Annotated in this window: 56 protein-coding genes, 1 pseudogene, 1 riboswitch and 1 other annotated feature (2 of these 59 cut by a window edge); of the genes and pseudogenes, 23 read left to right on the top strand and 34 right to left on the bottom strand. The window is 43.2% G+C overall.

Features of this window, described 5'->3' with window-relative positions:
• Window positions 1-79, bottom strand: the 5' end (the start) of a protein-coding gene (locus AU377_RS10090; RefSeq protein WP_067407591.1) for an ABC transporter ATP-binding protein. Its footprint begins 890 nt before the window's first position; only the first 79 of its 969 coding nucleotides appear in the window; it begins with the start codon at window positions 77-79; its stop codon lies beyond the left edge, outside the window.
• Window positions 54-1,076, bottom strand: coding sequence for an ABC transporter ATP-binding protein (locus AU377_RS10085; RefSeq protein ID WP_067407589.1), 1,023 nt, complete (start codon window positions 1,074-1,076; stop codon window positions 54-56). The genes AU377_RS10090 and AU377_RS10085 overlap by 26 nt, the downstream gene beginning before the upstream one ends.
• A 661-nt stretch (window positions 1,077-1,737) precedes the next feature.
• Between AU377_RS10085 and AU377_RS10080 the strand changes: the two genes are divergently transcribed.
• The gene (locus tag AU377_RS10080) at window positions 1,738-2,841 is read left to right on the top strand and encodes a Xaa-Pro peptidase family protein (protein ID WP_067407587.1); all 1,104 of its coding nucleotides are present in this window, start codon (window positions 1,738-1,740) and stop codon (window positions 2,839-2,841) included.
• A 76-nt stretch (window positions 2,842-2,917) separates the two neighbouring features.
• On the opposite strand, the pseudogene AU377_RS15330 reads toward AU377_RS10080, so the two are convergent.
• Window positions 2,918-3,352 (bottom strand): annotated as a pseudogene (locus AU377_RS15330) (alanine:cation symporter family protein); the annotation flags it as partial.
• 333 nt (window positions 3,353-3,685) lie between these two features.
• Between AU377_RS15330 and rpoN the strand changes: the two are divergent.
• The gene (rpoN, locus tag AU377_RS10065) at window positions 3,686-4,996 is read left to right on the top strand and encodes an RNA polymerase factor sigma-54 (protein ID WP_067407579.1); all 1,311 of its coding nucleotides are present in this window, start codon (window positions 3,686-3,688) and stop codon (window positions 4,994-4,996) included.
• 49 nt (window positions 4,997-5,045) lie between these two features.
• Here rpoN and AU377_RS10060 read toward each other — a convergent pair whose 3' ends face one another.
• The 7 genes from AU377_RS10060 to AU377_RS10030 form a co-directional block, all read right to left on the bottom strand.
• Window positions 5,046-5,369 (bottom strand): hypothetical protein, encoded by a 324-nt coding sequence (locus tag AU377_RS10060; RefSeq protein WP_067407578.1) that lies wholly within the window; start codon window positions 5,367-5,369, stop codon window positions 5,046-5,048.
• 219 nt (window positions 5,370-5,588) lie between these two features.
• The gene (locus AU377_RS10055; RefSeq protein ID WP_067407575.1) at window positions 5,589-7,079 is read right to left on the bottom strand and encodes an aldehyde dehydrogenase family protein; all 1,491 of its coding nucleotides are present in this window, start codon (window positions 7,077-7,079) and stop codon (window positions 5,589-5,591) included.
• Between the two features lie 31 nt (window positions 7,080-7,110).
• The gene (dapA, locus tag AU377_RS10050; protein WP_067407573.1) at window positions 7,111-7,992 is read right to left on the bottom strand and encodes a 4-hydroxy-tetrahydrodipicolinate synthase; all 882 of its coding nucleotides are present in this window, start codon (window positions 7,990-7,992) and stop codon (window positions 7,111-7,113) included.
• Window positions 7,993-8,168: 176 nt separating this feature from the next.
• Window positions 8,169-9,614: a Na+/H+ antiporter NhaC gene (gene nhaC, locus AU377_RS10045; protein WP_067407572.1), complete on the bottom strand. Its 1,446-nt coding sequence runs from the start codon at window positions 9,612-9,614 to the stop codon at window positions 8,169-8,171.
• A gap of 95 nt (window positions 9,615-9,709) precedes the next feature.
• Window positions 9,710-10,624: a proline racemase family protein gene (locus AU377_RS10040; RefSeq protein WP_067407570.1), complete on the bottom strand. Its 915-nt coding sequence runs from the start codon at window positions 10,622-10,624 to the stop codon at window positions 9,710-9,712.
• Entirely contained in the window at window positions 10,625-11,662 is a 1,038-nt protein-coding gene (locus AU377_RS10035) for a proline racemase family protein (RefSeq protein ID WP_067407568.1), read from the bottom strand.
• The gene (locus AU377_RS10030; RefSeq protein ID WP_067407566.1) at window positions 11,663-12,847 is read right to left on the bottom strand and encodes an FAD-binding oxidoreductase; all 1,185 of its coding nucleotides are present in this window, start codon (window positions 12,845-12,847) and stop codon (window positions 11,663-11,665) included. It abuts the gene before it with no gap.
• A gap of 161 nt (window positions 12,848-13,008) precedes the next feature.
• On the opposite strand from AU377_RS10030, the gene AU377_RS10025 reads away from it, so the two are divergent.
• From AU377_RS10025 to AU377_RS10010, 4 genes are all read left to right on the top strand, one after another.
• A complete protein-coding gene (locus tag AU377_RS10025; RefSeq protein ID WP_067407564.1) occupies window positions 13,009-14,730 on the top strand; it encodes a sigma 54-interacting transcriptional regulator in 1,722 nt (573 codons plus the stop codon).
• 74 nt (window positions 14,731-14,804) lie between these two features.
• Window positions 14,805-15,074 (top strand): (2Fe-2S)-binding protein, encoded by a 270-nt coding sequence (locus tag AU377_RS10020; RefSeq protein WP_067407562.1) that lies wholly within the window; start codon window positions 14,805-14,807, stop codon window positions 15,072-15,074.
• Window positions 15,071-15,412, top strand: coding sequence for a (2Fe-2S)-binding protein (locus AU377_RS10015; RefSeq protein ID WP_067407560.1), 342 nt, complete (start codon window positions 15,071-15,073; stop codon window positions 15,410-15,412). Before AU377_RS10020 ends, AU377_RS10015 begins: the two co-directional genes overlap by 4 nt.
• Complete coding sequence (locus AU377_RS10010) at window positions 15,405-16,628, top strand: NAD(P)/FAD-dependent oxidoreductase (protein WP_067407557.1); 1,224 nt, start codon at window positions 15,405-15,407, stop codon at window positions 16,626-16,628. The genes AU377_RS10015 and AU377_RS10010 overlap by 8 nt, the downstream gene beginning before the upstream one ends.
• 71 nt (window positions 16,629-16,699) lie before the next feature.
• Here AU377_RS10010 and AU377_RS10005 read toward each other — a convergent pair whose 3' ends face one another.
• The gene (locus AU377_RS10005) at window positions 16,700-17,737 is read right to left on the bottom strand and encodes a proline racemase family protein (protein ID WP_067407555.1); all 1,038 of its coding nucleotides are present in this window, start codon (window positions 17,735-17,737) and stop codon (window positions 16,700-16,702) included.
• Between the two features lie 142 nt (window positions 17,738-17,879).
• Between AU377_RS10005 and AU377_RS10000 the strand changes: the two genes are divergently transcribed.
• Complete coding sequence (locus AU377_RS10000) at window positions 17,880-18,419, top strand: helix-turn-helix domain-containing protein (protein ID WP_067407553.1); 540 nt, start codon at window positions 17,880-17,882, stop codon at window positions 18,417-18,419.
• An 82-nt stretch (window positions 18,420-18,501) separates the two neighbouring features.
• On the opposite strand, the gene ytxJ is transcribed toward AU377_RS10000, so the two are convergent.
• Window positions 18,502-18,822: a bacillithiol system redox-active protein YtxJ gene (ytxJ, locus tag AU377_RS09995; protein WP_082732003.1), complete on the bottom strand. Its 321-nt coding sequence runs from the start codon at window positions 18,820-18,822 to the stop codon at window positions 18,502-18,504.
• A 68-nt stretch (window positions 18,823-18,890) separates the two neighbouring features.
• Between ytxJ and AU377_RS09990 the strand changes: the two genes are divergently transcribed.
• The 3 genes from AU377_RS09990 to mscL all read left to right on the top strand — a co-directional run bounded on the left by AU377_RS09990 (window position 18,891) and on the right by mscL (window position 20,424).
• Window positions 18,891-19,547 carry a phosphatase PAP2 family protein gene (locus tag AU377_RS09990; RefSeq protein WP_067407549.1) on the top strand — a complete coding sequence of 219 codons (657 nt, stop codon included), beginning with the start codon at window positions 18,891-18,893 and terminating at the stop codon, window positions 19,545-19,547.
• A gap of 92 nt (window positions 19,548-19,639) precedes the next feature.
• The gene (locus AU377_RS09985) at window positions 19,640-19,945 is read left to right on the top strand and encodes an MGMT family protein (protein WP_067407547.1); all 306 of its coding nucleotides are present in this window, start codon (window positions 19,640-19,642) and stop codon (window positions 19,943-19,945) included.
• Window positions 19,946-20,034: 89 nt separating this feature from the next.
• On the top strand, window positions 20,035-20,424 hold the full coding sequence (mscL, locus tag AU377_RS09980; protein ID WP_067407545.1) for a large conductance mechanosensitive channel protein MscL: 390 nt from the start codon (window positions 20,035-20,037) through the stop codon (window positions 20,422-20,424).
• Between the two features lie 452 nt (window positions 20,425-20,876).
• Here mscL and AU377_RS09975 read toward each other — a convergent pair whose 3' ends face one another.
• Window positions 20,877-21,425 (bottom strand): GbsR/MarR family transcriptional regulator, encoded by a 549-nt coding sequence (locus AU377_RS09975; RefSeq protein ID WP_067407543.1) that lies wholly within the window; start codon window positions 21,423-21,425, stop codon window positions 20,877-20,879.
• Between the two features lie 215 nt (window positions 21,426-21,640).
• On the opposite strand from AU377_RS09975, the gene AU377_RS09970 reads away from it, so the two are divergent.
• The 5 genes from AU377_RS09970 to AU377_RS09950 all read left to right on the top strand — a co-directional run bounded on the left by AU377_RS09970 (window position 21,641) and on the right by AU377_RS09950 (window position 27,534).
• The gene (locus tag AU377_RS09970) at window positions 21,641-22,933 is read left to right on the top strand and encodes a glycine betaine/L-proline ABC transporter ATP-binding protein (RefSeq protein ID WP_067407540.1); all 1,293 of its coding nucleotides are present in this window, start codon (window positions 21,641-21,643) and stop codon (window positions 22,931-22,933) included.
• Window positions 22,926-23,777, top strand: coding sequence for a proline/glycine betaine ABC transporter permease (locus tag AU377_RS09965; protein ID WP_067407538.1), 852 nt, complete (start codon window positions 22,926-22,928; stop codon window positions 23,775-23,777). The genes AU377_RS09970 and AU377_RS09965 overlap by 8 nt, the downstream gene beginning before the upstream one ends.
• Window positions 23,774-24,685, top strand: coding sequence for a glycine betaine ABC transporter substrate-binding protein (locus AU377_RS09960; protein WP_067407536.1), 912 nt, complete (start codon window positions 23,774-23,776; stop codon window positions 24,683-24,685). Before AU377_RS09965 ends, AU377_RS09960 begins: the two co-directional genes overlap by 4 nt.
• A 213-nt stretch (window positions 24,686-24,898) precedes the next feature.
• Complete coding sequence (locus AU377_RS09955; RefSeq protein ID WP_067407534.1) at window positions 24,899-26,086, top strand: glycerate kinase; 1,188 nt, start codon at window positions 24,899-24,901, stop codon at window positions 26,084-26,086.
• Window positions 26,083-27,534: an SLC13 family permease gene (locus tag AU377_RS09950; RefSeq protein WP_067407532.1), complete on the top strand. Its 1,452-nt coding sequence runs from the start codon at window positions 26,083-26,085 to the stop codon at window positions 27,532-27,534. Before AU377_RS09955 ends, AU377_RS09950 begins: the two co-directional genes overlap by 4 nt.
• A gap of 86 nt (window positions 27,535-27,620) precedes the next feature.
• Here the strand turns inward: AU377_RS09950 and AU377_RS09945 are convergent, their stop codons facing one another.
• The 6 genes from AU377_RS09945 to AU377_RS09920 all read right to left on the bottom strand — a co-directional run bounded on the left by AU377_RS09945 (window position 27,621) and on the right by AU377_RS09920 (window position 34,001).
• Window positions 27,621-28,100 (bottom strand): acyl-CoA thioesterase, encoded by a 480-nt coding sequence (locus AU377_RS09945; protein WP_067407530.1) that lies wholly within the window; start codon window positions 28,098-28,100, stop codon window positions 27,621-27,623.
• A gap of 109 nt (window positions 28,101-28,209) precedes the next feature.
• On the bottom strand, window positions 28,210-29,226 hold the full coding sequence (locus AU377_RS09940; protein WP_067407528.1) for an ABC transporter ATP-binding protein: 1,017 nt from the start codon (window positions 29,224-29,226) through the stop codon (window positions 28,210-28,212).
• A complete protein-coding gene (locus AU377_RS09935) occupies window positions 29,223-30,245 on the bottom strand; it encodes an ABC transporter ATP-binding protein (RefSeq protein ID WP_067407526.1) in 1,023 nt (340 codons plus the stop codon). The genes AU377_RS09940 and AU377_RS09935 overlap by 4 nt, the downstream gene beginning before the upstream one ends.
• Before the next feature lie 12 nt (window positions 30,246-30,257).
• On the bottom strand, window positions 30,258-31,307 hold the full coding sequence (gene opp3C, locus AU377_RS09930; RefSeq protein ID WP_067407524.1) for an oligopeptide ABC transporter permease: 1,050 nt from the start codon (window positions 31,305-31,307) through the stop codon (window positions 30,258-30,260).
• Window positions 31,304-32,236, bottom strand: coding sequence for an ABC transporter permease (locus AU377_RS09925; RefSeq protein WP_067407522.1), 933 nt, complete (start codon window positions 32,234-32,236; stop codon window positions 31,304-31,306). Before AU377_RS09925 ends, opp3C begins: the two co-directional genes overlap by 4 nt.
• A gap of 112 nt (window positions 32,237-32,348) precedes the next feature.
• Window positions 32,349-34,001: a peptide ABC transporter substrate-binding protein gene (locus AU377_RS09920; protein WP_067407520.1), complete on the bottom strand. Its 1,653-nt coding sequence runs from the start codon at window positions 33,999-34,001 to the stop codon at window positions 32,349-32,351.
• Between the two features lie 119 nt (window positions 34,002-34,120).
• Here AU377_RS09920 and AU377_RS09915 point away from each other — a divergent pair, with 119 nt between their 5' ends.
• The gene (locus AU377_RS09915; RefSeq protein WP_067407518.1) at window positions 34,121-34,498 is read left to right on the top strand and encodes a DUF3899 domain-containing protein; all 378 of its coding nucleotides are present in this window, start codon (window positions 34,121-34,123) and stop codon (window positions 34,496-34,498) included.
• On the opposite strand, the gene AU377_RS09910 is transcribed toward AU377_RS09915, so the two are convergent.
• From AU377_RS09910 to AU377_RS09875, 8 genes are all read right to left on the bottom strand, one after another.
• Entirely contained in the window at window positions 34,483-35,409 is a 927-nt protein-coding gene (locus tag AU377_RS09910; protein WP_067407516.1) for a dipeptidase, read from the bottom strand. The genes AU377_RS09915 and AU377_RS09910 overlap by 16 nt on opposite strands.
• 25 nt (window positions 35,410-35,434) lie before the next feature.
• A complete protein-coding gene (locus tag AU377_RS09905) occupies window positions 35,435-36,358 on the bottom strand; it encodes an LD-carboxypeptidase (protein WP_067407514.1) in 924 nt (307 codons plus the stop codon).
• 124 nt (window positions 36,359-36,482) lie between these two features.
• Window positions 36,483-38,219, bottom strand: a complete 1,737-nt coding sequence (gene opp4A, locus AU377_RS09900) for an oligopeptide ABC transporter substrate-binding protein (RefSeq protein WP_067407512.1) — start codon at window positions 38,217-38,219, stop codon at window positions 36,483-36,485.
• A 15-nt stretch (window positions 38,220-38,234) separates the two neighbouring features.
• Window positions 38,235-39,134, bottom strand: a complete 900-nt coding sequence (locus AU377_RS09895; RefSeq protein WP_067407510.1) for an ABC transporter permease — start codon at window positions 39,132-39,134, stop codon at window positions 38,235-38,237.
• A gap of 10 nt (window positions 39,135-39,144) precedes the next feature.
• Complete coding sequence (gene opp4B, locus AU377_RS09890) at window positions 39,145-40,113, bottom strand: oligopeptide ABC transporter permease (RefSeq protein ID WP_067407508.1); 969 nt, start codon at window positions 40,111-40,113, stop codon at window positions 39,145-39,147.
• Window positions 40,114-40,130: 17 nt separating this feature from the next.
• Window positions 40,131-41,057 (bottom strand): ABC transporter ATP-binding protein, encoded by a 927-nt coding sequence (locus AU377_RS09885; protein ID WP_067407505.1) that lies wholly within the window; start codon window positions 41,055-41,057, stop codon window positions 40,131-40,133.
• Window positions 41,038-42,063, bottom strand: coding sequence for an ABC transporter ATP-binding protein (locus AU377_RS09880; RefSeq protein ID WP_067407503.1), 1,026 nt, complete (start codon window positions 42,061-42,063; stop codon window positions 41,038-41,040). Before AU377_RS09880 ends, AU377_RS09885 begins: the two co-directional genes overlap by 20 nt.
• A gap of 178 nt (window positions 42,064-42,241) precedes the next feature.
• A complete protein-coding gene (locus tag AU377_RS09875) occupies window positions 42,242-43,219 on the bottom strand; it encodes a DUF4003 family protein (protein WP_067407501.1) in 978 nt (325 codons plus the stop codon).
• A 113-nt stretch (window positions 43,220-43,332) separates the two neighbouring features.
• Here AU377_RS09875 and AU377_RS09870 point away from each other — a divergent pair, with 113 nt between their 5' ends.
• Window positions 43,333-44,154, top strand: coding sequence for an aminoglycoside N(3)-acetyltransferase (locus tag AU377_RS09870; protein WP_067407499.1), 822 nt, complete (start codon window positions 43,333-43,335; stop codon window positions 44,152-44,154).
• 92 nt (window positions 44,155-44,246) lie between these two features.
• Here AU377_RS09870 and trpA read toward each other — a convergent pair whose 3' ends face one another.
• The 6 genes from trpA to AU377_RS09840 are packed head-to-tail and all read right to left on the bottom strand — an operon-like array spanning window position 44,247 to window position 50,065.
• Window positions 44,247-45,035, bottom strand: a complete 789-nt coding sequence (gene trpA / locus AU377_RS09865; protein WP_067407497.1) for a tryptophan synthase subunit alpha — start codon at window positions 45,033-45,035, stop codon at window positions 44,247-44,249.
• Entirely contained in the window at window positions 45,032-46,243 is a 1,212-nt protein-coding gene (gene trpB, locus AU377_RS09860; protein WP_067407495.1) for a tryptophan synthase subunit beta, read from the bottom strand. The genes trpA and trpB overlap by 4 nt, the downstream gene beginning before the upstream one ends.
• A 3-nt stretch (window positions 46,244-46,246) precedes the next feature.
• Window positions 46,247-46,861 carry a phosphoribosylanthranilate isomerase gene (locus AU377_RS09855; protein ID WP_067407493.1) on the bottom strand — a complete coding sequence of 205 codons (615 nt, stop codon included), beginning with the start codon at window positions 46,859-46,861 and terminating at the stop codon, window positions 46,247-46,249.
• Complete coding sequence (trpC, locus tag AU377_RS09850; protein WP_067407492.1) at window positions 46,858-47,643, bottom strand: indole-3-glycerol phosphate synthase TrpC; 786 nt, start codon at window positions 47,641-47,643, stop codon at window positions 46,858-46,860. The genes AU377_RS09855 and trpC overlap by 4 nt, the downstream gene beginning before the upstream one ends.
• Complete coding sequence (gene trpD, locus AU377_RS09845) at window positions 47,640-48,671, bottom strand: anthranilate phosphoribosyltransferase (RefSeq protein ID WP_067407490.1); 1,032 nt, start codon at window positions 48,669-48,671, stop codon at window positions 47,640-47,642. Before trpD ends, trpC begins: the two co-directional genes overlap by 4 nt.
• A 26-nt stretch (window positions 48,672-48,697) precedes the next feature.
• Window positions 48,698-50,065, bottom strand: coding sequence for an anthranilate synthase component I family protein (locus tag AU377_RS09840; RefSeq protein ID WP_368664427.1), 1,368 nt, complete (start codon window positions 50,063-50,065; stop codon window positions 48,698-48,700).
• A gap of 78 nt (window positions 50,066-50,143) precedes the next feature.
• Window positions 50,144-50,368, bottom strand: a binding site (T-box leader).
• Window positions 50,369-50,594: 226 nt separating this feature from the next.
• On the opposite strand from AU377_RS09840, the gene rluF reads away from it, so the two are divergent.
• A complete protein-coding gene (gene rluF, locus AU377_RS09835; RefSeq protein ID WP_067407485.1) occupies window positions 50,595-51,299 on the top strand; it encodes a 23S rRNA pseudouridine(2604) synthase RluF in 705 nt (234 codons plus the stop codon).
• On the opposite strand, the gene dacB is transcribed toward rluF, so the two are convergent.
• A complete protein-coding gene (gene dacB / locus AU377_RS09830; RefSeq protein ID WP_067407483.1) occupies window positions 51,300-52,817 on the bottom strand; it encodes a D-alanyl-D-alanine carboxypeptidase/D-alanyl-D-alanine-endopeptidase in 1,518 nt (505 codons plus the stop codon).
• Between the two features lie 204 nt (window positions 52,818-53,021).
• Window positions 53,022-53,133, top strand: a riboswitch (SAM riboswitch).
• Window positions 53,134-53,221: 88 nt separating this feature from the next.
• Between dacB and AU377_RS09825 the strand changes: the two genes are divergently transcribed.
• The 5 genes from AU377_RS09825 to AU377_RS09805 all read left to right on the top strand — a co-directional run.
• Complete coding sequence (locus AU377_RS09825; RefSeq protein WP_067407481.1) at window positions 53,222-54,247, top strand: methionine ABC transporter ATP-binding protein; 1,026 nt, start codon at window positions 53,222-53,224, stop codon at window positions 54,245-54,247.
• Window positions 54,237-54,899, top strand: a complete 663-nt coding sequence (locus tag AU377_RS09820; RefSeq protein ID WP_067407479.1) for a methionine ABC transporter permease — start codon at window positions 54,237-54,239, stop codon at window positions 54,897-54,899. Before AU377_RS09825 ends, AU377_RS09820 begins: the two co-directional genes overlap by 11 nt.
• Window positions 54,900-54,946: 47 nt before the next feature.
• Window positions 54,947-55,816: a MetQ/NlpA family ABC transporter substrate-binding protein gene (locus AU377_RS09815; RefSeq protein WP_067407477.1), complete on the top strand. Its 870-nt coding sequence runs from the start codon at window positions 54,947-54,949 to the stop codon at window positions 55,814-55,816.
• Window positions 55,817-55,837: 21 nt separating this feature from the next.
• Complete coding sequence (locus tag AU377_RS09810) at window positions 55,838-57,043, top strand: M20 family metallopeptidase (RefSeq protein WP_067407475.1); 1,206 nt, start codon at window positions 55,838-55,840, stop codon at window positions 57,041-57,043.
• Window positions 57,044-57,179: 136 nt separating this feature from the next.
• Window positions 57,180-57,671 carry the 5' portion of a CBS domain-containing protein gene (locus tag AU377_RS09805; protein ID WP_067407473.1) on the top strand. Its footprint extends 141 nt past the window's final position, so the window shows 492 of its 633 coding nt (coding positions 1-492); its start codon is at window positions 57,180-57,182; the stop codon falls past the right edge of the window.

Genomic DNA, 57,671 nt, shown 5'->3' with positions numbered 1-57,671 from the left:
CGACTTTTTTACCTAGCACTCCGCCCCGTATATCAAAGTATTTCTTTAATCCATTAACTTCTAATAGCGGCTTCTGCATCCTTCAAGGGACCTCCTTTCTCACCATCCGCATCGTTTAAAAAGCATCGACTGCTTCGGCCACTCTCTAGTACATATAAATCTGGGTTTTCTTGAAAACAGCGATCTAATGCGAATTCACATCTAGGGGCAAAACCACAAGCAGTTCTTCCGATTTTAGGCAAAGGGACTGTTCCAGGTATAGAATATAGTTGTTGATTTTTCACATTCATATTCGGTAATGAGCGGATTAAACCAACCGTATAAGGATGTTGCGGATCTTTTAAGATCTCTCTAGTGGTCCCTTCCTCTACAACTTTTCCTGAATACATCACAACAACACGGTCACAAATCTCTGCAACAACGCCTAGATCATGTGTGATCATTAAAATAGCTGTATCCTGTTTCTGATTCAAATTACGCATGATGTCTAAAATCTGCGCTTGAATCGTTACATCCAATGCCGTTGTCGGTTCATCAGCAATTAAAACTTCTGGGTTGCACAACATGGCCATTGCAATCATGACACGTTGCCTCATCCCCCCCGACAATTGATGAGGATATTCATCAATGACAGCATCTGGACGTGGAATCCCAACTAACTTTAGCATCTCGATCGATTTCTTCCTTGCATCTTTTTTTGTGATTTTTTGATGCATACGGAGAGCTTCAATTAATTGGTTTCCTATTGTAAAAAGTGGATTTAAAGAAGTCATAGGCTCTTGAAAGATCATCGCAATTTCATTTCCCCTAATATTTTTAATCCTTTTAGGGGATGCGGTTACGAGATTCTCACCTTTAAAATTGATCTCCCCGCCTACAATCTTTCCAGGAGGACTCGGAACAAGCCCCATTATTGATAAGGAGGTAACACTTTTTCCACATCCAGACTCACCAACAATTCCTACTATTTCGCCTTTATGAAGCTTTATACTAACCCCGTCAACTGCGGGTATTTCACCGTTTTCAGTGAAAAAATGTGTATGAAGTTCTTTTAACTCTAGAACAACATTAGACACCGTTACTCCCTCCTTAAACCGTCATTCATTAACAAGCTGTTTTGCAATTTCCCATTCCCCCCTGCCTTTCAGACAACATGTATATGCACTTATCATGCCAAAAACCTATCATTTGACAAACAATTCCATTAAAGCCCATTTTCCCCCCCGAACGAAATCTTTCAAATGAAAATTGGTAGACCTAGGAGAATAGTAGCTTTTCTAACTACTCAACAGTCCAAAAATTGTGATATTGGTCCATTAAGAAGACTACTCAAATTAATTTTTCTTACTAAAAATGATTGTAAAGCCATTTCTCCAACCCAGAATAATTGTATAGGAATTTTTACACAAAAAAATAGACAATTCTATTCTATTAGACATTAAAATCGATATTTCTCTCCGTCTTCCATTTGGTTTAGTTCTTTTAAAAAGTTTCTACATTTAGATAGCATCTGCTATACGAAGCTTAACGGGTTACTTGTAACGCCTAAAAGCTTGAATTCCTCATCTTTACGTAGGCAAAAGTGGGATTTTTTCGTTAGGTATGGTAAAATTTCTTCCTGATTCATGGATTTTCCACCTTGTTGAAGAGGGCTTCGACAAGATGAATGTCAAACTCTGGAGATACGGCACAATTCTTGCAAGTATAATCATTGACAATACTTAGGGAGGGCTTTCGTTGGAAAGTATTTACGCAAAAAGAAGAGAGATTTTACAAGCGCAATTACGCGAACAAAATATTGAAGCGGTTATGATTACAGCACCGGCAAATGTGTTTTACTACACTGGATTCAACGCAGATCCACATGAGCGATTCATGTCTTTGTTTATCAATATTAATGCGAATGAGCAGTTTTTATTTGTTCCAGCACTAGATAAAGACGCGGCTGCACAAGATTCTGATATTCAAACGATCGTTCCAATTTCAGATGAGCAAGTTCCTTTTGAAGTTGTGAAAAATGCCATTGGTGACATTTCTAAAACGGTTGGAATCGAAGCGAAAGCGTTGAGCTATGATCGTTACACAAGCTTAAAGGGCGCTTATCCGCACATCGATGTCGTTGACGTTCAAAATACGGTCAATGCCCAGCGTATGAAAAAATCCAAGGAAGAAATTGCACTTCTGCAAAAAGCGATTGATATTATTGAAAAAGTGCTAGAAGAAGGTATTAAGAAGATCAAAGTCGGCATGACTGAGTCCGAGCTGACAGCAGAACTAGAATTTTTAATGCGAAAATTTGGCGCAGATGGTCCATCCTTCTCTACGATCGTGTTAACTGGCGAAAAAGCAGCATTGCCGCACGGTTCACCTGGAGAACGCGTCATTCAAAACGGCGATTATGTGCTCATTGACTTTGGCGTCGTGAAAGATGGGTATTGCTCTGACATTACACGCACGTTCATCGTCGGCGAAGCAACGGAAAGACAAAAAGAACTTTATTCCATCGTTCTTGCCTCAAACGAAGCAGGCATTGAAGCTGTTCAAGCTGGTGTACCGCTTAAAAACTTTGACATCGCAGCAAGAAATGTCATTGCAGAGAGCGGCTACGGGCAATATTATAATAACCGCGTTGGCCACGGTCTAGGTATTGAGGTGCACGAAGAGCCATCCGTTCACCAAAACAATGAAGACATCGCCGAATCAGGTCTTGTTTTCACGATCGAGCCAGGCATTTATATCCCGGAAGAAGGCGGTATTCGAATTGAAGATATCGTCTATATTAATGAAGATGGCAAAACGGAAGTGCTCACATCCTTCCCGAAAGAATTGCATATTTTATAAATCCGTTTCAAAAAGCCTTTGTCCGCAGATGATGATTCCCTGCGATCAAAGGCTTTTTTTGTTACGTTATAATTTACGATTCAGCGATGTAATAATAAGCCATCAATGTCGTGAATGCGAAGAAGAAAATTGCAATCGCTACAAATAGAGGACCGTAGCCTGGGAAAACCGTATGAATTGCTTCTTGCGTATAAATAGGTCCCGGTTCAATTCCCCTCATTGTGTTGACAAAGGATAAACGGTACTACTTTGTCTGCAACACCCGCAATTCGTTCTACACCGCCGAAAATAATAATGCCGAGTAAAGCAACCATTACAATCCCGATAATTGTCTTATTTAAACCGAGTGTACTTTCAAAGCCGACTGCAATGTGTTCGACTGAATGCCAGGCATTAGAATACCATAAGAAAGCGTCACAACGATTGCCATAATAACTGCGAACCATTTCAGCCTCAATCCTTTTTCAATGAAGAAAGGCGTTCCGCCACGATACTCATTGCCAATCTTTGTTTAAATAGATTTCTCCATTCCCCCTTGCAGTACAGAGGAATATTGCAACTTTCATGCCAATTATGAAGTTTTTATGTAAATCTTCAACAAAATACGCTATAATTGAAATATCGGAAATAATAGATTCTTTTACTTTTAATCTGATAGTATAGAAAGGCGCCATTAATGTAAAACCTTTTCGACAACTATTAGTAAATTCTACACATCCGTTATCTGAACATTCTTATTTCCCGTCGAAGATTGTTAGATACTGTGCTATAATAGGGTTATAGGTATGTAAGCGATTACAATTAATAGAAAGAGTTATAAATAGAGAAGGTAGGGGGATTTTTCATGAAACTTGTACTGCAACAACGACAAGAACTCAATCTTTTGATGACAGTTGAATTACGGCAGGCGATTGAACTACTTCAATATTCCACTTACGAGCTCGAACAATTTATTCGACAGCAAGAGTTGGAAAATCCTATGATCGAGCTGAAAGAAAAAGAGAAAGATCAGCATTCTTCGTTCGAGGAAAGGGTAAACAGACGCAAAATTTCTTCGGGGACGGCTGAAATGCCAATTGATATTATTCAATGCAATGAACAAAATATGCGAAATGAATTAGTGAAACACGCTAAATTTCACTTTGCGGATGTGAACGATCAAAAATTGTTACAATACTTGATTTATAACTTGGATGAACACGGCTATTTATCGAACGATATTGGTAATAATAGCCCATATACAATGGAAGAAATTGATCGAGGCATTCATCTTTTGCAACAAGTTGGGCCAAGTGGAATCGGTGCGCGGGATTTAAAAGAATGTCTGCTGCTTCAAATTGTTAACGAACATCCAGACAATAAGTTGGCAGAACGTTTGGTGAATGATCACTTACAGTTAATAGCGGATCGAAAATGGAATGAGATTGCTGCCAAAATGGACATTTCAATGGCGGAAGTGAAAGAATTGTATGAGTTTATCCAATCACTCAATCCACGTCCTTGTTCACTGCTTGACGACGATTCAACAGAATACGTCACCCCGGATATTATTGTGGAATGTAAAGACGGCACGTTTGCTTTCCACCTAAATGATCACTATTTGCCAGCAATACATTTAAACGGTTCGTATACACATTATCTTCAATCAAAGTGTGACGCCTCTAAGTTCATGCAAACACAATATAAAAACTATCAATGGCTGCTTAGCAGTATCGAACAGCGCCGCAATACAATTATTAAAATTATCAATGTATTACTAGAAAAACAGGAGCCGTTTTTTAAAAAGGGACTGCAGGCATTAAAACCGATGACACTCAAAGAAGTTGCGGATGCGATTGAGATGCATGAGTCCACCGTGAGCCGAGCGACAGCAAACAAAGTCATTCAAACCCCATTTGGCTCTTTTGATCTTCGCATGCTGTTTACGTCAAAGTTAGAGACCAGTGATGGCAATAGCATTTCACAAACAAAAGTGAAAACGTTATTGGAAAAGTTAATTGCAGAGGAAAATAAATTCAAGCCATATTCAGATCAAAAAATTGCAGAGTATTTTAATACAGAGAAAGGGATTACGATTTCGAGAAGAACGATTAGTAAATACCGAGAAGAGTTACGGATCCCATCTTCTAGTAAACGAAAAGAAATTCAAATATGAAAAGAGGAACGAAGATCGTAATCTTCGTTCCTCTTTTTAGTTTTATTTATTAAAAATGCATAAGGGAAGACTCATCATTTATCGATTTTTCAACTTGTTCTGATTCTTCCTCCGAGAAATGCCCAAGCCAATATTTATTAAAGACAATAATACCCATCGCGATTAAAAATGCGTAAAAACTTGGTGCTTGGTCAACGATCATTGTTCCAATTCCTACTATGATTAACGTAAATAACATTGAAGATACAATTTTCATGAAAGGGCTTACATTCCTTCGAGTAAATTGAACGATACATTTTTCTCCGATCCACATGAATAGGAGTAATATGATAACTACTATTCCCATCATTCCGATAAATTCAAATGGTCCCATATGCTTCCCTCCAACTGTAGTACATTCCCTTTCATTAAAGTATACCTCAACTATTATCAAATTTCCACGCCTTTTCTGATAAGTTGGATAGTTCTATACATGACCATCACTTTGGGTTCTCCAACCATAATTATTTATGAATGGTATTAGCATCTATCAATGAAAAACCGCCAGAAAATCAATCAATGATTTTCCGGCGGTTGAATAGCCTGTTTTCAATTACTGCTTAATATTCACAAACACACTCTTCACTTCAGTATAGTTTTCAAGTCCATACTCTCCGCCCATTTCACGGCCAATTCCGGATTGTTTGTAGCCGCCGAATGGCATTGTTTCCCACTCTAAACCGAAATCGTTAATCCAAACTGTACCAGCTTTGAGTTTACCTGTAATATAGTGTGCTTTCTTAATGTTTTCTGTCCAGACGCTTGCTGCGAGTCCGTATTCGCTGTCGTTCGCGCGTTGGATCACTTCTTCAACTGTGTCGAAAACGAAAATGGACATAACTGGGCCGAAAATTTCTTCACGTGCAATTGTCATATGATCCTCAACGTCCGCAAAGACTGTCGGTTGTACGAAGAAGCCTTTGTCGAATGCCTTACCGCCGCCCGCAACGAGGCGTGCACCTTCTTTTTTCCCGGACTCAATGTAACCAAGAACTGTTTCTTGTTGTCTCTTAGAAACAACCGGTCCCATATCTGTTGACGGGTCCATGCCTGGTCCAACTTTCACTTCATTGACACGTTTCACGATGCCTTCAACGACTTGGTCATAGATGGAACGCTGAACGAAAATACGTGTTGTCGCACTGCAGTTTTGACCGTGGTTGTACATTGTACCGTTAAATGCGCCTTCGATTGCTTCTTCTAAGTCCGCATCTTCTAGGATAATCGCAGGTGATTTACCGCCAAGCTCAAGCGTTACGCCTTTAATTTGTTCAGCTGCTTTTTTCATCACTTCTTTACCCGTTGCAGTTGAACCTGTAAACGCTACTTTGTCGACGTCTTTATGCATAATGATGCCGTCACCGACAATACGTCCTGGACCAGGTAAAACGTTGACAACACCGTCTGGGAAACCTGCCTCTTTAAAGAGCTTCGCTGCGTATAGAAGCGAAAGTGGCGTTTCACTTGCTGGTTTGATGACGACTGTACAGCCGACTGCAAGTGCAGAACCCAGTTTCCACGCTGCCATTGCGAGCGGGAAGTTCCATGGAATAATTTGTCCGACAACGCCCACCGGCTCATGCAATGTGTAGTTCACGTAGTCTGGTGAAATATTCGTTGTTTTGCCAAGTACTTTCGTTGCCCAACCTGCATAATAACGGAAGTGTTGAACTGTCCCGTCTACATCATCCGCAAGTGCCACTTCGTATGGTTTCCCGTTATCAAGTGATTCAAGCTGCGCAAGTTCTTCACGGTTTTCTTCTAGTAAATCTGCAAATTTATAGATTAAGCGCGAGCGTTCGGCCGCATCCATTTTTGTCCATTCGCCTTCATCGAATGCTTGACGTGCTGCCGCAACAGCCGCGTTCACGTCTTCTTCTCCGCCCTCACTCACTTGAGCGATGACTTCTTCTGTTGCTGGGTCAAGTACGTCGAATACTTTACCGTTTGCGGAAGGCACGTATTCACCGTTAATATATAGACCTTGTACTTCTGCCAGGAATTCTTTTACTTTTGGTTTCAATTTATATTCTGTTGCTTGCATGACTTTTACCTCCTTGTTTTTATCCGCATTATTACTTAACTGCTACATTGCTTTTAAAGAAAGACAAGAATTCTTCTTTTTCCTCTTCTGAAAGGTCAGATAGAGGCTGTCGTACCGTACCGACATGTATTTCACCTTTTAGGCAGCCAAGTTTAGCTTTTTGGTTATAGTTTCCGGACTCCATCGAATGGATCGCAGGATAAATATCAAGCATAATTTGACGCGCTTTCTCCCAGTCTCCCTCTTGTGAAGCGTTAAATAGAGCAACTTGTTCTTCTGGGAATACATTGGCCGCACCAGCAATCCAGCTTTTCGCGCCCCAGAAGAAGAAATCTACAGGTTGATCGTCACAGCCACAAATCACTTCAAAATTATCGAACTGCGTTTGAAGTAAGCGCAACGCACGGCTAAAGTCGCCGCTGCTCTCTTTAATCGCGACAATATTTGGGTTTTTAGCCAAATGAACGACAGTCTCATACTCAATTTCAATACCGATACGGTCAGGGAAATTGTACATAATAATCGGTAAATCAGTTGCTGCAGCAACCGTTTCATAATGAGCAATTACACCTTTTTGATCAGGCAGGCTGTAAGCAGGAGGTGCCAACATTAAGCCCTCATAGCCTAGATCTTTAGCCTGCTTGGCGCGGTTAACTGCTCCTTCAGTTGATAAGTCATTGACGCCTGCAATTAAAGTAACTTTGCCTTTAGCGATCTCAGCTACAGTTTTTAAAACGATCTCGCGCTCTTCTTCATTAAGAGCGTAATATTCGCCAGTAGTCCCGCATGCAACTATGCCCGCGACACCTTTATCGATGAAAGCTTGTGTTAATTGTTTTAAAGTTTCTACATCCAAACTGTTGTCATTGTTAAACGGAGTCACTAAAGGAACTAAAATACCATGAAATTTCATTTTTATTTCTCCTCACTAATTTTTTATTTTTTAATACCTAAAAGGTTTGGTACTCAATTACTTACGCTAAAAGAAATCCTTCTTTCAATGGATCTCCTTGATCAAAAATAAATTCATATGATTTTTTCGTTTACCATTGGTATTACCAATACTGGGAATACGCCTAGAGTTTTCATTTATGAAAGTTTTAATTTATTTGCTGATTTTACTTTTTCTTTATCTGTTTCTTGGCTTTCGTCAGGAACTTGCGGCTTCGTATACCAAATGAACTTACCCGTAAAGCCATAAATAATCGAAATGATAATGACCAAGAAGTGGAACCATAAAAACGGTAGATAGCCGATCGTTGAAACACCTAATGCTGCGGCCATAAAGACACCGCCGTCTGACCAAGGAACCATTGGTGTTGTAATCGTTCCACCTGCTTCGGTATTACGAGACAGAACACGACGATCAATATTCATGCGATCATAGTTTTCACCCGTAATTTTACTTGCTGTAATAAGTGATACATACGCACCACCGAAGATGTTTCCGAGAAATCCGCCTAACATCGTTGAAACAGTCAACTTCCCTGCATTTGTTGCCCATTTCGCCAAGTAGTTTCCAATTGCACGTAACACGCCGATTCTTTCCATCAATCCACCCACGCCAAGCGCTAAGATAATTAACGCAATGACGTCGAGCATAAAGACGATCCCACCGCGGTTTAACAAGTTATCGATAAATGGAACACCAGATTCAATGGAGTTACCCGCGTATAAAATGTTAAACGCTTCCAAAAATGTTGCACCTTGGAATGCAGCTGCCCAAACCGTTCCTAAAAACGCACCGAATAAAATAACAGGGATCGAAGGCATTTTAAAGGCAAGCAAAATGATAACGACGACAGCCGGAATTAACATGTACCAACTAATATTGAAGTATTCATTGAGAGAATCCATCGTTGAAATTGCTACACTTAAATCCCCATTTCCTTTATAGAAAAACCCTGCGATTAAGAACAAAATACCGGCAATAAACCACGCTGGAATACTCACTCTTAGCATCGATTTAATATGTTCGATCAAATCTACTTTCGATAAAGAAGCTGTCATAACCGTTGTATCTGACAACGGAGAAAGTTTATCTCCGACATAACACCCCGAAATGACGGCACCTGCAACGAGTGGCAATGGAAAACCAAAGCTTGCACCAATAGCCATCATCGCGATTCCTGCAGTCCCCGCGGAACCAAAAGAAGTTCCGGTTGCGATCGATGTAATCGTACAAATGATAAATGCCGCGAGTAAGAAAATATTGGGATCAATGACGGCAAGCCCGTAATAAATGAGGGAAGGTACAACACCTCCAGCAATCCAAGTCCCGATTAACGCCCCCACCGATAAGAGGACAAGCACCGCTTCTAGTCCGTCGTTGATTCCGTTCAATATCCCCTGTTGCATATCCACATACTTATAACCAATTTTTAAACCGACCAACATGATTAGGAACCACGTGGTTAATAATGCGAGGTGAATCGAAATTTCAAACTTGACGATAAACAAAATCATGATGAACCCAAACCCCAGTAAAACAAACAAAACCTCACCAAGATTGGGCAATCTTTTCTCCATTCCCATAAGATAAGCCCCCTTTTTGTTTGTAGTAATTAGTAGTTTACTCGTCTTTTAGAACCTTCGATGTCGACATGTTCAATAAAAATTATTTCCTTTATTCACACTAAAAGAAAACCATTTTTCAGCGGATCTTCTTGATCGAATATAAATTCATGAGATCCTGTTACAAACGCTTCTGCCTCGACGCTAAAACGATATTCATTGTTAGCTTGTGAAAGTTTTTTAACCGTCAATGCACTACCGAAGATACTTTCATTGTGCAGCTCATCTCCAGCATTTGAAGTACATAAAATCGCAAATGAGCTGTCAATTCCCGGAGAACGCAGAATGAAACCGTCTTTTTCAAACGTTACGGAACGGACGCTTCCTGGCGTTGCTTCATTAGATTCAATGAGCACGACTCCTTCAAACTCTACATTCGCACGTTTCAGTTCAGCTGTTTTTGCTAGTCCCCAGTTACTAATGGCCGCTAAATTTCCGAGTTCTAAACTTGAAATCTCTTCCGGTAGCGGAACAAGCAAGTAGTTGCGCGTACTGTCAATTTGAACAGTTGTGTAATCTGGATTGGCATTCACTTCTTTACAGCTTTCACTTTCTAAGTAAACAGATGTTACTTCCCCGTTTGTTAACGGCGCTTTTACTGTATAAATGCCATGCACTGTTTCAATTTCGTAAAGGTCATCTGATTTTTTGGGCAGATTGCCTGTTTCCAATAATGCAGTGATTGTTGTAATGAGCCCTTCATATTTGAAATTGCACACTTCATCATGATTGAAAAACAACAACTGAAAGTCTGCATTTTCAGTAGGCGCAATAACACAGCCATGTATGCCACGATGCCCTCTTGGCTCATTTAACAATAAGTTTTTCTCGTTCGTGAAATTGCTTTGCAGCACTTTATCGTTCGATTTAACATCCCCTCCCTGAAAAGCGATGGGTGATTGGATGACGATTCTGAACGCTTCACCTGCTACATGCGTATCGATCGTGCAAAACATTTTTTCAAAGTTCATTTACACACCCTCCTTTACCGGCTCTTCCATCGGTGGAATGAGCAAGTACCCTTCCCGGAGCGGATCTTTTTCATTGTAGAAGAAACGGTGCATGCCCATAATCCAAGCAGATCCTGTCACTTCTGGAATAACGGCATCTAGTTCCTTCACTTTCGTTTCTTCCAGCACACGCGCTCTAAATAGCGTGCCTACGATACTTTCATAAACGAACGGTTCTTTTAAACCGAGCTCTTTTTTCTTGTAAAGCGTTGCGAGTTTTGCAGAAGTCCCTGTCCCACACGGCGAACGGTCGATCCCGCCCGGCGGGACAATGACGGTGTTTTTTAGGTCTGCTTCTGGATGCACTGGATCTGTGTAAAATTCGATATGCGTTAAACCATTGATAAACGGGAACTCTGGATGGACAACTTCTTCAACCGCATTAATGGCATTCCGAATGTCGATTCCTTTATTAATAATGTTTGTCGCATTATCTTCCGTAAGGGATAGTCCAATTTTGCGTGCATCAATAATGCCATAGAAATTCCCGCCATAAGCAATTTCACAGTCGATCTTTCCGATTCCTTCGACTTCAATTTCAATCTCTTTCAATGAGAAAGACGGAACGTTGACGAATGTTACTTCTTTTGCAATACCATCTTCTACTTTAATGTCCACATCAATCAGTCCAGCAGGCGTGTCAACTTTGATTTTTGTCAACGGTTCTTTCACATCGATTAAACCTGCTTCAACAAGTGCTGTACAAAAACCGATCGTGTCGTGTCCGCACATTGGCAAGTAGCCGCCCGTTTCAATGTAAATGACCCCAACATCTGCATCTGGATGGCACGGATCCGTCATCAAGGCACCCGACATAACGCCATGCCCTCTCGGCTCGTTCATTAAAAAATTACGAATCCAGTCATAATGCTTTTCCATATACAGCATTTTTTCCGACATCGTATTTCCTTTTAACGGTGGTAAACCGCTAATTAATGTACGGGTTGGATTTCCTCCCGTATGTGTATCAATCGTCGTAAACAACTTTTGATAGTTCATTTAACTCATCACCCTTTCCTTAAAGCGAGAAAGCCTTAGCGGTTCGGTTGGAATGCAAGTTTCCTTACCGGTAATCAATTCTTCAATGAGCTTTCCGGTAACCGCCGCCAAGCTAATGCCGTCCCCTTCATGTCCCGCTGCGATGTAATAACCTGGAATTTCCTCTACCTTTGAAACGATTGGCAAATGATCTTCCGTCCACGGACGCAATCCGGCATACGTTCGAATGACAGTCATGTCGGCAATTTTCGGATAAAATCGAACCGCCCGTTTCGCGATGTATTTCGTTACTTCATGATTAACGCGTGTATCAAAACCAACAAACTGTCGGCTGCTTCCGATTAAGAAGTTTTGCGCTTCTGTCGGTTCAAACACGAGCGCTACACCGTATTTTTCCGTCATCGGATCAACGGTACGCTCCCCGCCAAATTTGGAGATGAGGTAACCGAACTCCATTACTTTTCGAATGCCAACTGGCTGTTGACGAGATGCAACGATGATTTGCCCTTTTCGAGGATGGATTGGTATTTCTAATCCAACCATTTCCCCAAGCTTCGGGGCCCAAATTCCCCCTGCATTGACGACCTGATTGGCCGTGTATGTGCCATTATTTGTCTCGATCGTAAATTGTCCAGTACTTTCGTTTCTCGTCATATTTCGTACTTCTGTGTTTGTATGAATTTTCGCACCTTGTTTCTCTGCACTATAAAACATGGAATACGTTAATATGTAAGGATTCACAGTGGAATCTGTCTTACATTCAAGCCCACCGTACAAATCATCCGCAAAATACTTCGATTCATTTCGCAGGTCTTCTCGGTCGAGCATTCTAAATTCAAGTCCGGCTTCTTGTTGTCTTTTTACCCATTGTGCTGCCGCATCCATTTCCGCATCATTTTCGCAAACTAAAATACTGCCAGGATTGCGATATTCAAAAGGGATTTCAAGATCTCGATCTAATTCGTGAACGAGTTGCTGGCTTTTTAAAGACATTTGACTATCAAAACCGGGATCCTTATCAATCGCGAGAATATTTCCGTCGCATCTTGAAGATGTGCCGCTCGCTAATTCTTTTTTCTCAAGGACTGTGATATCCAAACCTGCTTTGGAGCCGTAATAGGCGATTGCCGCCCCGATAATCCCACCTCCGATAACTACAATATCCCGATGTTGAATCGTTCCCACGCAAAATCCTCCCTTCAATTGCTGCTCGCTAAAATATAATGCAAGTCCCGTGCCAACTTTTAAAATGGTGTTAAAACTCAGTTCCTATTGAATTTTTAAACTATTTGTGTAAAAATAATTATACATTACAAAATAATTAGACAGTTGAGGTGGCTGAATTTATGTACGGTACAGATCAGTTGCTAGAAAAAGTGATAAAAAAAGATTTTGTTATACTGGAAGGCGTTGTACGTGAAGCAGATATCAAACAGCACTTGCCAAAAGCTGTTTTTTTACTGAAAGATGACTTTCCTTATGACGTCCTACTCGATGAGGAAACAAAAGAAATTTCGATAAAGAAGTGTCCTGTTTTTTCTGTGCACCACTCATTAGAATCTATTTTGGAAAGTCTTGCGGAACATGACAAAGGGCTTGTCATCGACGATAACAATGAATTCATCGGCTTTGTCACCTATTCGATCATTGCTAGAAATTTAATGAAGGAATACAAAAAAGGCCAAGCTTTTTTGCATACGATTTTAAACACAATCAATGAATCATGTACGGCCATTGATAAAGATGCGAAAGTCTTGCAATGGACAAAAGGGGCCGAAAAACTGTTCTCGGTGAAAGAGAAAGAGATTATCGGAAAACCGATTACTGATTTTTTCAAAACCGAGCGATTAGAAATTTTAAATTCATTACAAAACGGTTCTTCTGTTTACCATAGTCAACACCACGCAAGGAATGATCTCGTCGTAATGATCAATTCAAATCCCGTTTACTATGAGGATAAGATTATCGGTGCAGTCGTTTCGGAAACCGATATTACAAGTCAAATCCGCCTGAATAATGAGCTCTACGCGACAAATGAAAAACTATTTCATTTAGAAGAAGAAATTCGAAAAACACAACCTACGGAAAATCCTTTTTCTTACATTAAAGGAAATAGCCCAGCGCTCAAACAAACATTGGACATCGCAAGAAAAGCTGCCACGACAAATGCAAGTGTATTAATTTATGGGGAAAGCGGCGTTGGAAAAGAGCTTTTTGCGAAAGCGATCCATAACTTGCGAGAAGATAAAAATGCGCCCTTTGTGGCCATTAACTGCGGTGCGATTCCAAGCAGCTTATTTGAAAGTGAAATTTTCGGCTACGAAAAAGGGGCTTTCTCAGGCGCTGATCAAAGAGGGAAAAAGGGGAAAGTAGAACTTGCCAGGGGTGGAACTCTTTTCTTGGATGAAATTGGTGAAATGCCGCTGGAAATGCAGGTGAAGATTCTTCGATTACTTCAAGAGAAGAAGTTTTATCCGGTTGGCGGAACAAAAGAAATAGAAGTCGATTTTCGTGTCGTCGCCGCGACTAACCGTGATTTAAAAGAGCTCGTTCAAGAAGGAAAATTTAGAGAAGATTTGTATTACCGTTTAAACGTTGTCAATTTTAAAGTTCCCCCGCTTCGTGAACGAATTGAAGACATCATTGAATTGACCCATTATTTTCTTTATGAGATTTCGGTAAAATACAATCGTCCAATCCATGGGATTTCCCAAGAAGTCATGCAATCATTGCTTAAGCATTCATGGCCAGGCAATATTCGGGAGCTGCGCAACGCCGTTGAACGCCTCGTCGTATTTTCTGACAACGGACAGATTAAAATCGATGACCTTCCAATGGAAATGGAAAGAATTACGCAATCGTCAGTCGCAGAACAAGAAAACACTAAGATCACTTCCATTTCGCAGGAAAACGTCAGCCTGAGTGAACAACTACAAGCTGTCGAAAAAGAAATTTTGTTAAGAGAATTAAAGAAAGCAGACGGCAACAAACTGCTCTGCGCAAAAAATCTAGGCATTACGCGTGCGACTTTGTACAATCGACTCAATCGATTAGGCATTAAAGCATAATCTGTTGTTGGCATAAAACTTGCATAATATTTTCACAAGACAGCATGAATACGTTTAACGACGAGGTGAATGAAATGACTGATAATAAAATGATCATTTGTAGATGCGAAGAAGTAACATATGGAGAGCTTGTTGAAACGGCCGAAAAATTCGGCTGTACGCCTAGGGAATTAAAATTGCGAACACGCGCAGGAATGGGCTATTGCGGCGGCAGAACTTGCCGAAGTGCTGTTGACAGCATTGCACTTGCCGCAACGGAAAGAGACATTTCCGAAATCACGTTAAAATATCAGCCGCCGATCCGCCCAGTTAGTTTTGGCAAGTTAGGAGATGTAACGAAATGACGAATAGAATTTTAAATCACCCAGTACTCGATCCAATTGACGAATCAGAGGTTGTGACGTTCACATTTGACAACAAAGAATACAAAGGGCTTCGTCACGAATCCATCGCCGCTGCTTTACTTGCAAATGGCGTGCGCACGTTACGTCATCACGAGGAAAGCGGAACGCCGCGTGGAATTTATTGTAATATCGGGCATTGCTTTGAATGCCGCGTTAGTGTGAACGGCGAACAAGGCGTACGTGCTTGTTTAACACCAGTTCAGGAAGGCATGAACATCGAAAGCGGCGGAAAACTGCTCACAACAGTGCGGGATTGGAGGGCATCTCAAAATGGGTAAAGTTATCATTATTGGTGCGGGCCCTGCTGGACTTTCCGCTGCCATTACAATTGCTGAAAAAGGTCTCGATGTATTGGTCATTGATGAATATATGGTCGGAGGCGGCAGATTGCTCGGCCAACTTTACGAAGAGCCAAATGGTAACTGGTGGAACGGCATAAAAGAGTCGAAGAGCTTAGTGGAAAGAGCGAAAAATGCGGGTGTTGAGATTCAACTGCATACACCTGTTTCCAATATTGAAAGAATTGATGATGAATGGGTCATTTACACTGAGTCAGAAGTACATTACACATCACATCTACTTTTGGCAACGGGCGCGGCAGAAACACCGTTGCCAATTCCAGGATGGACATTGCCTGGCGTAATGTCTGTCGGTGCAGCACAGGTCATGACAAATGTGCAGCGGGTAAAGCCTGGAAATCGCGGCGTTATCGTCGGCGTCAATGTTTTATCTTCCGCGATCGCCATGGAACTGAAAATCGCAAACATTGATGTTGCGTGTATTACATTGCCAAAGATGAATATTCCTACTGAAAAATCGGCAGACCCTATGGAAGTGATGAATTCACTGTTGCACGTCTCCCATATGGCACCATCTGCTTTCGTGAAGTTGGGCAGTAAGCTTATGACAAATGATTTCATGAAAAGAATGGGGATCACGTTTTTCCCGAAAAATGGCGTTAAAATGTGGGACATTCCAATTATGCTGCGTAAAGCGGTTGTAGAGATTTATGGAGATGGAAAAGTTGAGGGTGTTAAAATTGCAACGATCAGTCCATCTGGAGAAGTGGTCGCAGGAACAGAAGAAAACATTTCGGCTGACTTCGTCTGTATCGCTGGCGGTTTGTATCCCCTAGCAGAGCTCGCCGCGGTTGCAGGCTGCCCATTTTATCATATTGAAGAATTGGGCGGCTACGTCCCGCTTCATAACGAACAAATGCAGACACCAGTGGAAGGCCTATACGTAGCAGGCAATATTACCGGCATTGAAGGTGCAAAAGTCGCCATTAGCCAAGGTGTCACTGCGGGACTTGCGATTGCAAATGACGTCCTCGGCGGAGGGTTAGAATCAAACATTCAACAAGCCATCGCTGACATCGAAACAACTCGAGACAATGCGTATATTCAATTCCATCCGGAAGTGAAGGAAGGAAAGCGAAAGTTGCAACAATATTGGGAAGAGCACCAAAATAAAAGTGTCGCCATCACTTTATGATAAAAACAAGCCCCGCCAAGTTTTTCTTAACTTGCGGGGCTTGTTTTTCATTCAAATATTTTAGACAGATCTTATGATTTTAGACACTCTTTTTCTTCTTCGTATTCTTCTAGCAAAAATCCTTTCGGAAGTGTGTCTTGTGGATCCACTAGGAATTGATGAATTCCTGTCAAGAAGGCTTCACCTGCTACTTTTGGAATGACTGCATCATAGGATCCTACCTTATCCATTGCCAAAATTTCGCCGACAAATTGTCCATCAGTAATACTTTCATGGACAAAGCTGTCCCCTTCCTTCATGTTTCCATGCGCTTGAAGTGAAGCAAGTCTTGCACACGTGCCTGTTCCGCACGGCGAACGGTCAACTTGCTCATCAGCAAAAATGGTAACATTTCGAAGATCTGCTCCCTCACTAACCGGATCATCTGAAAAAATGACGCCGTAAATACCATGCAAACCGCTTTCGAGCGGATGAACGACATTCACTTTCTCCTCCACATACCGCTTAATTTTTGTTCCCCATTTTTGAATGGCTGGTAAATCTTTTTTATTTACTTTCAACCCTAAGTCTTGGCTGTTCACAATTGCGTAGAAAGCGCCTCCAAATGAAACATCGACGTTAAATTTGAAGCCATCAATTTCTATAGGCAAATCTTTTTCTAATACGAAAGATGGGACATTTTCAAAGGAAACGGATTCCACAACTGAACCATTTGTTTTTGCGTATGCAATTACTTCACCGGCAGGGCTATCGATGACAAACTTTTGATTTTGCTCGGTCACTTTGAAACGGCCCGTTTCAATCCCCATCGTGATGACACCAACAATCCCATGTCCGCACATCGTACTCCAACCTTCATTGTGTAAAAATAGAACGCCAAAATCTGCATGCGGACTCGCAGGTGGCGTAATAATGCAACCATACATGCCATGATGCCCTCTCGGCTCCAACATTAGGACTTGGCGAATATCATCTAAATGCTCCATACAATACGCACGTCTTTCAAGCTGCGTTTCCCCTTTAATTTCCGGCAAACCATCCGTAATAATACGCAATGGCTCTCCTGCAACGTGGACATCTACTGTTGAATACATATGATTAATAATCATTGACAGATCTCTCCATTCATAGTTTCATTGAATCAATATCTAGATTAAAGTGAATATTCACTGAAATTGAACCCACACTTCAATAATAGTTAATAATAAATTTTCTGTCAACTAATTTTTAATTGAAAGGCGGACTATATATATGGATCAAACAATTGGCAAAAAGTTGAAAGCACTGCGTAAAGAAAAAAAATTAACACTGAAAGAAATCGCGGAAAAAACAGACCTTTCCATCAGCTTTCTTTCACAGGTTGAACGTATGAAATCTTCACTAACACTTGAATCACTAAAGAAAATTTCAGAAGTACTGCAAGTGAATCCAAGTTATTTCTTTTCTACGACCGAAGAAGAGAAGCAACCGACAGTGATTAGGAAAATCGATAGTGAAGCAGATCTGCTCATCAATCAATTTATTTACAAAGATCTGTCCGGCAATCATCCGAATTTAGGGTTTAGTCCACTGCTTGTTATTTTAAAAGTCGGTGAAAATAAAGGAAGTCAGTTTACCCACCGCGGCAAGGAGTTTTTGTATGTATTAGAAGGAGAATTGACCGTTCAAATTAAAGAGGAGGAATATAGTCTGCATGCACATGATTCGATGATTATTGACGCAAGCAGTCCGCATTACTGGTTAAATTTAACGGACAAGCCTGTTAAATTTCTTTGCGTGTCTTCGGAGTAAAGAAATTGCCATTGTTTTCACACGAAGTGAAGCAATGGCAATTCTTTGTTTCATATGGAACGTTTTTAGTTTTCAATCAACTTTATTCACTCAGCGCTGTTTGGATGCTTGATTCGTTTATAGCTGAATGGGTTGCCTGCCAAACGGCTTCGCCGTCTTTCAAAAGAAAGAGCTGCGGCGATTCATGGCGAATGCCAAGATCACTTTCAATGGCATTGGAAACAGGCCGGCTGTCCTGTACTTTTAAGAAATACTTCGGTAATTCTGTCGTAACAGCATCAAATGCATGATAAGCAGCTGCACTAATTGGACAAGTTGTGCTGTGTTTTAATAAAAACAATGGTTGTGATTTCGATTGTTCGCGCAACGCTTGCCATTCTTCATTTGTTTGAATTTCCTTCATAGATATCATCTCCCTATTGTTTATTTTACCTAATTAATACAATAATAAACAAGGAAAGGAGGCTTTCCATGTATGGCCTATCACGCCAGTTAATATTTGCATTTTTCCTTTGTGTTCTTTCGGGCATTCTTTTCGGCTATATCGCGAACGCTATTCGTAGGCAAACGATTGAGCGTTTTGACCTGTCCATTATTCACTTTGTACAAGGATTTGAAACATCTTCGTTGACGGCTGTGATGAAGTTTTTCACATGGGTCGGTTCTGGTTATATCGTATCAATCATCGCACTTATTGGTTTTCTCATTATTTATGGGAAGCTGAAAAATCGGGGGCAAGCTCTTTTACTTGTTTTTGTTGTGCTAGGAACAATACTGTTGAACCACTTTTTAAAACTTTATTTCAAACGAGAGCGTCCAGAAATTCACCGTATATTGAATGCCAATGGGTTTAGTTTTCCAAGCGGACATTCGATGATGGCCTTTTCCCTTTACGCGATCATCGCTTATATTGCGTGGCGCCATGCTAAAACAGTGACAAGCAAGACATTACTTATTATTTTGTCCGCCATAATGATCATTATGATCGGAGTTAGCCGTATTTATCTTGGCGTTCATTACCCAAGTGATGTGGTCGGTGGATATGCCGCCAGTGCTTTGTGGGTCACTGCCTCGATTGTCGTTTATCATTTTTACCGAAAAAAGTATGTAGAAAACCGCTTGAAATAGCGGTTTTTTTATGATTTCTTTCGTTTAACTCTCTTTTCGTTTCAATCACTTTATTGATATACTAAAAAGCATTTAGATATAGGAGTGATTCAATGCACCCATTCACGGAAAATGTCATTCGGATTATCAAAAATATTCCCGTTGGCACTGTCATGACGTATGGACAAGTGGCGGCTGTTGCTGGCAATCCACGCGGTGCAAGACAAGTTGTTCGGATTTTGCATACGATGAGCGGAAAACACCAACTGCCCTGGCATCGGGTCATTAATGCAAAAGGTGAAATTTCCTTTACAGGAAGCGAACAGCGGGATTTATTGGAGCTAGAAGGCATTGTATTTTCTAAGAAAGAACGGGTTGATTTATCAAAATATCGTTGGGAGCCTTCCAATTCTTATTGAAATTTATTAAAATAATGTTTAAAAATATTATTTTTGAGGTATAGTTTTTCTTCTATCAAAAACAGAGTAAAAGATTTGGAGTGATCAGTATGTGGAAAGACTTTAAAGAATTTGCGTTCAAAGGAAATGTGGTAGACCTTGCGATCGCTGTCGTCATCGGTGCGGCATTTGGAAAAATCGTTACCTCGCTTGTCGAAAATATTATTACGCCGATCATCGGACTTATTTCAGGCGGTATCGATTTTTCAGATCTTGCCGTTACATACAACAAGACGGTAATTAAGTACGGGATGTTCATCCAATCGATCATTGATTTCTTCATTGTAGCAGCTGCTATTTTCTTGGCGATTCGTTTGGCTTCAAAACTGAAAAGAAAAAAAGAGGAAGTTGTCGTGGAAGAAGCTGCACCAGAAGTGGATCCAAAAGAAGAATTGCTCAAAGAAATTCGCGATTTGATGAAAGAACAGCAAGGGAAATAATTATAGCAAAGGACAATTCCTCAATTGACGGAATGTCCTTTTTTCGTTGCTTTAAAAAGTCAGACACCATTCGTTACGATTTTCTTCACAATTACATCACACTAATTCAGATTACATTGATTTGCCCAATGTCCGAATGGTACAATATATTCAGGATATTGACTATAAAGGAGTGATCGGCTCATGTGGTTCGTCTACATCATGTACATTCTTTTCGCATTTGTTATAGTTGGTAATATTGCAGGTATCGCAAGAACACTTAGCAGTCATAAATAATTCATAAATAAAATCCCTCCGACGCTGTTGGAGGGATTTTTCACTTTATGTTTCAATTATTTTTATTCACGGTTGTGGATGAGAAAAGTTTCAATGTAAGTTATCCACATGTGGATGAGGCAACTTAAAAAAGACAGCATCGGGTCACCCTGATGCTGTCTTTCTTCTTTTATTTTTTATTTATCTATAGAACTGTTTTTGATCGGTACAAGATTAAAGATCTCCTGGTCCTCGAATGCGTCAACGAGTCGGTCGAGCCAATCGTAATAATCACGCAAGTAGCGCAGCTTTTCAATATCTGCCTTTGCTTCTATTTTCAATTCCTCACTAATATCGGGTTCTTTTACTAATTCTTCCAATTCCGTCAGCGATCTTCTCACAGCATTTGTGTGCAAAGAAACAGATCTTCTCCACTTAATGGAAAACAGGTCAACGAAGCTTTGATACCAATCGTCCGTCACTTGATAGAGGTCTTTTCTTACGCCCCTTTTCCAAGCGCGTTCCACTAGCTTTACATTGGATAAGGCTCTAACAGAAGTGCTCATGCTCGTTTTACTCATGCCCAGCTCTTCTGTCATATCATCCAATGTCATGGGCTCGTCATGAAAATACATCGTGCCAAACTGTCTTCCTGCAGATGGTGTAAGGCCATAGAGATGTATATTTTGTGCAATTGTTTCAATCACTCGCTCACGAGCTTTTTCAAGTCTTTCTTTACCGACCATTGCTATATCTCCTTCACTGTTTAGGCTTGAAAAGCTTCAGCAGTTATTCTTCTTAATAGCGTATTATATCCTTCGTTAAAAATCAATTTACAACAATTATTGTTTGTACAGTTTTTTCTGTACAAACTATTAATTTAATAAAAACGGTTGTAATTGAAATCTTTTATCGCTATACTAGTAAACATTCATAATTTTTTTAAGTCAGGGGTGTGTGCATGAGTGACCAGATCACCAAGAAGAAAATCGAAGTGAAAAATACAACAAAGATTTTCGGAAGGAATAGTAAACGAGCAGCACAACTGCTCAAGGAAGGCAAGACGAAGAGCGAAATTTTGAAAGCGACAAGTGCAACTGTCGGTGTCAATAACGCGAACTTCGAAGTATATGAAGGTGAAATCTTCGTCATTATGGGGTTGTCCGGAAGTGGAAAGTCAACGCTCGTTCGAATGCTGAATCGGTTAATTGACCCAACAATCGGCACGATTCTATTGGATGGGGAAGATATTGTCAGCATGAATAAAGAACAACTTCGCGTGGTGCGGCGTAAAAAAATTGGAATGGTATTTCAAAATTTTGCCCTCTTTCCCCATAAGACGATTCTTGAAAATACGGAATATGGACTGGAAATTCAAAAAGTCTCCAAAGCGGAACGACAAGCAAAAGCAAAAGAGTCTCTTAAATTGGTGGGACTTGCGGGGTATGAAAACCAATATCCGAACCAATTAAGTGGTGGAATGCAACAACGTGTCGGACTTGCGAGAGCGCTTGCAAATGGACCAGACATCTTGCTGATGGATGAAGCTTTCAGTGCTCTTGATCCGTTAATCCGAAAAGATATGCAAGACGAATTGCTGCAACTGCACAATGACATGGGCAAAACGATTATTTTCATCACCCACGATTTGGATGAGGCACTTCGTATCGGTGATCGGATTGCTTTAATGAAAGACGGCGAGATTGTTCAAGTCGGAACGCCAGAAGAAATATTGATGAGCCCATCAAATGAATATGTCGAACGTTTCGTTGAAGACGTTGATTTGGCGAAAGTATTGACGGCGGGTCACATTATGAAAAAGGCAGATACCGTGCAAGTGGATCGTGGACCCCGCGTCGCATTACGTTTAATGAAACGTCTTCGCATATCATCAATTTATGTCGTTGACAAAAGAAACCGTTTGCTTGGTGCTGTAACAGCTCAGGATGCAGTTCTTGCGGCCGAATCGGGAAAATCACTGGAGGAAATACTCGTATCGGATGTACCGATGTTTCCAGCAGATACCATTTTGACGGAATTATTTGATGTTGTTTCGACTGCAACGATTCCAGTAGCGGTCATTGATGATGCTGAGAGGCTACAGGGAATTATTATTCGTGGTGCACTGATCGGCGCATTGTCCGGCGACGAGCAGTTTATTAATAATGATGGAACAGTTAGCTTCGCCCAAAATAATGGGTCAATAGAAGCGAACAACGAATCACTCGAGTCGGAGGTGGAGACAATTGGATAAACTTTTACCGCGCCTTCCGTTTGCAGATTGGATCGATGATGGAGTCGATTGGCTTGTGGGGACATTCGGGTCATTGTTCGATGGAATTTCAGGGTTCCTGTCAGGGATTGTGGAAGGGTCAGTAGAATGGCTGAGTGTAGTGCCATCAATTCTACTTGCGTTTCTATTCTCTTTGCTTGCGTGGTTTATCTCTACGCGACGGATTGCATTATTTTCGTTCATCGGATTTTTGTTCATTGATTATCTAGGGTATTGGTATCCGATGTTACAAATGCTAGCATTGGTCATTACTTCTGTGTTTTTTGCCATTATAATTGGGGTCCCAATTGGTATTTGGGGTTCACAAAAAGCAGGGGTACGAAAAGTGGTCAATCCGATACTGGACTTGATGCAAACGATGCCCGCCTTCGTTTATTTGCTGCCAGCGATTTTCTTCTTTAATATCGGCGTTGTTCCTGGCGTTGTGGCATCTGTTATTTTCTCAATGCCGCCAACGATTCGTTTGACAATGTTAGGAATTGAGCAAGTACCAAAGGATTTGATCGAAGCGACAGAGGCTTTTGGATCAACGACTTGGCAACGATTAGGAAAAGTCCAAATCCCACTGGCAAAGCCGACAATTATGGCGGGTGTCAACCAAAGTATTATGCTTTCCCTGTCAATGGTTGTTATTGCATCAATGGTCGGTGCACCTGGGCTCGGTGAAGAAGTATACCGAGCGGTTACACAATTAAAAACAGGCGTTGGTTTCGAGACTGGTCTAGCGATCGTCATCGTAGCAATTATTTTGGATCGAATCACGCAACATGCTGGAAAGAAAAAACAAGGGGGAACTATATTATGAAACTCATGAAAAAAGTAGCAGGACTTGGTGCTGTGGCAATGCTGGCGATCGGTTTAGCTGCATGCGGTAACGATGATGGCAACAATGAGTCAAGCACAGGAAGCGATTCAACAAAATCAGTTGGTGAATCAGTCAACTATAAAATCACTGGAATTGATCCAGGTGCAGGTATTATGGAAGCAACAGAAAGAGCAATTGAAGAATATGAACTAAACGATTGGGATCTCGTGACAGGTTCAGGCGCAGCGATGACAGCAGCGTTGAAAAAAGCGTATGACAAAGAAAAACCGATTATTGTCACTGGCTGGACACCGCATTGGAAGTTTGCGAAATTCGACTTGAAATATCTCGACGATCCAAAAGGAGCATATGGCGGGGAAGAACAAATCCGTACCATCGCGAGAACAGGGCTAGCAGAAGACTTACCAGAAGCACACAAAATTCTTTCACAGTTCCACTGGTCGGAAGAAGATATGGGTACTGTAATGGTAGCCATCCAAGATGGTGAAAAAGAAGAAGTAGCTGCGCAAAACTGGATTGATGCGAATGCAGACAAAGTTGCACAATGGACAGAAGGCGTTGAAAAAGTGGATGGAGACAAAATTACACTTGCTTACGTTGCATGGGACAGTGAAATCGCTAGTCATAATGTCATGAAACTTGTTCTAGAAGACATGGGGTATAACGTCACATTAACACAAGTAGAAGCAGGTCCTATGTGGACTGCTGTAGCAGATGGTAGTGCGGACGCAACACTGGCAGCATGGCTTCCAGTCACACATAAAACCTATGCAGAGAAATTCGAAGGTAAATTTGAAGAACTTGGCATTAACATGGAAGGTGTCAAAATCGGTCTTGTCGTTCCACAATATATGGATATTGACTCGATTGAAGATTTAAAGGAATAAGTAGTGAATGCAGACAAAGACTCGGTACCGTTCATTCGGTCCGGGTTTTTTTAGTGAGTATCACATATTCAATTTATCCCCCAAAAGCTATCCCTTCTTACGGGTATGACATTATTAACCATTTTTCTCATCATTTTCTAATGAACCTCTCAGTGTTTTCTAGTATTTGGTAGGTAGATTACTAGTAGATACAATCTAAGGGGGAATTTGGAAATGAAAATTGTTATGGTACCATCAGGATTTAAAGAATGTCTGGACGCGGAGGATGTTGCTTCGGCAATGGAAAGAGGCGCAAGACGATATGATCTTACTGCTGATGTGGAAATGATTCCAATGATTGACGGGGGAGAAGGTTTTGCAAAAACAATTGTCCGCTTAAAGGCGGGAGAACTGATTGAATGTGAAGTGACGGGTCCTGTAGGGGAAAAGATTCCGAGTCATTTCGGCTTGATCACGGAGAACGGCAAGAGAACTGCAATCATTGAAATGGCGGCGGTTGCGGGATTGAAGTTAGTGCCTCGCGATCAAAGAAATCCTTTAAAGACAACGACTTATGGAGTAGGCGAACAAATTCTTACTGCATTGGATCTCGGTGTAGATAAAATCTTGATCGGCTGCGGTGATTCGGGCACGTCAGATGGCGGAATTGGTATGGCACAAGCACTCGGCGTACAGTTCTCAGATAAAAACAATCATCCGGTGAATATTAACAGTGTAGTAGACATCATGAAAGCTGAGCATATTGATACGACCTATTTGGATAAACGTCTCTCTACCGTTACCGTTGACGTTGCATGTAACTGGAAGAACCTTTTATGTGGAGAACGAGGGGTTGCCCGGGTATTCGGTCCTCAAAAAGGGGCTACTCCGGAACAAGTTGAACAATTATCGAAGGCTTTGGAACACTTTGCTTCATTAATTGAAAATAAGATGGCTTTGGACGTCAGGTCAATGCCTGGAAGTGGCGCATCGGGCGGTTTAGGGGCAGGTCTCATCGCTTTTGCTGGGGCTACGTTACATCCGCGTTTTGACATTATCAAGGAATACATAAATATAGAGGAGAAAATTGAAACTGCCGATGTTGTTTTCACGGCTGAAGGGAGTTTAGATTTTCAGACGCCAAACGGAAAAATTCCTGCCGAGGTGGCGCGGATTGCTAAAAAACATGGAATCCCGGTCATTGCCATCACAGGAACAATCGGAAAAGGAGCAGAACTGAATTATGGTGCAGGCATCGATGCCTATTTCAGTATCATTCCACAACCGACATCATTGGAAAAAGCTATCATTAATGCGCCAACATGGATTGAAAACAGTACGGAAGCCGCATTAAGACAAGTCGCCATTGGGCTTGCTATCGCGGAAAGGAAGCATTTGTTAGAGGGTGTATTACAAAGATGATAACAAGAACGGCAAAACATGCGCATAAACATCGACCAGTCACTTGGTTGGTTAGCCTGCTTCCTACGAAGACTTGGGCGATCATAGGTGTCCATTTTCTCTTCTTATTGGCAACAATCCTTATCAAAGATCTAGATTACGGTGCAAAAGTTTCTTTGTTCGCTTTTTTGTCTGCCATGACGTTATGGATCTCCACGAAAATTCCAGCTGGTTTTGTTGCGATTTCCCTGCTTGTTTTCATTGTGTTGATGAAGGCCGGCAGCCAAGAATTGCTATATCATTCTCTCGCCGAGGAAGTTGTATGGCTAATGGTTGGTTCGTTTATCATCGGGGAAGCAGTCAAACAATCTGGCCTTGCGGAACGACTCACGCAGTCCATCTTAAAGAAATCGGGCAATAAAAATTCCGTCCTGTTCGGTGTGACTTCTGTTTTATTTGCATCTGCCTTTTTCATACCATCGACTTCGGGCCGGGCAGCCTTATCCATGCCGATCATCAAACAGCTCGGGCCTATTTTTTCCGATAAAGAGCAGCGGATGTTGGCAATATTGGCGCCTGTCGTCATCCTAATGAGTACTTCCGCTACTTTAATCGGTGCGGGCTCACATTTGCTTGGAATCGGCTTGCTTGAAAGCACGACAGGCCAATCCATTTCCTATTTTCAATGGTTTATATGGGGCGTTCCTTTTGCAATCTTGGTCACATTTTTTACGGCAGTCATCATGAAACGGATGCTATGGCCTAAAGATGTTTCGGACTCTCTCGTCAGCACATTTGCGGGAAAAACGGCCAATAGCCAAAAATCATTGAATATCAAAGAGAAAAAAACGATCATTCTTATTTCGTTCCTCATTTTCGGCTGGATAACAGAAAGCATCCATGGCTATGATATTGCGTTCATCACGATGCTCGGCGCTGTATTAGTCATGCTTCCGTCATTCGGTGTCATCAGCTGGAAAAACGGCATGAAATCTGTTTCTTGGAATTTGATCGTATTCGTCGCGGCAGCAACAGCGCTCGGAAAAGTGCTTGTCGATACAGGTGCAGTTGTATGGATTCAAGAAGAATTGCTCAGTGTCCTCGGATTGTTCAAACATTCACCGGAATGGGTGATCGTGTTGGTCATTGCGATCGTCACAACGACAAGCCATTTGTACATCACGTCCCATACGACACGTGCAGTCGTATTCATTCCTGGATTATTGCTGTTCAGTGAAACGCTCGGGATCAATCCCGCAACAGTTGTCTTCCTCAGTTTGGTCGGAATGAATTATTGCGTCACCTTTCCGGTCAGTTCAAAAGCACTTCTTCTCTTCTTTGAGGAAGGTGACGTTTCTTACGATGCCAAGCATTTGATTAAAATTAGTGCCATCCTCATGCCTCTGTATATTGCGGCAATGATTGTCTTCTACTTCACTTTTTGGAAGTGGACGGGAATGGGGTTATAAACGGCCTCTAAAAAAAGGCGAAGGAATGAGACTTTTCCTTCGCCTTTTTTCTATATTGAGCCTTTAAGAGGTCTGCAACTGACCGTTTAATAATGCTTCATCTCATTCCGCAATTTCCGATGTTCCCGGCGTGCAGGTGCCGTTTCAAACAAACTTTTTTCAGCATCTGTTTCTGGATAAATGCTCGGCACAGCGGTCGGCTTGTGATGCTCGCCCATTGCAACCATCGTTAAAAATGACTCCGTTGTTAACTTTTTCTCTCCTGTTAACAAGTTCGTAGAATGAACAGATACAAACACTTCCATCGATGTGCGTCCCGTTGAAGTAACGACTGCTTCTAGTTCAAGCATATCTCCAACACGAGCAGATGATACAAAATCAACAGAGTCGATTGAAGCCGTCACAACTGTCGATTTTGCATGTTTCATTGCCGTGATCGCTGCAATTTCATCGATATATGCAAGTACTTTCCCGCCAAAAATGGTTTGTAAATGATTCGTATCCGGCGGCAAAACCAATTTTGTTTGGATTGTACGTGACTGGCTCATAGATTTACTTTCTGTCATTTCACTCTCTCCTTCATTACACCTATTTCCAAAAGAACTGCAAGTTAGACGTATTCTGCATCGGGAGCCAAGAAACCTTTTTTTGGTACCAAAAAACTGTCCTGATTGTTTAGGACAGTTTTACGGCATGTATAGGTGTAGCGTCCTTGCGTGCCATAACGGTTGAATCGTGCAGGTGGCAAGCGACGTAATGGCCAGCTTCGGCTTCTTTAAACTCGGGCTCCAGCTTAGAACAGACGTCCATTGCTTTTGGACAGCGGGTGCGGAAGCGGCAGCCGCTTGGGATGTCGATTGGGCTTGGGACATCACCTTTTAAAACGATTTGCTTTCTTGTACGCTCTAAATCTGGATCCGGTAAAGGAATAGCGGACAGCAAAGCCTCTGAATACGGATGCAGCGGCTTTTCGTACAGCTCTTCACTGTCCGTCAACTCTACAATTTTCCCTAAATACATAACGGCAATGCGATCACTAATGTATTTTACCATCGATAAATCATGGGCGATGAATAAATACGTCAATCCTTTTTCTTGCTGCAGCTTTTTAAGCAAGTTAACAATTTGCGCCTGAATCGATACGTCAAGCGCGGCAATTGGTTCATCGGCGACGATGAATTTGGGTTCAACCGCAAGGGCGCGTGCGATACCGATTCGCTGTCTTTGTCCGCCGCTGAATTCATGCGGATAGCGCTGGGCATGCTTCTTGTTTAAACCGACGAGTTCCAATAATTCATTCACTTTCTTTTCTCGCTCTGCCACTGATAGTTCCGATGAATGAATCAACAAGCCTTCTGAAATGATTTCCATAACGGTCATCCGCGGGTTTAACGAAGAATAAGGGTCTTGGAAAATCATTTGCATATCTTGTTTCTTCTGTTTCCGTTCAGCCTTCGACTCTTTTGAATGAACAGGTTTTTGGTCAAAAATGACTTCACCGCTTGTCGGCTCATAAATTTGGGTAATCGTGCGCCCAACAGTTGATTTGCCGCAGCCTGACTCCCCTACAAGCCCAAGTGTTTCGCCTTTTTTAATCGAAAAGCTAATACCGTCGATGGCTTTTAGCGTGCTCTGTTTATTGATGTTAAAATGCTTCTTTAAATCTTTTATTTCCACTAAGTTTTCGTTCATTCTCTTGCACTCCCAACTGTTTCCGGGACATGATCTGCCGGTGTTCTTGGATCTTGCAGCCAGCAGGACACGGAATGGCTATCGTTCAACGTGGTCGTTTCCGGATGGAAATCATGGCAAACTTTCATCGTATACGGACAACGTGCGGCAAAAGGACAACCCGTTCCAAGCGTTGCCAAATCAGGCGGTGATCCTGGAATCGGAATAAGCGGTTCTGACCGGCTTGCATTCAAGTTCGGCATGGACCTGAGCAGACCGAGCGTGTACGGATGCTGCGGTTTGTAAAAGATTTCATCCAATGTCCCTTGTTCCACAATTTCGCCCGCATACATAACCGCAACGCGATCCGCCATGTTAGCGACAACGCCTAAATCATGCGTAATAAGCACAATTGCTGTATCCATTTTCTCTTGCAGTTCTTTCATCAAACGCAAGATTTGCGCTTGAATTGTCACGTCAAGTGCCGTCGTCGGTTCATCCGCGATGAGCACTTTCGGGTTGCACGCAAGCGCCATCGCAATGACAACACGCTGTCTCATACCGCCGGAAAACTGATGCGGATAAGCGTCAAGTCTCGCTTCTGGATTTGGAATCCCGACAAGACGGAGCATCTCTAACGCCTTTTGCCTCGCTTCACTTTTCGACAGCTTTTGGTGCTTACTAAGGCCTTCCATAATTTGCTTTCCGATTTTCATCGTTGGGTTTAACGATGTCATCGGATCTTGGAATACCATCGAAATTTCAGATCCGCGTACTTTCTGCATGTCATTCACAGAAAGCTTTAGCAAGTCCCTTCCTTCATACGCAATCTCGCCTTGCGGAATGATCGTATTGTGCCTTGGCAATAAGCGCATAATCGATTTCGACGTGACCGATTTCCCCGATCCCGATTCACCGACGATTGCCAATGTCTCTCCTTTATGTAACGTGAAATTCACGCCTCTGACAGCCTTTACCACACCGGATTGGGTCTGGAAGGAAATATGCAAATTGTCGACGGACAAAATTTCTTCTTTCATCTGACCCACCCCCTATTTTCTCATTTTTGGATCTAACGCATCGCGCAGACCATCTGCTAATAAATTAAAGCAAATCATAATCGTGCTAATGACAACTGCTGGGAATAACAGCTTATAAGCGAATGAACGCATCGACTTATAACCGTCTTCAATCAACACACCAAGTGAAGCCATCGGTGCCTGCAAGCCTAATCCGATGAAGCTTAGGAACGCCTCAAAGAAAATCGCCGTCGGAATCGTAAACATAATCGTGACAATGATGGGTCCCATAACGTTCGGCAATAAATGCTTCCCTATTAAACGCGCATTAGACGCACCTAACGTTTGAGAGGCGAGAACGAATTCCTGACCTTTCAACTGTAAAATTTGACCGCGCACAACCCGCGCCATCCCCACCCAGCCAGTGAGCACCATCGCTAAAATAATCGATGTAATGCCCGGCTCTAAAATTAAGATGAACAAGATGATGACGATCAAGTTCGGAATGCCCATTAATATTTCAATAATCCGCTGCATGACGTTGTCGACACGGCCGCCGTAGAAAGAGGAAATCCCACCGTAAACAACCCCGATGACTAAGTCCAATGCAGCCGCCACCACGGCAATGAATAATGAAATTTGCGTCCCTTTCCAAACTCTTGTCCATAAATCCCGGCCAAATTCATCGGTTCCGAACCAATAGTTCGTTTCAATGCCTCGCTGCTCGTAAACGTCAACGCCTTTCGCATTTTTCCCGTCAAACCCGAGCCATTCCAATCCGCTAATTTTTGCTGGTAAATTGGAATGCGCTAAGTTTTGGCTGCGGTACGTATGTTCATTGAGCATTGGTCCGACTAAAGCTAAAACAATTAAGAGGACGAGCACGACGAGCGAAATGACCGCCCCCTTGTTTTTGAAAAGACGGTGCATCGCTTCTTGCCAAAAAGAAAGCGCCGGTTTGGCAAATGCTTCGTCTTCTTTCTCTTCATACGGTGCAGGAACGAATAAATCTGCCGTAATTTCCGGATGCTGCTGTTCGGCCGGCGATTGTTTTACAACCGGCTTCGTTTCCACTTTATTCATGCCTGTCCCCCCTGTTTATAATCAATGCGAGGATCAAGGAGCCCATATAATAGATCTACTAAAAAGACGACGAGAATAAACAATGCGCTGTAAAACAATGTAATCCCCATAATGACGCTGTAATCGAGCACAAGAATAGACAATGTAAACTGCTCACCAAGTCCTGGAACACCGAAGATTTTTTCAATGACGAGCGTCCCTGTCATAATTGACACAGCAAGCGGACCAAGCATCGTCACGACCGGTATTAAAGCATTTCGAAAAACGTGCTTGCCGATGACGACCGACTCACGCAAACCCTTAGCCCGTGCTGTCGTCACATAATCTTGTCCGAGCACTTCCAGCATTTCACTTCGAATGAATCGCGCAACTGTCGCAATGACGGTTACCGACAAAGCCAGAGATGGTAAAATTGTACTTGCATAGCTTTCCCATAACGCAACAGGAAGTAATTGGAACTTTACACCCACTATATATTGAAGCAATGCCGCGAATACAAAGGATGGAATGGACATCCCAAGCACCGCAATCGTAACGGAACCGTAGTCCAAAATCGTATTATGTCTAAGTGCCGAAATAATACCGAGTGCCAAACCAACAATTGTTCCGAACACTAAAGCCTGTAAGCCGATTAATGCAGACGGACCAATTCGATCCGAAATCATACTAACAACCGTTCGGCCTTGGTATTGGAATGAATAACCAAAATCACCTTGCAATAAATTCCCTATGTAACGAAGATATTGAACAGCTGCTGGTTGATCAAGTCCATATTTAGCATTTAAGAGGGCAAGCTGCTTTTCTGTCAATTTTTCCGGATTGGTAAATGGCGTGCCCGGTAAAAACTGCATCAAAAAGAACGTTGCCGTCACAATGACAAATAGGGTAATAATCATAAAGCCAATACGCTTTGCTATGTAACGTTTCAAACTAAACACCCCATTTTAATCGAATACCCGTGGCGTATACATGATGCCTGATAAATCTAAGATGAAGAAAAGCAAAGGCGCGCAAGTCGGGCACGCCTTCGCTCTCTATTCATTATTCAATATAAGCCGATTTGTAATCAAACTCAGCGCCAGCTGGATGTTTAATTAAATCTTTAATTTTAGCTCGCTGTAGAATCGCAGAGCCACGCTGGTAAAGTGGTGCAACTGCTGCGTCTTCTTCCAACAAGATTTTTTCAATGCCAAGCAGCATTTCATAACGTTTGCTTAGATCTGTCTCAATGCGTGCTTCTTGCACAAGCTCGTCCAACTTCGGATTGTGGTAATCCATACGGTTTGCGGAGCTTCCTTTAATCCACATATCCAAGTATGTCATTGGATCACTATAGTCAGGACCCCAAGTGGATAGTGAAAGATCGTACTCAATTGCTTTTTCAATTTCTAGACGCTGTGCAAATGGCACTGCTTTAATGTCTAACTTAAAGCCTGGCAGGTTGTCCTCCAACTGTGCTTGTAAAAACTCTGCTACTTTTTTCATTTCATCTGTATCTGCAATATTAAGGGATACTGTCAATTCTGTTTGTCCAACTTCTGCTAATGCCTTTTCCCATACTACTTTCGCTTCTTCAGGTGTTCCTTTGTTGAAGTCGCCGTTCAGTTCACGGTAGTCTTTCTGATCCGGTGAGAAATAGAATGCTTCCGGTACGACACCGTAAAGTGGAGAAGAACCGTCTTTCAAAATAACGTCTGTTAACCCATTACGGTCGATCGCCATACCAATTGCACGGCGAATTTCAGCATTTTTTAATACTTCATGGTTATGGTTAAAACGTAAAAATACAATTCCTGACTCTTTATCAATACTAAAGTCTTCATTGTCCGCATACTGATCGATCAAAGCAGAAGTTAGTTTGACGCGGTCAATTTTGCCAGTTTCATAGAGGTTCGCACCTGCAGATGGCTCTTTAACGACGAACACGTTAACTTCCTCAAGCTTGACATTTTCCGCATCCCAATAGTCTTCGTTTTTGACCATTTTCCAGCTTTGCTCTTGCGTCCAGTTGACAAGCTTAAACGGTCCGTTCGCTAGAATGTTTTCCGCTTCTAACGCATACTGGTCACCTTGTTCTTCAACAAATTTTTGGTTTTGCGGTAAAAACGTCGGGAATGCCAATAATGTTTCAAATAATGGGTTTGCAGCTTCAAGTGTTACTTCAATTGTTTTCTCATCAATCGCTTTAATACCGAGCTCTCCAGCATCCATTTCCTCGTTCAAGATCGCCTCAGCGTTTTTAATACCAGCAGTGACGAGCATGTAGTTGTATGGACCCGCTTCTTCCATGACACGTTTCCACGCATATTCGAAGTCAGCCGCTGTTACAGGCTCACCGTTGCTCCACTTTGCATCACGAAGTGTAAACGTATGAACCGTTTCATCTTCGTTTTTCTCATGATTTTCAGCAAGTGCTGGCACGGATTGGTTATTTTCATCTTGACGGAATAGTCCTTCGTTCACGTTGTTCAACACGTCAAACGCAACCGCATCATGTGCTTTTGTTGAATCTAATGTTGGAATGTCTGAAGAAGCATAGATATTCAGAACCTGTGCAACTTTGTCATCCCCTTCAGTTCCCCCGTCTTTTTTCTTGTCATCTTTGTTTCCATCTGACGAACTGAAGTTACAGCCCGATACGATGAGTGAAAAGATTACTAAGATGACGAATCCTAACCACGTCTTTTTCTTCATCCCATTTCCCCCTTGTGATTATTCTAAAGAATTCCTTATAATTGTAAGTGCTTCCATCTGGAATGGCAATAACTTTCAGAAAATATTATTTAATCAATATATTGAGGTGTATCACAATTATGAAAACTAACAGATTAGTAAGCATCTTTAATGGATTACCAGTACTATCCATTATTATTTCGGTCTTCTTTTTTTCAAGTTCTTTGGCCATAATTTTAGACATTATTTTCTATATTGGACTAACTTTCTTAGTCGTCGGTAGCATCTTTCTGCTTGTCCAAGAAGGTTTTTTTGCGGCCTTCATTCGCAGTTCTAAACGCTTTTTTGCTGCAATGAGCAAATATGAACAAACGATCCGCGATGTAGAAGGGAGAAGCGATGAACCGAATTTTTACGTCAAACGATTTCCGTTTGTTAAAATGCTTTTTGTCATGGGTGCTTTCTATTTCTTACTAAGTACTGTTGCATCACTTTTGTACTTTTACTTCGGACGATGATCTAAAAAGTTTTGGTACGCAAACCCTTTGACGGTCTCTTCTGGATAGCGCTTCAATAACTCGTTGATGAGATTTTGGTGCTTAGATGCATCTTCCAAGTCAATAATTTTGGATGAAATGCCGTCAAAGTCTGAGCCTAATCCGATTTGTTTTTCCCCGCCAAGCGCACAGAAATGATCGATATGGGCAATGAGGTCTGCAATCGTCGAATCTCCTTGCTTTTTGATAAATGGTGGGTTGTACACAACATGAATGAGTCCATTTTTAGCAAACATCGCTTTCGCCATGTCATCCGTCACATTGCGCGGGTGATTGCATAACGCGCGCGCATTGGAGTGACTAGCAATTGGATAATCCGCAATCTCCATGACATCCCAAAATGCTTGGTCACTTAAATGAGATACATCGGTTAAAATTTTGTGCCTGTTGTTAAACTGCACAATTTCTTTTCCGAATGAAGTAAGTCCCGCACCCCTTGGTTCGCCTGCGCCGTCCGCCGCCAAGTTAGCGTTATTCCACGTTAGCCCGATCGATCGGACACCTAATTGATGGAGAATTGACAGCTTGTGCAAATCATTGCCAATCGCATCAACACCTTCCAATGTCAGAAGTGCGCCAATTTCATCGTCCGCTAGCGTATCAAAATCGCTCCAGTCCCTGATAAGCTTCATTTTTGGATTGTTTGCGAGTACGTCTGTGTAAAAATAATGAATTTGATCAAGTGCCGATTGGAATTTACTGTCGGATTTCATCTCTGGCCAAATAAAAATCGCAAAGGCTTGTACTTTCATGCCGCCTTTTTTCATTTTTTCATAGCTTGTGTCCAGTTCCGGTGAATCTTTAAACTTTATTTTTCCCTTTGATTCATACAGATGAAGCAGCACATCGCAATGCAAGTCAATAATATTCATATCCCTATTTCCCCTTCTTTCTCCCTTACTCGACGCCCGGTAAAATGGTAAGTGTTTTACCATCCGCATCCAGCTTCGCTTCTACCCCAAGCGGAACCGCAAAATGAGGCTGGCAATGGCCGATTTGGAAACCACTCACTGCCGGTTTCGCAAGACTACCCAAATAATGCGCCAATACTTCATCTAAGGTAAGCGACTGGTCTTTCTTTTTTGGTTCTGCTTTTGCAAAATTACCGATGACAAATCCTGCCGCATCCGCTAATTTCCCCGCCAAGCGAAGTTGGTTTAACATTCCGTCAATCCGATACGGCTCTTCGCCAACATCTTCAATAAGCAATAGTTTTCCCGTTGTGTCAATTTCATATTTCGTGCCAAGTGTACTTACGAGAAGCGACAAGTTGCCGCCTACTAACTGCCCGACAGCTTGTCCTTTGGAAACAGTCACAAGCGGAGAAATTTGCTCTGTATAATGTAATTCCATCGGGGTAAACAATTGTTGGAACATCTTTTTGGAGAAATCATGGCATGTATCCGTTCCAATATCGGAAGACAACATGGGTCCATGGAATGTGACGATATCGGCATATTTGCCAAACGCTGTATGTAAATAGGTAATATCACTATATCCCCAAAACACTTTTGGGTTTTCTTTGATCAATTGGTAATCAATTTTTTCCGCGAATCTGCCCGTACCGTAACCGCCATTTGTACAAATGACGCCTTTTATATCTTCGTCCTTGAACATCGCATGCAAATCTTCGACCCGATCTGCTTCCGTTCCCGCAAGATAGCCATTCACATCCCAAACGTGTTTGCCTAATTTCACTTGTAAGCCTAGTTCATTTAAAAAATGCAATGCTTTTTCGAGGTTTTCTTTTTTGGGAGGACTCGCCGGTGCAATAATGCCAACTGTGTCTCCTACTTTCAAACGTTTTGGCCTAATGAGCATGTAAACCCTCCTCGTCACTATTTTCAAAATGCTTAGATAACCGAATTATTTAATTTTATCAAATAGTTATTAAAACTACAATGTCAGTTTAAAAAACCGACATCTAACACGCAGATGCCGGTTCTCACTGTGAAACGCCCCATCGCCACACGTATCTGTTTGGTGAATTACCATCAATCGAATAATTAACAACACGTCGATTGACACCAATTAAAGCGTATCGGTAAACAGTAGGCGCTGCCGGCACTTCATCTACCATCAATCGCTGCCATTCGTTGTAAACCGCCACGCGGTAATCCGTATCAAATGCCTTTTCAGAAGTTCCTTTTTTAAGTAGTTCATCATTCTTATCACTTGTATAGCGCGTATAGTTAAAAACCGCAGATCGCCCCCATAAACCTTCCGGATCCGGGTCGGAACCCGTTCCCCACGCCGCTTGAAATAAATCAATTGCAGGATCATCCTTTTGCACCCGTTCATAAAAAGAATGAAACTCGTGCAATCTGCCGTCTAACAACTGGACATTCAAGCCAACATCCGCCCAGTTTTGAATATAATATTGTGCAATTAGGTCGGCTGATTCCCCGCTCGCCATCGAAGCGAACGTTAATACAAATGGCTTGCCTTCTGGATCTTCGCGAAACCCATCCCCATCCCGATCGGTATAACCTGCCCGATCCAAAAGAGCGCGGGCTTTTTCAGGATCGTAAGGCCTCCCTTCATTTCCAGCATCATGATACGTCTTAAAAACGGGAACGATTAACGTCGTTGCGGGGAAACGCAATCCCTTATAAAGCATTTTACCGATCGATTCATTATCCATCGCATGCCACATTGCTTGCCGAATAGTCTTATTGGCAAGCAATGCATTCGGATTTAGGACATTTTCTTTTTTCTTCGCATCCCATTTGCCAAGTTTAAAACCAATATAGGAGTACGATGTATCAATATCTGCAAGAATTTCGATCTCATCAACTTTACGCGCATTGTCATATTGATCAACAGGAATCGAAGCAATGTCGACTTCGCCTTTTTCCAATGCTTTTAAAATCGATGCCGTGCTAACCACTTTGACAACAATCCTCTGCAGTGCAGGCCTTCCCCTCCAATAGTGCTCGTTTCGTTCGAGTAAAACCGACTCGCCTGGCACAATTTTCGAAACTTTGAATGGTCCAAAGCCGATTGGCGCTGTTCGGATTTTTTCGGAGGAAACGAGCTCATCCATCGTCATTTCATCCGTTGTTACATCGCCAACGTAATGCCTTGGCGTCGGAGCTGTCCAAATACCGGACAAGATCGATGGTGTTGCCTGTTCAAAGGTGATCGAAATCGTTCGATCATCGAACACTTTGATCCCTGCGATTTTGTCTGTTTTCCCTTCATGGTAATCAGACATACCAACAATGCTAGACACGACGAATGTATACCGACTGCCTGTATAATCGGGATGGCCAAGCAGTTCATACGTATACAATAAGTCACTTGCTTTTACAGGTTCACCGTCATGCCAAGTAACGCCGTCTTTAATCTTCAACGTGATTGTTTTATTGTCTTCGGATAAGTGATACGATGCTGCTCCGTCATTGGAAATGACACCGTCTTCATCGGTAGCAAGCAAACTTTCATCGAAAAACTGCATAATTTCCGCATCCGGCTGTCCAGAATAAAACACACGATTTAACGTCCCTTCAAATGGTTCATCCGCTACTAGGCCGTACGTCAATTCACCATTTTCAAGAGCAGGCGCTTCATTCGAAACGGATAACGGGAAATTGGCCACTTGAACTTCCCCAGGATCGCCAGACTGCTTACAAGCAGCCAATAAAAGAATGATCCCTACTATATAGATCGTTTTCCACATCATCCAAAGCCCCTTTCACGTCATTCTTTGTCTAGCATCTGTCGCCCGCTTCACCGCTTGCCCAATGAAATTAATACAAAGCATTAAAAGTAAAATGAGCAGCGCTGCCGGCAGCCAAACCCACCATTTATTTTGTACAACATCTGGATTTTTTGCGTACGCAATCAACGTGCCAAGTGACGGTGTACCTGCTGGAAGGCCAAAGCCTAAAAAAGTGAGACCTGTTTCAAGTCCAATATTGCCTGCAAGCGTCAGCGTCATATTAACAATGACGAGCGAGCTGATATTCGGAAATAACCCCGTCAGCATGATTTTCCATCCTGGGGTCCCCAGCGTTTTCGACGCTTGAATATAGTCCAGTTCCCGTTCCGAAAGACTTCTCGATCGGATTAACCGTGCCTTCCCAAACCACGCAAACGCACTCATCAAAAGAATAAACGTTAAAACCGTATACTCTGGAACCGCAACAACGAAGACGATAATGATCATAAGCGATGGCAGCACTAATAAAAAGTCGATGACACGCATGATGATATTGTCAACAATTCCACCGTAATAGCCAGCAATTAACCCAACTGCTAAGCCGTATAAGCCTGCAAGCACTGTGACACAAATACCAATCGTAAAAGAATTCCTCGTTCCAAGCAGCAATTGACCGAACACATCTCGGCCTCCATTATCTGTTCCAAGCCAGTGGTAAGCGGATGGCGGATTGTATATTTTCATTAAATCAATGCGCATTAAAGTCCTGTAATCAATGAAAAGCGGTGCCAAATAAGCAGCGCCTAAAATAATGATTAATACAACGAGCGATCCTATGGCAATTCGATCACTTCCTACTTCCTTCCAAATCATACGCGGCAATGTATGGTGCCGCTCTAGAACAGTCTTTTGTTTAAGTACAGCCAACACCATACACCTCTTTTCAATCGATCCGAATACGCGGGTCCACGATACTTAATATAATGTCCGAAAGCATCGTCCCAACAACGACCGCCGTGCCTGATAGCATGACAAGCGCCGTCACAACGGTGAAATCACGGCCATTAATTGACTGGATAAACAACTGCCCGAGTCCGGGATAACTAAAAATCATTTCAATGAAAATCGAACCGCTTATGAGTCCTGTAATTTCATAGCCAAGAAACGCCGCAATCGGCAGTAGCGAGTTGCGTAAAATATGCCGCGAATATACTTTACCTTCCGGAACCCCTTTCGCCCGCGCCGTTCTGACGAAATCTTTCACTTTCGTATCAATAATGTCGTTGCGTAAATATTGAATTGTGCCATACGTTAACAAAAGTGCGCCTGACAAAACCGGCAAAACTAAATGCTTCGCTTTGTCGACAACGTAAGACCATGACCCTTCTTCCATCCGAATGTCGACACTGCCGCCGGTCGGAAACCACCCTAGTACAAAGCTAAATACAAAAAGCATTAAAAGTGCAAATACGAAAAATGGCGTTGCAAATGACACATAGTTATAGCCAACGATGAGCTTATCCACCCACGTATCATTCCATCTGCCGGCTATCAAACCAAGCGGAATCGCGATTGCATACGTCACCAATAACGTAAAAAATGCCAGCAGAACGGTATTTTCGATCCGCCCGGCGAGCAACTTTTTAACGGGCTGCTTATGGACATAAGACATGCCGAGATCGCCTTTTAGTGCCCGTTTCATCCAATGCCCATATTGCACAAACCACGGATCGTTCAACCCATGTTTTTCTCGGATTTTTTCTATTTGCGCTTCCGTCATATCCGGACTACTCATGGCAGCGCCTGTCACCGCATCACCCGGCATTGCTTTCGCCAGCATAAAAATAATAAGGCTGAGAAGAACGAGCTGCGGGATCATGATCAATGTTCTTCTGACTATAAAAGTAAGCATCGCACGTCATGGCCTCCTTACTGAACCGCCGCGGAATGCGTGTCTGTAATTTTCTTGAGTTCGAGCGCTTTCCCGTCTGGATCCAAAAATCGATCGAACGTTTCTTCATATTGTGCCTGAATCCATCGACGCTGCTTTGCTTTTTCCGCCCTTTTCACCGGATCCATTTCAGGAATTGCCGCCAGTAACCTTTTCGTATACATGTGCTGCGGGTTATTGTAAATCTCTTCAACGGTTCCTTCTTCTACAAAACGCCCTTTGTACATAATGCCGATCCGATCGCAGAAGTGACGGATCACACCCAAATCATGGGAAATGAATAGATACGTTAAATTGAATTCTTTTTGAATGTCTTGCATGAAGTTTAACACTTGCGCCTGAACGGATACATCGAGTGCCGACACGGGTTCATCCGCAATAATGAGCTTTGGATTTAATGCAAGTGCCCGCGCAATGCCGATTCTTTGCCGCTGTCCACCTGAAAACTGATGCGGGAATTTATGAATCGACTCAGGACTTAATCCAACACGATCGAGTAATGTTTGAACACGTCGCAATTCTTCTTTCGACGATAGTCGTTCAAAATTTCTAAGCGGTTCTGCGATGATCGAGTGCACCGTTTTCTGTGCATTCAAGGAAGAATATGGATCTTGGAAAATCATTTGAATTTCCTTTCGATGGTTGCTGCGCGCTTGCCCGCGTAATTGAGCAATGTCTATCCCTTCAAATAAAACCTTTCCACTTGTTACACGATTCAGACCAATAATGGCACGTCCAGCTGACGATTTCCCACAACCCGATTCGCCAACGAGTCCATACGTCTCGCCGCGTTTCAGCGTAAAACTAATGCCATCAACTGCTTGAACAGTGTCAACAATTCGCCTAAAAAACCCGCCGCGAATGGGATAGTGAACGTGTAAGTTTTTAATTTCCAGTAATGGCATTGTTGTCATCTCCAATGTGGTCGTCAGGAAAGTGGAAAGATTCGTAGCAGGTGCAGCGAACGAAATGACCCGGCGCCACTTCGTGTAATTGCGGGTCATTTTCATGCGCTTGTTCGGGAATCCACCTAATGCGTGGTGCAAAGCGGCAGCCGCTTCGATCAAGTTTTTGAATCGAGGGCACAATCCCTTCAATAACGTGCAATGCTGTTTTTGTACTTTGTTGACCCGGGAGCGATTTTAATAATGAGCGCGTATAGGGATGCAACGGATAGTGGAAAAGCGTAGCCACTTCGGCCATCTCAACGATTTCCCCTGCATACATGACAATGACACGATCCGCCAATTCAGATACGACGCCAAGATCATGGGTGATTAGTAAAATCGACAGTTTTGTCCGATTTTGCAACTCCTTCAATAAGTCGCTAATTTGCGCTTGAATCGTCACGTCTAATGCAGTTGTCGGTTCATCCGCAACAAGTAAAACAGGATCACAGGCGAGAGCGATTGCAATGACGACACGTTGCCGCATCCCGCCCGAAAGCTCATGTGGATATTGCTTGTACACACGCTGTTCGTTTTGGATACCAACCTGTTTCAGCAACTCAAGCGTTCGGTTTCGCCGTTCTTCTTTTGCGAGCGCGAGATGCTGACCCATCGACTCTTCAATTTGCCGCCCAACCGGGTGCAGCGGGTTCAGTGCCGTCATCGGATCTTGAAAGATCATGCCAATTTCTTTGCCTCTTATTTGATCGAAACGAGCTTGTGGTATCGTCAGCAAGTTTTCTCCTTTAAATGCCACTTGCCCCTCCAAAGTAGTCGTTTTTGTTGGATGAAGTCCCATAATAGAAAGCGCAAGCGCACTTTTCCCGCAGCCGGACTCTCCGACAATCGCGACGATTTCATTTTCTTGGATAGTGAAAGATACGCCATCTACAGCAGCATACGCTTTGCCTTTGATGTGAAATGAAGTCCGGAGGTTTTGAATGTCTAATAAGTTGTTGTTCAATGGAAACGCCTCCTAAGAATAAGCTTTTCCATTGGAAATGAGGTTTAGAAGTGGGGTAGGGAAATTTTTGTGCAGAATTGGAAGCGCACTTAGAAACTTGAAACTGCACTTAAGAAAAAAATACCAGCCACAGCCACAATTCGCGAAAGACCACGAATTGCGTCTATGTCTGGCATTCTTAATTGGAGGATGAAGATGATGCGGCGGATGAGGCAGCCATTGCTGCAACCGTTGCAGCAATAACAGCCTGCTGCGCCTGCAAGATTAGTTCCACCGAAGTAGCAAGACTGACGCTTGTCGCATCGGCATTATCGGCATATTCCTTTAGGCGACACCCCATTGCAATGGACAGTGCCATCTCCCGATTCCATTTAAGTAATTTTGATTGTTCTAGCTCCTGCGTTAATTCAACAATCGCATGCAATTGTTGCTCATCAAATTCAAAAACTGTTAAAAAGCCGATCATTGGATAATGAATCGGACGAACTTTCGCTACCTTTTGGAAATACTCCCGCAATACGACCGTCCTTGTCACCAGCTGTTCATCAAAAGAAATATTAAGATACGTTAAAACTTGTGATAACCACTGCAACTCATTACCCGATCGAAACTTTTGTGCACGCAGTGCATCGTAATACTTACGCATCGATTTCGCATGCTCAGTAGGGTCTTCTCCCTTTTTACTCAGTAGGACTGCATACGCATAATCTTCATAAGAAGTTAAAAAATAATGCTGTTTTTTCATTGCATCATAAAGCTTTTTCGCTTTATGTGCTTCTTGTTGATAAAGCGCCGCATCGTCTGTTAACAATAGGGCCGCCAAATAAGCATAAATGGTGTTTCGAAACCCAACGCTCCTCAATACTTGCTGTTTTTCAAATAAACGCTTTACTTCATCGTCTATCGATGTTCCAGGTCGATCGATAAAAGCAGCAATGACCGGTAGTAAGCTTCCTCGGATGGGGGAAAACCAGCCGGATTTTTGCTTTAATGCATCCATCGCCTGATTTAAACGAACCGCCTCAAATTCACGCTCAGAAGTTGCGTAATACGAAGCAACTGTCAATACAACATTTTTATCGACAGTCCAGCCCGCTAATGACTTCACTTTGTCGTATGTCATTTCCACTTCCTGTCGAAAACCTTTTGCACCCACGGACAACAACTCCTTTTCTAGTTGTACGTTTGAATAGTAAAAAAGTTTCGGAGTTGGCGAAACTTTCAATTCTTGCTATGATTTTTGTATGTATAAAGAACGGAGGAAAACCAATGTCTGAATTAGAGACAATCCAACAAACACCTTCAATCCAAACAAAATCCACTTTAATTGCACAACTGCAAAAGCTTGGCATTCGGCCAGGGGATAATCTCATTGTACATTCTTCCTTAAAATCAATGGGATGGATTGCTGGCGGTGCGCAAGCAGTCGTGGAGGCATTCATGGAAACCATCACGCCAGCGGGTACAATCGTCATGCCCGCTCAGTCGACCGATAATTCTGATCCATCTTATTGGATGATGCCACCGGTCCCAGAATTGTGGCATGAAACGATTCGCCAATCTATACCCGCTTTCGATCCGCACTTAACCCATTTATATGGCATGGGGAAAATCGCAGAATGCTTTCACCGCCACCCAGCGGTCATCCGAAGTTCGCACCCATCCAACTCTTTTATCGCTTGGGGTAAACATGCAGCGGAGTGGATGAGGGAACACCCGCTCGAAGATTCTTTCGGACTGGGCTCACCCCTCGGAAAAATGGTAAATAGTGAGCTCAAAATCATGCTCATCGGTGTTGGCTATGATTCATGCACAGCCCTTCACCTATCCGAGTATTTAGCACCCAGACTCAAAACTTGCCCACAAGGTGCAGCCATTATACAAAACGGCGAAAGAATTTGGCAAACATATGACATGGCTGAGCTAGATTCAGATCTTTTCCCTTTAGTAGGTGAGGCATTTGAAAAACAATACCCCGAGGCTGCGATAAACGCCAAATTGGGACATGCGAAATGCAAAATACTACCCATGAAACCACTCATTGAATTTGGGACAAATTGGTTTACAGAGCATAGGAAAAAGGATGCTTAATCAGTGTGAAAAGCGTGAAAAAAAGAGGTGCGAAACCATTATATTTCGTACCTCTTTTAATTATATCAATTGTTCAAGTGAACTCACTAGCCTTATTGATGTATTTCCTTTTTAGCTGCTTGCACAAGTGATTTCACCGTCTCCAAATCCTCCCGATGAAGTGCGTCAACAATTGCACTTCCGACGATGACACCATCTGCCAGTTCCCCCATTTCACGCACTTGCTCCGGTGTTGAAATGCCAAATCCTGCGAGGACTGGGATTGGGCTGATAGCTTGAAGCTTTTTAAAATGTGCCGCCAGATCCGTTTCAAAACCGTCCCGGACACCTGTAATGCCATTGACCGTGACCGCGTAAATAAATCCTTCGCCTGCCGCGGTGATCTTCTCGATCCGCTCTTCTGGACTTGTCAGCGACACAAGTTGAATGAGTGCAGTGTCTGAACCTTCCAATTCCCGCTGTAATAATGCACTTTCTTCAAGCGGCAAGTCCGGCACGATGAGTCCGCTAACGCCGCTCGTCTGACAATCTTTCACAAAATCTGAAAGGTCATATTGTAAAACTGGATTTAAATACGTCATGATGACGATTGGAATTTGAACCTCTTCACGCATCGCCGCTAGTTCGTCCATCACTTTCCGCAACGTGACGCCTTTTGCTAATGCCCGTTCACCCGCCGTCTGAATAACCGTTCCATCCGCCACTGGGTCAGAGAAAGGAATGCCCACTTCAATCGCCGTGACGCCAATCTCCTGCAAGAATAAAATGGTTTCCCTCAACTTTTCAAGCCCACCATCTCCAGCCATAATATACGGTACAAAAGCTTTTTCACCTTGTTGTACGACTGCCTCAATCACAGTTGTTAGTCGTTTTTTTGTCATTTCAACCCACCCCCAAGCGCATCCCGCACCGTTTGCACGTCTTTATCGCCCCGCCCGGATAAGCAAATGACGACAATTTCATCTTCCCGCATGCGCCTAGCAAGTCCAGCCGCATAGTGAACGGCGTGCGAACTTTCCAATGCCGGAATAATGCCTTCTGTTTTGGACAATAACTGCAAACCTTCCAATGCTTCGGCATCTGTCACGGACGAATACGTTGCCCTCCCAATGTCATGCAAATGGCAATGTTCCGGCCCGATCGCCGGATAATCGAGTCCTGCCGAAATCGAATGTGCTTCTTGGATCAACCCATCTTCATCTTGCAGTAAATACATATAGGCACCGTGTAAAACACCTTCTCTGCCGCCTGTCACTGCCGCCGCATGCAGTCCTGTCGCAATGCCGCTCCCCGCCGCTTCTACACCGTGCAACGCAACCTCCTCATCCTCGACAAACGGGTGGAACATCCCAATCGCATTGCTTCCACCACCGACACAAGCAACGATCGCTTCTGGCAAACGCCCTTCTTTTTCAAGAATTTGCGCACGTGTTTCTACACCAATGATGCGCTGAAAATCACGTACAATTTTGGGAAACGGATGTGGTCCAAGTGCAGACCCCAAAATATAATGCGTATCTTCAACATTTGTCACCCAGTGACGAAGCGCTTCATTGACCGCGTCTTTCAATGTCCCGGATCCTTTTTCGACTGCTACAACTTTCGCACCGAGCAATTCCATCCGGAAAACGTTCAACTCTTGTCTGCGTACATCTTCTGCCCCCATAAACACGACACACTCAAGCCCGAACAATGCACAAACTGTTGCGGTTGCGACCCCATGCTGACCCGCACCTGTTTCTGCGACTATTTTCTTTTTCCCCATTCGGACAGCGAGCAATGCCTGGCCGATTGTATTGTTAATTTTATGAGCGCCTGTATGGTTCAAATCTTCCCGCTTCAAATAGATTTTCGCGCCGCCTACTGCTTTCGTAAGACGTTCTGCGAAATAAAGCGGATTCTCTCTTCCAACAAAATCCTTCAAATAATATTGAACTTCTTCCTGAAATGCAGGATCGTTTGAAGCTTCTTCATACGCCGCTTCCAACTCTTGTAGCGCCGTCATTAACGTTTCCGGCACAAACTGACCGCCGAACCGCCCGTAACGACCCGCTCTCGTCTCTTCTGCTTGCTTCAATTTATTCACCATCGCTCATCTCTCCCCATCTTTAACCGTATGTAAAAACGTACGGATCAATTGCTCGTCTTTTTTCCCGTTGCTTTCCACACCGCTCGACACGTCGACCATATAAGGCTTCACGCGGGCAATGGCTTCTTTCACATTCGCTGCATTAAGTCCGCCCGCTAAAATGATGCGGTCCCCGCCAATACCAGATGCTTCCATCAGGCTCCAGTCAAACGTGTTTCCGCTGCCGCCTTTATAATCCGTTCCCGGCGCATCGAATAAAAAGAAATCCGTTTCGTACTGTGCAGCACGAATGACATCCTCCTCACTCCGTATAGATAATGCCTTAATCGATGGAAACCCTAATTGTTCAATCAACCCTGGCGCTTCATCGCCATGGTATTGAATATAATCAAGCGGCACTTCCCGGTAGTACGTCTCAAGTTCTTCCCGAGAGGCATCGACAACGACACCGATTTTCAACACATGCGGCGGAATTTCCTTCGCCAATTCCCTCGCCTGTTCTACGGTTACGCGGCGTTTACTCGGAGCAAACACAAACCCGATCGCATCCGCTCCCGCATCAACGGCCGCCTTCACATGCTGCTTTTCCATCAACCCGCAAATTTTCACTTTTGTCATTGGATTGCCTCCGCTGTCTTCACTTGCAAACATTGAATCGCCTTTTTCACATTGCCGCTCCGCATGAGTGACTCCCCTACAAGGGCAGCACTTGCCCCTTTCTCTGCAACGAACAATGCATCTTCCTCTTCCCAAATGCCGCTTTCGCTAATGAGGACTCGCTGTTCATCAAACGGGAAACGCGCAGCAATTTGCGCTGTTTTCTTCAAGTCAACGTCAAACGTTCTTAAGTCACGGTTGTTGACGCCGATCAGTTTGGCATCGACTGTAAGCGCTCTTTGCAGTTCTTCCACGCTGTTGACTTCAACCAGCACTTCAAGACCTTGCGCCGTTGCATAGCTAAACAATTTCGCCAATTCTTCATCCCCGAGGGCCGCAACAATAAGGAGAATGACCGAAGCACCCGCATTTTTTGCCCGATCAATTTGCACCGTATGAATGATAAAATCTTTGCAAAGAATCGGCAGCTGGACATTGTCCGCCACTGCCGCTAAGTCGTCAAATGAACCTTTAAAAAACGGTGTGTCTGTTAATACGGAAATACATGCTGCACCAGCCTGTTCATACTGCAGTGCCTGTTCCACAGGGTTGACGCCTTCATTGATCAATCCTTTAGAAGGCGAAGCACGTTTAATTTCCGAAATAATTTGCAGTTTCTCTGTTTGATAGAGCCGATCGAATAAGGAAGGCCGTGCAGACTGCTCGTGAACTGCGATTTGTTCTTGCAGCATTTTTTCTACTTCACGCCGCTTTTCTTGTAAGATTTTATCCAATATCGTCATTTCGCCACCGCTTTCTGTCTCATCTGTTGACCGCTTTCCACAACTGCTTCTAGTTTTTGCATCGCTCTGCCCGATAAAATACTGTCCTTCGCCATTTCTACACCTTCTTGGATCGTCACGGCATGCCCACTCGCAAAAAGTCCAATTCCCGCATTAAATACAACCGTATCGAAATGCGGACCACGCTGCCCCCGAAGGATCGCTTTTAAAATAACGGCATTTTCCTTCACACTTCCTCCCCGAATGGCACTGAGCGGCGCATAGTCTAGACCGACATCTTCTGCTGTCAACGCAAACGGGATCAAATCGCCTTTATCCAACAGTACGAAAGAATTTTGCCCCGCTAACGATGCTTCATCCATCCCGCCGGCGCCAGATACGACAATGGCACGTTTGCGCCCAAGCATCCGTAAAACTGCCGCGTATTCCATGATAAAATCTGGACGGTTAATGCCCGTAAACTGTGAGTTCAATGGAACTGGATTCGTCAACGGACCTACGAGATTAAAGATGGTGGGCTTGCCGATTTGCTTGCGAATGACACCGATTCTTTTTAACCTTGGATGCACGCTCGGCGCAAACAAGAAGGCAATCCCTTCTCTTCCTAAAAGATCCAAAGCCTCTTCCGGACTGTAATCTAGCGGAATGCCAAGCTCCTCCAACACATCCGAACTTCCCGCAGCGCTCGAAACTTTCCGGTTGCCGTGCTTCGCAATGGAAACGCCCGCGCCAGCAAGGACGAATGCCGTCGTTGTACTAATATTGAACGTGTTGACCCCATCACCGCCGGTACCACAATTGTCCATGTAAACACCTTTTGGTGCATTCATCGGAACAGCGTACGACTTCATGACAGAGGCAAGTGCCGCCACTTCATGTGCCGTTTCCCCTTTTTTTGACAAAGCGACGAGAAAATCGGCAATGTGACCACTTTCCGTTTGTTCATTAAAAAGATCTTTGGATACCGTTTCCATTTCGTCGAATAATAAATGCTCGTTGTTCTCTACTTTCTCGATAAACTTTCTCATCTCAACTCTCCTCCGCTTTTCGTCTTTCACTGGACAACTTCTAATAAGGAACGGGCCTTATTGACCGTTTCATCATATTCACTCGTCGGATCGGAACCCGAAACAATGCCGGCGCCTGCCTGGACGTATGCTTTATGATCTTTCACAAGCATCGTTCGAATCGTTAGGGCAAAATCGGTATTGCCATTAAAGCCGATATAGCCGATCGCGCCGCCGTAAATGCCGCGGTGCTCCTGTTCTAACTCATCGATGAGATCCATTGCGACAGATTTTGGGGTACCCGTTACAGTTCCCGCTGGAATGCAGGCAGTCACTGCATCTAATGGGTGCAACACCGGCGATAAAGTTCCTTCCAGCTCCGACACAAGATGCATAACATGTTCATAGCGTATGACTTCCATATGTTGCGTCACTTGAATAGAATCTGGCGTACAGACCTTTTCCATATCGTTTCTGCCGAGTTCGACAAGCATTTCATGCTCTGAAAGCTCCTTTGGATCCGCTAATAACTCTTTTTCAAGCGCTTGGTCCTCCGCCATCGTTGCACCGCGGCGGCGCGTCCCTGCAATCGGATTGGTCATAACTTTGCCGTTCGTTACGCGCACGAGACTTTCTGGCGATGTGCCGACAACTGTGTGATCGTCAAACTCCATGTAATACATATAGGGGGACGGATTGCGCTTACGCAATTTCCGGTACACCGCAAATGGATCCCCTTGAAAGTCCGCGACAAGTTTTCTGGATAGCACGACTTGATCGACAACACCATCCGCGATGGATCGCTTCGCCTCTCGAACAGTTTCTTCAAATTGTTCTTGCGTCAGGGAACAAGTATAGTCCGAGATCTCAAACGACGTATCTTGTTGCTCCGCGCCGTGTAAAATAGCGTCGGCCAGCCGATCCAAATCAGGTGTCCCTTTCTCAGGATTAATTTCCGTATGAAGAAGTGTCACTTCGTTTTCCACATGATCAAAAACGATTATCGTTTCGTAAATATTAAAGTTCACATCCGGCAGGCCGAGCGTTTGTGCATGTTTCGTTTCTTTCCCAACGCCGTAGCCGATATAACCAACCGCCCCGCCTGTAAATGGAAAGTCTTTATGGTCGGTTACCCGTGGCATTAAGCGTTTCAACAAGATGAATAGGTCGCCTTCGTGTACATACGTTTTACCGTTTGCATAAATCAGCTCTTCAATCTTTCCGTCCCGACCGCGGTAGCATTTTAATGGGTCCATCCCGATGAATGAATACCGCCCGGATCCTTCATGCTTTGAGGAACTCTCCAATAAAAACTTCCGTTTCCCTTGTAGGCGCTTAAATATTAAAATTGGCGTCAATGCGTCGCCATTGAATGTTTTCATTGTTGTTCGTAAACTCGTCTGTTCTGTCTTCATACTCATCTCTCCTCATCTCGTCAACGTTTTTTATTAGAAATCAAAAAGCCCTCTGCAAACGGACAGGAAAATCCGTTTGCAGAGGGCGATTATTTACCGCGTTGCCACCTCTGTTTGAAGCAATTATGGCTTCCACTTGGCGTGCTTAAAAAAGCACTTCCCGTAACGAGGGATACGTCCACCTTCCTACTGAAAGGCAGCTCTCATAAGTCCATTCACATCGGCCGCGTGTCAGTTTTCACCCGCCACTGACTCTCTAAAAAACGCGCATCCTATGCTACTTTTCTTATTCAATAATTTCTCAGCTATGCTCTTCTCTGCTCAACTCATCTGTTCTCGGGCGATATCGGCTCTCCGATATCTTCTGCCCATCTCCGAACGAAAAGTTGTTTCCAATTCTAGTACGTAAAAATAGAGTTGTCAACCTCTTCTGTTAATTTTTCATGATTTTATCATATGTTCCATTTCGTTGTTTCATTCCGAATCGGGTATACTTAACAGGAACTATTTTCGAAATGTGGTGAACCCTATGCGGATTAATAAATTTTTAGCAGAAGCAGGCATCGTTTCCCGCCGCGGCGCAGATAAATGGATTGAAGACGGTCGTGTGACGATTAACGGTGCGCTTGCTGAACTTGGCAGTAGAGTCGAAACTGGCGACGACGTTCGAGTGGATGGCAAGCCTGTACAAACAGAAGAACAGCTCGTTTATATTGCGCTGAACAAACCCGTTGGCATTACGAGTACGACTGAACGTCACATCGAAGGTAATGTCGTTGACTTTATCAATCATCCACTGCGCATTTTCCATATCGGCCGACTCGATAAAGATTCAGATGGACTGCTCCTGTTAACGAATGACGGCGATATTGTGAATGAAATTTTACGAGAAGAGCACGGCCATGAAAAAGAATATATTGTTACGGTCGATCATCCAATTACGCAAGACTTTATCAACAAAATGGAATCTGGTGTGCCGATTTTAGGGACTGTGACAAAGTCGTGTAAAGTGAAAAAACTAGGTCCCCGTACATTCAATATTACGTTAACCCAAGGACTAAACCGTCAAATTCGCCGCATGTGCGCAGCACTCGGATACCATGTCCGGAAACTCCAGCGAACACGTATTTTAAATATACATCTGGGCAATTTGCCACTTGGACAATGGCGTGATTTGACGGATCAAGAATTAACAGAGCTATTCCACATCCTCGACTATAAGCCAAAGCGCTAATTAGTCGACATTTGCCAATGCAATAGCCATTTGGTCTACGACTTCATTGATCGTTTCATCCAAATAATTATTAAGCATGATTGAAAAAATCAATGTGTCGCCGCCTTTCGTATCCACATATCCGGATAGGGCGGTGACGCCTTTTAATGCACCCGTTTTTGCGTGAACCTTTCCTGCGGCAGCCGTTCCTTTCATACGATGACGAAGCGTTCCGCCGACCAAACGCTCTTCTTGTCCAGCGACGGGCAGCGAATTGTAAAACGTCTTGAACCATGCTTGACTTTGGACTTCGAATAAAAGTTTTGTCACTTCATCTGCCGTCACTAAATTTTTATGGGACATGCCGGAACCGTCCCTTAACAGCATGTTCTTCGTATCAATTCCCATCGCAGCCAATCGCTCGGACATCACTTTAAGCCCATGATCCCAACTGCCCGAAAGGCCTGCCCCTCGGCCCATATCCTTCACCAACACTTCCGCATGACCATTGTTGCTCAATTTCATAAATGGCACGAAAAGCTCTTTTAGCGGAATCGATTGTTTAGCCGATACCAAGACAGCATTTTTAGGGACAGCACCCCGTTTGACAGCTGGTGGAGCACCAAAATGAATGCCTTGACTTTCCACAGCCCTTTGAAACATATGCAATACGTAGTCTGTCGGCTCCCAAACTGATGACCAAAACCGAGACTTTTTGCCGATCGGGATGGTTCCTGTGACGACCAAAGTATTGGTACCATGCTTTCGCTCTACTGTAATACTTTTTACGCCGCCTTTTGCGACCGTCTTTGTCTCATTGACAATGGTTAAATAATCATTCTGCGGAAGCATTGTGACCCTCCCGGCCTGTCCAGCCTTTTTACCGGCTTGAACGTCCACAATTACCGTTCCGGCATCGTAATCGCCATTTGGGGAAAGCGTCAATGCAGACACTTGTGCACCTGTATAAAACGGCTCGTCCGACCAATTCAAATCTTGCGAAAGCCGAACGGTATCATACCACGTATCGTCCCCGTAAATATTACCTGTAATGGATTGAATGCCTTGCTGCTTCAGCTTTAAAGCAAACGCCTCCAAATCACTGTAAACGAGTGTAGGATCACCTTTTCCTTTTACATAGAGATCGCCTTTCAACACATTCTTTTCAACTTCCCCATACGCATACACTTCCGTTTGAAATCGATACTCCTCCCCAAGTACATCCAACGCCGCTGCTCCCGTCAACAGCTTCATAACAGAAGCCGGATGAACGCGCACATTTCCTTGATGTGTGTACAAAAGCTCTCCCGTCTCCGCGTGACGAACGCTAATCGCAGTCGTAGCACCTCCTAGCCTTGGATCTTCCAATAGCTTGTCCAATGCTGGAATCCCTTTCGGCTGTTCCACCGCTGCAACCGGTATAGATTGTTGATCCGCTTTTTCCACAACGGGTGGATCTTGTTTTCTACTGTTGAATACGAATAATAATACTGTAATGGACAATAGTGCCGCAAAAAGCACGACGGCTTTTCTCCTCATGACCACCCTCCTATTCCCGAGAATTTACCTCTCTTTTCATTTTACAACTGTATGTATAAAACTATTCATGTTATATTTGTGAACGCTTTCAAACTTATATCTGAATAGTTTAATTTTAATAACGATGTTGACAACTTTATTTTTCTAAGATAAAGTTAGTTTACATTATTACAACACTTCAAAAATTAAATAGCATTGCATCACTTCTTATCAAGAGAGATTGAGGGACAGGCCCTAAGACATCTCGGCAACAGGTTCAAGCGATTGGATACTGTGCTAATTCCTGCAAATGCAGCGTGCATTTGAAAGATGAGAACGAGGTCGTTTGTTTCATAACAATAGCCCTTTCGTTTCTAATCTTTCTTTAGAAACGAAAGGTTTTTTTATTTCTAGGGGGTCATATCATGATTGAATTTAAGCAAGTGTCTAAGACGTTTACACTTGGCAAGCGAGAAGTGCATGCCGTGAAAAACGTTTCATTGACAATCGAGAAAGGCGAAATTTTTGGCATCATCGGATTTAGTGGTGCCGGCAAAAGTACATTGCTTCGCCTTGTCAATATGTTGGAACGCCCCACTTCTGGCTCTGTCTCTATCCAAAACATAGATGTCAGCACATTATCGCCAAAAGACTTACGGGCGCAGCGCCGCAATATCGGGATGATTTTCCAAAACTTTAATTTATTTAATTCGCGGACTGTCGCTGGCAATGTTGCCTACCCGATGAAGCTTGCCGGCATGGCGAAAAAAGACATTCAACAGCGCGTAGATGAGCTGTTGCAATTCGTAGGTTTAGCGGACAAAGCAAAAGATTTTCCCGATCAATTATCAGGCGGTCAAAAACAGCGTGTCGGCATTGCAAGAGCGCTTGCCTCATCACCGGAAATTCTTATTTGTGACGAAGCTACTTCCGCGTTAGACCCGGAAACAACCGCAGACATTTTGAGGCTGTTGAAAAAAGTAAACCGTGATTTGGGCATTACGATTTTACTCATCACCCACGAAATGGGCGTTATCCAATCGATTTGCGATAAAGTTGCTGTCATGGAAAACGGCGAAGTCATTGAAACAGGGGAAGTATTCGATACGTTTACGAATCCGCAGCATGAGACGACACGGCGCTTCATCAGTTCGACTGAACAAGATTTGCCGTCTCCTAAATTATTGGAGGAATGGCGTGCAAAAGGCGGAACGAAACTGTATCGGGTCATTTTTAAAGGGTATATCGCAAGCGATCCTATTTTATCAAGAACAACTCGAAAATACGGCGTCGATTTTAACATCGTATACGGTTCCGTCAGCGAACTGCAAGAACGGTTTTTCGGAAATTTACTTGTCTCTTTTGAAGGCGAAGAACAGGCGGTTAAACAAGTGCTGGATGAGCTGCAAGCATTAGTCGAAGTAAGGGAGGTTTCAGGGAATGAACGTTGATTGGACTACATTTTGGCCCCGCATCGTAGAAGCAACGGGCGAGACGATTACGATGGTTGTCGCAACACTTATTTTCGGTTCTATTCTAGGCATTGCAATGGGGATCCTCTTGTTTATTACAAGAGAAAATAATATTTTGGAAAACAAAGTCGTCTTTCAAGTGCTAAACGTCATCATTAATATTATTCGACCGATACCGTTCATTATCTTCCTGGTAGCAATTTCACAGTTAACAAGATTAGTGGTTGGAACAACAATCGGGACGGCAGCGGCTATTTTCCCGATGACGATCGTTGCAAGTTTTGTTATTGCACGTGTCGTGGAAAACAACTTAGTGAGCATTGACCCAGGCGTGATTGAAGCGGCGCAAGCGATGGGTGCAAGCCCGATGCGCATTATCTTTACAGTTTTAATTCCAGAAGCGCTCGGCCCTTTAATTTTAGGATTAACATTCGTTTCCGTCAGTTTAATCGATTTCTCGGCGGTTGCCGGAACAGTCGGCGGCGGCGGTCTCGGCCATGTTGCGATGACCTATGGATACCAGCGATTTGACGGCAGCGTTATGCTCGTCACAGTTGTTATTCTGATCATCATGGTACAGCTAGCGCAATGGATTGGAAATACACTGTCACGGAAAATTATGAGGCGTTAACTTTTTATTCACAATATAAATAAACACTAAGAAAAGAGGAAAACATGATGAAGAAATTATGGATTTTATGCTTAGCAATTGTCACAGCAGCATTGTTAGCGGCATGCGGTGGAAAAGATACGGGCACCGGTAAAGACGGAGAGACAGTGAAAGTTATCATTGGTGTAAACGGTTCAGATGGTGTGCAATGGCCGATCTTAAAAGAAAAAGCGGCAAAAGAAGGTATTGAAATTGAGTTGATGGAATTTGCAGATTACACATTGCCGAACAATGCACTTGCCAATAAAGATATTGATATTAACGCATTCCAACACATTGCATTCCTTGCACAATATGCAAACGAAAGCGGAGAAGATTTAATTCCAATCGGTTCAACGATGCTAGCGCCAATGGGGATTTATTCTGAAAAGATTAAAGATGTTTCTGAGATTAAAGAAGGCGACAAAATTGCGATTCCTGACGATCCATCGAACCAAGCACGTGCGCTGCGTTTACTTGCAAGCGCGGGACTTATTGAACTGTCTGATGACTTTGGACTATTCGGTGACCCATCTAAAATCGTTGATAATCCGTTGAAGTTGGATATTGTACCGATGACTGCACAGCAAACACCACGCGTATTGCCGGACGTTGCAGCATCTGTCATTAACAACGGGGTGGCAGGCCAAGCAGGATTCTCTCCCGCAAACGATCCAATTCTTAAAGAAGACGGCGATGACGAAAGCATCCACCCATACATCAACATTATCGCGGCACGTGCGGAAGATAAAGACAATGAAACATATAAACGTATTGTAGAACTGTACCAAGAAGAAGATATTGAAAAAGCGGTTCAAGAAGATACAAATGGCGGTTCATTCTTAGTGAAGTTGTCGCAAGAGCAATTAGACGCGGCGTTTGAAAACCTTCGTAAATAATCACGCTAGGGGGAATGGGAAATGAGCATTGTACAAGACAAAAAAGAAGCGTTGTTTCAACAGATCGAACAAAATCGGGAGAAATATATTCAAACAAGCCAAGACATCCACGCAAACCCTGAAATTGGGAATGAAGAAGTGTATGCCAACGGAAAACATGTAGCCTTACTGGAAGAAGCAGGTTTCTGCGTTGAAACAGCAGTTGCCGGGCACGAGACATCCTTTTATGCTGTAAAAGACAGCGGACAAGAAGGACCAACGATCGCTTATTTAGCAGAATACGACGCGCTGCCAGGTATTGGGCATGCATGTGGGCATAACATTATTGGTACAACGAGCGTTGCCGCTGGCATTGCACTAGCGGAAACCTTGCCAGAAACAGGCGGACGTGTTGTCGTACTCGGTACTCCTGCCGAAGAAGGCGGACCGAATGGCAGTGCAAAAGGCAGCTTTGTAAGGCATGGCTATTTGGAAGACGTGGACGCCGCACTAATGATCCACCCTTCTGGAAAAACAGCAACGACTGGGGAATCGCTTGCTGTTGATCCGCTCGATTTTCACTTTTTCGGAAAGCCTGCACATGCTTCAGGATCACCTGAACAAGGCATCAATGCGTTAGATGCGGTCATTCAATTGTTCGTAGGCATTAATGCACTACGCCAACAGCTGCCGTCTGACGTTCGCGTTCATGGCATCATTACGCACGGCGGCGACGCACCGAATATTATTCCAGACTACGCTTCTGCCCGTTTCTACATTCGTGCAGAATCTTGGAAGAAAACGGTTGAAGTATCCGATAAAGTACGGAAGATCGCTGAAGGTGCGGCGCTTGCAACGGGTGCGACTGTGAAAATTGAACGTTTCCAAAATGAAGTGAAAGATTTGGTGCTGAACTCCGCGCTGGATGAAGTTTTAGCGGAAGAATTGACAGCTCTTGGGGAAGTTGTCCACACTGAAGCGCGGAAAGGGAAAGGCTCTACGGACGCGGGTAACATTAGCTACGAAGTCCCAACCGCCCACCCGTACATTAAAATTGGTCCAGACGATCTCATCGGCCATACAATCGAGTTTCGAGAATGTGCCAAATCCGAGCGCGGGAATGAGGCACTGATTATTGGTGCGAAGGCATTGGCCGCGACTGGATACCGATTGTTAACGGATGCAAAGTTGCTGCATGATGTGCGAAAAGCATTTGAACAAGCACTTGCGACAAAAGAAAATATTTAATGCAAAAGTAGAACAAGGCTGTCCAATTGGGCAGCTTTTTTGTTACTCATAAGATATAGATGCTTGTCCAACCTTTGGTACTCACTTATACTCAAATTATATAGACAAAATTACTAGACAACTAGGAGGAATGAATATGCTCGTACGTGATTTATATTTACCAAAACATGAAGTAGTTACAGCCAATGTTGGTCAAACTGTTGGGGAAGTACTTGATCAGATTACGAAAAGCGGTTATCGTTGCATTCCAGTTATTGATAATGAAGATGTCTATCAAGGAATGATTTATAAAATTCACCTTGTTGAGTATTTGTTTGAGGAAAACGGAGATCGTGAGGCATCGATCAACTCTTTATTAAAACACAAAGACAAATTTATTTCTGAACGTTCGTCATTTTTAAATGCACTCATCGACATTAAATCACTTCCTTTTATTTCCGTTGTGGAGAACGAGAAACTCATTGGTATTTTGACGCATAACCGGGTGGAAAGCGTCTTGGAAGATGCATTCGGGCTAAAAACGGGCGGCATTAATATTACCCTTTCTTCCGCAGAAGCAAAAGGAATGATTGAAAAACTGACGAGAACGCTGCGCGGTGAAAATATCGAAGGAATGTTTACACTCGAT

The sequence above is a fragment of the Sporosarcina sp. HYO08 genome (assembly GCF_001563475.1).
In the GTDB taxonomy this organism is placed as follows: Bacteria; Bacillota; Bacilli; order Bacillales_A; family Planococcaceae; genus Sporosarcina.
This window is presented reverse-complemented; position numbering and strand designations above follow the sequence as displayed.

Excerpts from the sequence above, each read along its gene's own strand:
- ytxJ (WP_082732003.1), bottom strand. The coding sequence starts at position 18,822 with ATGAAGGAAATTCAAACAAATGAAGAATGGCAAGCGTTGCGCGAACAA.
- AU377_RS09905 (WP_067407514.1), bottom strand. The coding sequence starts at position 36,358 with ATGCTCATTAGGCCAAAACGTTTGAAAGTAGGAGACACAGTTGGCATT.
- AU377_RS10005 (WP_067407555.1), bottom strand. The coding sequence starts at position 17,737 with ATGATTATTAATCATATGTATTCAACAGTAGATGTCCACGTTGCAGGA.
- trpD (WP_067407490.1), bottom strand. The coding sequence starts at position 48,671 with ATGAGAAAGTTTATCGAGAAAGTAGAGAACAACGAGCATTTATTATTC.
- AU377_RS09960 (WP_067407536.1), top strand. The coding sequence starts at position 23,774 with ATGAAACTCATGAAAAAAGTAGCAGGACTTGGTGCTGTGGCAATGCTG.
- AU377_RS09975 (WP_067407543.1), bottom strand. The coding sequence starts at position 21,425 with ATGGTCGGTAAAGAAAGACTTGAAAAAGCTCGTGAGCGAGTGATTGAA.
- rluF (WP_067407485.1), top strand. The coding sequence starts at position 50,595 with ATGCGGATTAATAAATTTTTAGCAGAAGCAGGCATCGTTTCCCGCCGC.
- AU377_RS09810 (WP_067407475.1), top strand. The coding sequence starts at position 55,838 with ATGAGCATTGTACAAGACAAAAAAGAAGCGTTGTTTCAACAGATCGAA.
- AU377_RS10025 (WP_067407564.1), top strand. The coding sequence starts at position 13,009 with ATGTACGGTACAGATCAGTTGCTAGAAAAAGTGATAAAAAAAGATTTT.
- AU377_RS09855 (WP_067407493.1), bottom strand. The coding sequence starts at position 46,861 with ATGACAAAAGTGAAAATTTGCGGGTTGATGGAAAAGCAGCATGTGAAG.
- opp3C (WP_067407524.1), bottom strand. The coding sequence starts at position 31,307 with ATGAATAAAGTGGAAACGAAGCCGGTTGTAAAACAATCGCCGGCCGAA.
- AU377_RS10010 (WP_067407557.1), top strand. The coding sequence starts at position 15,405 with ATGGGTAAAGTTATCATTATTGGTGCGGGCCCTGCTGGACTTTCCGCT.
- AU377_RS10040 (WP_067407570.1), bottom strand. The coding sequence starts at position 10,624 with ATGAACTTTGAAAAAATGTTTTGCACGATCGATACGCATGTAGCAGGT.
- AU377_RS10035 (WP_067407568.1), bottom strand. The coding sequence starts at position 11,662 with ATGAACTATCAAAAGTTGTTTACGACGATTGATACACATACGGGAGGA.
- nhaC (WP_067407572.1), bottom strand. The coding sequence starts at position 9,614 with ATGGGAATGGAGAAAAGATTGCCCAATCTTGGTGAGGTTTTGTTTGTT.
- dapA (WP_067407573.1), bottom strand. The coding sequence starts at position 7,992 with ATGAAATTTCATGGTATTTTAGTTCCTTTAGTGACTCCGTTTAACAAT.
- AU377_RS09895 (WP_067407510.1), bottom strand. The coding sequence starts at position 39,134 with ATGGTGTTGGCTGTACTTAAACAAAAGACTGTTCTAGAGCGGCACCAT.
- AU377_RS10060 (WP_067407578.1), bottom strand. The coding sequence starts at position 5,369 with ATGGGACCATTTGAATTTATCGGAATGATGGGAATAGTAGTTATCATA.
- rpoN (WP_067407579.1), top strand. The coding sequence starts at position 3,686 with ATGAAACTTGTACTGCAACAACGACAAGAACTCAATCTTTTGATGACA.
- AU377_RS10015 (WP_067407560.1), top strand. The coding sequence starts at position 15,071 with ATGACGAATAGAATTTTAAATCACCCAGTACTCGATCCAATTGACGAA.
- AU377_RS10000 (WP_067407553.1), top strand. The coding sequence starts at position 17,880 with ATGGATCAAACAATTGGCAAAAAGTTGAAAGCACTGCGTAAAGAAAAA.
- AU377_RS09955 (WP_067407534.1), top strand. The coding sequence starts at position 24,899 with ATGAAAATTGTTATGGTACCATCAGGATTTAAAGAATGTCTGGACGCG.
- AU377_RS09920 (WP_067407520.1), bottom strand. The coding sequence starts at position 34,001 with ATGAAGAAAAAGACGTGGTTAGGATTCGTCATCTTAGTAATCTTTTCA.
- AU377_RS09940 (WP_067407528.1), bottom strand. The coding sequence starts at position 29,226 with ATGAACGAAAACTTAGTGGAAATAAAAGATTTAAAGAAGCATTTTAAC.
- AU377_RS09910 (WP_067407516.1), bottom strand. The coding sequence starts at position 35,409 with ATGAATATTATTGACTTGCATTGCGATGTGCTGCTTCATCTGTATGAA.
- AU377_RS09840 (WP_368664427.1), bottom strand. The coding sequence starts at position 50,065 with ATGAAGACAGAACAGACGAGTTTACGAACAACAATGAAAACATTCAAT.
- opp4B (WP_067407508.1), bottom strand. The coding sequence starts at position 40,113 with ATGCTTACTTTTATAGTCAGAAGAACATTGATCATGATCCCGCAGCTC.
- AU377_RS09815 (WP_067407477.1), top strand. The coding sequence starts at position 54,947 with ATGAAGAAATTATGGATTTTATGCTTAGCAATTGTCACAGCAGCATTG.
- trpA (WP_067407497.1), bottom strand. The coding sequence starts at position 45,035 with ATGACAAAAAAACGACTAACAACTGTGATTGAGGCAGTCGTACAACAA.
- AU377_RS10020 (WP_067407562.1), top strand. The coding sequence starts at position 14,805 with ATGACTGATAATAAAATGATCATTTGTAGATGCGAAGAAGTAACATAT.
- AU377_RS09870 (WP_067407499.1), top strand. The coding sequence starts at position 43,333 with ATGTCTGAATTAGAGACAATCCAACAAACACCTTCAATCCAAACAAAA.
- AU377_RS09825 (WP_067407481.1), top strand. The coding sequence starts at position 53,222 with ATGATTGAATTTAAGCAAGTGTCTAAGACGTTTACACTTGGCAAGCGA.
- AU377_RS10055 (WP_067407575.1), bottom strand. The coding sequence starts at position 7,079 with ATGCAAGCAACAGAATATAAATTGAAACCAAAAGTAAAAGAATTCCTG.
- AU377_RS09820 (WP_067407479.1), top strand. The coding sequence starts at position 54,237 with ATGAACGTTGATTGGACTACATTTTGGCCCCGCATCGTAGAAGCAACG.
- AU377_RS09985 (WP_067407547.1), top strand. The coding sequence starts at position 19,640 with ATGCACCCATTCACGGAAAATGTCATTCGGATTATCAAAAATATTCCC.
- trpB (WP_067407495.1), bottom strand. The coding sequence starts at position 46,243 with ATGGTGAATAAATTGAAGCAAGCAGAAGAGACGAGAGCGGGTCGTTAC.
- dacB (WP_067407483.1), bottom strand. The coding sequence starts at position 52,817 with ATGAGGAGAAAAGCCGTCGTGCTTTTTGCGGCACTATTGTCCATTACA.
- opp4A (WP_067407512.1), bottom strand. The coding sequence starts at position 38,219 with ATGTGGAAAACGATCTATATAGTAGGGATCATTCTTTTATTGGCTGCT.
- AU377_RS09885 (WP_067407505.1), bottom strand. The coding sequence starts at position 41,057 with ATGCCATTACTGGAAATTAAAAACTTACACGTTCACTATCCCATTCGC.
- AU377_RS09990 (WP_067407549.1), top strand. The coding sequence starts at position 18,891 with ATGTATGGCCTATCACGCCAGTTAATATTTGCATTTTTCCTTTGTGTT.
- trpC (WP_067407492.1), bottom strand. The coding sequence starts at position 47,643 with ATGACGATATTGGATAAAATCTTACAAGAAAAGCGGCGTGAAGTAGAA.
- AU377_RS09970 (WP_067407540.1), top strand. The coding sequence starts at position 21,641 with ATGAGTGACCAGATCACCAAGAAGAAAATCGAAGTGAAAAATACAACA.
- AU377_RS09915 (WP_067407518.1), top strand. The coding sequence starts at position 34,121 with ATGAAAACTAACAGATTAGTAAGCATCTTTAATGGATTACCAGTACTA.
- AU377_RS09935 (WP_067407526.1), bottom strand. The coding sequence starts at position 30,245 with ATGAAAGAAGAAATTTTGTCCGTCGACAATTTGCATATTTCCTTCCAG.
- AU377_RS09950 (WP_067407532.1), top strand. The coding sequence starts at position 26,083 with ATGATAACAAGAACGGCAAAACATGCGCATAAACATCGACCAGTCACT.
- mscL (WP_067407545.1), top strand. The coding sequence starts at position 20,035 with ATGTGGAAAGACTTTAAAGAATTTGCGTTCAAAGGAAATGTGGTAGAC.
- AU377_RS09945 (WP_067407530.1), bottom strand. The coding sequence starts at position 28,100 with ATGACAGAAAGTAAATCTATGAGCCAGTCACGTACAATCCAAACAAAA.